Raw genomic sequence first — 55,182 nt, forward strand, 5'->3', positions numbered from 1 at the left:
CTGATGGGGTGGCCGCATGGATTGCGCACTGCGGACGAGCTGTTGAGCTGGGTGTGCGTGAGTCCACGGCCGTATGTGAGGCGCTCCAGCGCGGGGCAGCTTGATGCACCGTTCGGTCAGCCGGCTCGGTGCTGACAAGGGCGGTTGGTGAGAGTAGGCGGCGAGCAGAGCTTGCCGGGTTAAAGAGCGCCCCTGGCGCGCTCAAGGCGCCGTGGGCGGCGTGACGTTGGGCGTCCAGCGTGTGGGCTCTAACTCATGGGGCGGAGTCGGATGCGCGTACAGCCATTGGGCGTGGCCGCTGGGCTGGTAGCGCCGCCGGATGGGTGCGGCGGCGCCAGATGGAGATGGCGCCGCCGCTGGCACAGTCGCCCGGTTACCAAGCGTGCTCGGTTTTCTGCCCATCAGGTCGAAACTTTGCCCGTCCTGGTGCGGCTGGCCCGTAATCGACGGGTCGGCGTCGCGTGGGTGCCTAACGTCTGTGCTCGGTCCGTGGGGCCTTGATACGTAGGGCGTCCTCTCGGATGTCCTCGGTCTCGCGGGCCGTTAATTCCTTTCTACTCCGGAGCAGCGACAAGTGGAACCCCTCACCGCATATCTTTACTTTTGGATTCAAATTCGGGCGTAATGCTCGATGGGATGGAGAGCGGTGGCCCCCGGTGATGGTGCGCGGCGGCGGCTCGCATACCAGACCAGGCCGGCGGTGGCCGCGGCGGCGCTCACGGCTGCGGCCACCGCCATTACCGGTCGCGGTGGCATCGATAGCGAAGGCAACCGCTGTTTCAGTCGGACCGGGCGGTCGAAGCTGAGTATGGGCCAGCCACGGACGCTCGCCTCCCGACGCAATGTGCGGTCGGGGTTCACCGCGTGCGGATGGCCGACTGATTCCAACATGGGGATATCGGTCGCCGAATCGCTGTACGCGTAGCAGCGGGTCAGGTCGTACCCCTCGGACTTGGCCAACTCGACGATGGCCTCGGCCTTGGTCGGCCCGTACGCGTAATACTCCACTTCGCCCGTAAAGCAGCCGTCCTCGACGACCATCCGGGTGGCGACGACTCGGTCTGCGCCGAGCAGCGCTCCAATGGGTTCGACAACCTCCGCTCCCGAAGTGCTGACGATGACCACATCGCGGCCCGCTATGTGGTGTTCCTCGATGAGTGAGGCGGCTTCGTCGTAGATGATGGGGTCGATCAGAGCATGCAGAGTTTCGGCCACAATCTCCCGCACCTGTTGTACGTTCCAGCCACGGCAGAGCGCGGAAAGATATTCCCGCATCCGCTCCATCTGATCGTGGTCGGCGCCTCCGGCGAGGAAGACGAACTGCGCGTATGCAGTGCGCAGTACGGCGCGGCGGTTGATCAGACCGCCTTGGTAGAAGGACTTGCTGAACGTGAGAGCGCTCGACTTCGCAATGACCGTCTTGTCCAGGTCAAAGAAGGCTGCTGTGCGCGGCAAGGAGTGGTTTTCCACGACCTGAGCATAGGGCCCACCATTCGGCGTAAGCTGAGGCGCGTGGGTTTGCCTGAGAAGGCTCTCGGGTACACCATGGAAGTCACGGATCGTTCGCGACCGTGCTAACCCGGTCCGGCTCCTCCCCCCCCGAGTCGGCCGTGGGGACGACCCCCGCTCTCCCCCCCGGCGGGGGTCGTCGCATGTCCAGACGCCTTTCAACGCGTCACTCTGAATCATTTCTCTCCTCCGGTGCCTGTTCGGTGCGCTTCCTCCATGAGTCTGCACCGTAACAGTGTGTAATCGCCAGGCCTTGCTGAGGAAGTCGCCGGTATAGGTGACGGAGATATTCGCAAGCCGCGAGTTATCCACAGTTTCGGACCAAGATCCCCGAGATTTTTTGGATCGCTGCATGGTCGATTCCCCGCGATGTTCGTGGGTTCGAGAGTTGCGTAGCGAGATGGGGAGGGGACCATGGCTGGAACTATCGCCTCCGGTCTAGTGGAGACGGAGGAGGAACACCGCCGTAGACCGCTGATCGTGACGGAAGACGAAGAACTGCTGGACGACTTGTTGCGGTTGTGCGCAGCGGCTGGTTCCGCGCCGGAAGTGGCGCACGGAACACTCGTTGGTAGTAGTGGCTGGGACGACGCACCACTGGTTCTTGTCGGCGATGACTGTGCGGCGAGATTGACTGATGCGGTCCGTAGGCAGGGCGTACTGCTGATTAGCCGGGATTTAGATGACCCAGGCATCTGGCGGCGGGGTATCGAGCTTGGGGCGGAGCATGTGCTCTTTCTCCCCGATGCTGAGACCTGGCTCGTGGACCGAGTCGCCGACGTCACCGAAGGCGTCGGCGACCAGGCCACCACCGTTGGCGTCGTCGGGGGCCGAGGCGGTGCCGGGGCCAGCACCCTGGCCTGCGCCCTTGCCGTAGCTGCGGCCCGCGCGGGGCACCGCACCATGCTCATCGACGGCGACCCGCTGGGGGGTGGCCTCGACGTACTGCTCGGTGGCGAGGGCGCCGCGGGCCTCAGATGGCCTGCATTCGCCGAGTCTTGTGGTCGGGTGGCTGCGGGCGCGCTGGAGGAGTCGCTGCCCAAGCTGCATTCCTTGCGGGTGCTGAGCTGGGATCGGGGCAGTGCCGTGGCCATCCCGCCGACTGCGGTCCGCTCGGTCCTTGCCGCTGCCCGCCGACGAGGTGGCGCTGTGGTGGTTGACCTGCCGCGACGCGTGGACGAAGCGGCGGCCGAGGTGCTCGCACAGTTAGATGTAGGACTCTTGGTGGTGCCCGCCGAACTGCGGTCCGTCGCAGCGGCTCACCGCGTCGCCTCAAGGGTTCGGATGGTGCTGCGTGACCTGCGGGTCGTGGTGCGCGGGCCCACGGGAGGCGGCCTCGACGATGAGGAGATCGCAAAGCTTCTCGGGCTGCCGCTCGCCGGGGAGTTGCCGCCTGAGCCCAGACTGCTCGCAGCGTTGGACGAGGGCGAACCACCGGGCGCAGCTGAGCGTGGTCCGCTCGCCCGGTTTTGCGCCGACTTCTGGGCCCGGGCGCTGCCCAGCGAGGGAGGTGTCGCGTCATGAGCGACACCCTGCTGGACGCGGTGCGGACACGACTGGCGGGCAGCGGTCAAGAGCCGACACCGGCTCGGGTTGCTGCCGCACTCCGGGAAGAAGGACGGCTGCTCGGCGATACGGAAGTGCTCGGAGTCGTCCGAAACCTGCGCTCGGAACTCGTGGGCGCCGGCCCTCTTGAGCCGTTGCTCACCCTGCCTGACGTCACCGATGTATTGGTCTGCGCTCCCGACCAGGTGTGGATCGACCGGGGTGCGGGGCTGGAGCGTACCGAGGTCCGGTTCGCCGATGCGGCGGCTGTGCGCAGGCTCGCTCAACGGCTCGCGGCCGTGGCCGGGCGGCGACTCGATGACGCGAGACCGTGGGTGGATGCCCGGTTGCCCGATGGGACCCGATTGCATGCCGTGTTGCCCCCGATCGCCGTAGCAGGGACGTGTCTTTCGTTGCGAGTGATGCGACCGCGGGCGTTTACCCTCGCTGAACTGGTCGCGGCTGGCACGGTGCCGCCCGGTGGTGAAGCGCTGCTGCGGTCCGTGCTGGAGGCACGTCTTTCCTACGTGATCAGTGGCGGCACGGGATCGGGTAAGACGACGCTGCTGAGCACGTTGCTCGGTCTGGTCGGCCCGGGAGAGCGCATTGTGCTGGCCGAGGATTCGGCGGAGCTGCGACCCGACCATCCCCACGTCGTACGGCTGGAGGCGCGGCCCGCTAACCAGGAAGGCCGCGGCCTGGTCACGCTGCGGGACCTGGTGCGGCAAGCGCTACGCATGAGACCCGACCGGCTGGTGGTCGGTGAGGTGCGTGGGCCGGAGGTGACGGAGCTGCTGTCGGCCCTGAACACCGGCCACGAAGGGGGTTGCGGGACGGTGCACGCGAACGCGGCGAGTGATGTTCCGGCCAGGTTGGAGGCGCTGGGCTCAACGGCGGGTTTGGACCGGGCCGCGCTGCACAGCCAGTTGGCTGCCGCACTGTCGGTGGTTATTCATCTGGAGCGGGACGGGGTGGGCCGCCGGCGGATCGCGGAGTTGCATGTCCTGGAGCGCGACCGGGACGGGCTGGTCACGACCGTGCCCGCTGCCCTTTGGGGCGCGCAGGGCTTCCAGCAGGTAGTGGGCTGGCCGCGGTTGCAACGACTGTGCGCGAGGGGCGGTGCGGGCTCATGACGGCTGGTGTGGTGACGACAGAGTCCATGGTGGCGTTCGCGTCGATGCTGTGCTTGGTCGCGGCCCTGTGGGGTGGCCTCGGGCATGGTCACCGACAGCGGCGGGGCAGGCTGGTCTTCGCGGACGGCGACGCGCTCTGGGAATCGAAGGCGCCCGGGCCGCGTCCGTATAGGAACACCGAACGGGTCGGCGGGGCGCGGCTGCTGCTCGACGCGCTGCGGCGGAGCGGTACCTGGCAGCGATGGCGCTGGCGATGGGTGGCGTTGCTGAAGCGGTGCGACCCCGGTGGAGAGTTGGCCTGCCTACCGGCGGGATGTGCCCTCGCGCTGCTGACCGACTCGGTGTTGCCGCTGTTCGCTGCGGTGCTCGCGGTGCCGGCCACCTGGCGTTGGCGACGGTCCCGGGCGCGGGCACGGGACGAGGAGCGTCGGAGCGCGGCTGTGATCGGATTGTGTGCCGTCCTCGCTGGCGAGCTGCGTGCCGGTCGGCAACCTGTGGGCGCTCTGCTGTCCGTTGAGGTCACGGAGTTCCCCGATGAGTGGGGGCTAGCCAAGTCTGCTGCACGTTTTGGTGGGGACGTTCCCTCTGCGCTTCGGCTGGCCGCTCGGCTGCCCGGTGCGGAGGGGATGGCCGGTGTAGCTGCGTGCTGGCGCGTGGCGGTCGATGGTGGTGCGGGGCTTGCGGCTGGCCTGGAGCGAGTGGCGGTGGCGTTGCGTGCGGAGCGCGACCAGCGCGAGGACTTGCGCGCACAGTTGGCCGGTGTCCGCTCGACGGCCGTGGTGCTCGCCCTGTTGCCTGCCTTCGGCCTCGTGATGGGCAGCGCGTTGGGCGCCGATCCGCTACGAGTCCTGTTGCACACGCCCGCCGGGCTTGGCTGTTTGGCGCTCGGCGTGCTGCTGGAGTCGGCGGGGCTGGCCTGGACGGCCGCAATCGTGCGCGGGGCCGCTGAGCCGATGACACTGCCGACTCCCCTGGCGGACAAAGTCGGACTAAATAGGACTAATGGGTGAGCATGTGATGACTGGAGAAGTTATCCACAGGCTGGGGATGGCCGTTTCGCTTTCGTGCTTTGCTGGATGCACGGCGCTGGTGATCAGCGCGGTACGGCATCGGCGAAGCGCTCGTCGGCGCCGCGCCGCCGTGTTGTCGGGCGGCGGATGGGGCCAACGATCGAAGGCTCCGAGCCCGTTGCGGCGATGGCCGGTCATCAGACAAGCGAATGGTGCCAAGACCGGGGTCATGCGGAAGCGTCTGACCGCCATCGGCTGCGGATGCCTCGGACCCATCCTCCTCGATGGCTGGGTGGGTTACGTGGTGGGACTCGCCCTGGCGTGCGGGGCCTGGCGGTGGTGGCGCGGCGGTGAAGCCGAGCGCAGCGAGGGGCGATTGAGAGGGGGAGGACAGGAAGCGGCGAGCAGTGGGCTCACGTCGAGCGAAGCGAGCACGGCTGCGGCCCAACTGCCGCTAGCAGCGGACTTGTTAGCTGCCTGCTTGGCGGCAGGGGCGGAGCCGCGCGATGCCGCGGAGGCCGTGGGGAGTTCGCTGGGTGGCCCTGTGGGACAGCGACTTACCCGGGTGGCTGCGGAACTGCGCCTCGGTGGTGACTTGGCCGAGGCCTGGGGCCAAGTAGGGGCGCTGCCTGGCGCTACCGGCCTCGCTCGATCCCTTGAGCGGGCAGCGGTGACGGGCGCGCCCGCCGTCGAACCCGTCACCCGATTTGCCGCGGACTGTCGCGCCGACCGCGGTCGGGCAGCCACGGCCCGGGCCAGGCGCGCGGGCGTCATGGCCACAGCACCACTCGGTCTGTGCTTCCTTCCGGCCTTCCTGTTGGTAGGTGTCGCGCCGGTGGTGATCGGGCTGGCGGACGGGCTGCTGAGTACCTGAAGAACAGACACACAACAGACACGAGGAGATGAGGAAGACATGGGGGACGTCATGGCGGTGCGGTGGTGCGTACGACGGTGGGTGGCGGTACGAGGAGCGCTGAGCCGTAGGCGTGAGGCGGGGATGGCAACCGCCGAGTACGCCGTTGGCACGATCGTTATCTTGGGCAACCAGGAGCCGTAAGGCATGTGAGGCAAGTAGGGTGGGTGTCTACTTGCCTTCACGATATCTGGGGGGTGTTAAGGCACATTGGTTACAGCTGATGTGTTACCTCGTCACTACCGGGCCGAGCGTGCTGTGTCCGCTGATGGGAGTGTCCGATGGGTGGTTGTTGATGAGTCCTTCGGGCTGCATCCGCAGGCGTGTTCGTTCCTGACGGGGCGGGAGTTCAACACCGGCCGGACGTACGCGCCTCGGGTCGCCCTGTACCTGTCGTGGTGCAAGGAGTTCGGCGTCGCGTGGACTGAGCCGTCGCTGGCCCAGCTGATGGCGTTTCAGCGCTGGTTGGTGGAGGAGCCCCTCGCACCGCGCAGTGGCCGGCCCGGGGCCGAGCGGCGCTACCGGGAGAAGGGCACAGCGAATCAGATCACGGGCACGATGACCGACTTCCTGCGGTGGTGCTCACTGGCTGGGCTCGGTGTCCCGGCCACGGTGGTGACGATGCTGGTCGAGCCCCGGTTCCTGCGCTTCGCGCCGCCGGGCTTCGATGCGGGCGAGGAGGGCCAAAACCTCCAGATCGAGGGCCGGCGCCTGAAGTTCAGGGTCGCGGTGCCGGGCTACGAGTGGCTGACGGACGAGGAGGTCTACCAGCTCCTCGCGGTAACCACGCACGCCAGGGACCGGTTCTTGGTGGGTCTGCTCGCGGTGACAGGAATGCGGATCGGCGAGGCGCTGGGGCTGCGGCGCGAGGACACGCATTTCCTGCCTGACTCGCGGCTGCTGGGCTGCCAGGTCAAGGGGCCGCACGTCCACGTACGGCGCCGGGTCAACAGCAACAACGCCTTCGCCAAGTCAGTGCAGCCGCGCTGGATTCCGGTGGAGGAGGACACGGTCGGCCTGTACACCGAGTACCGCTACGAGCGGGAGACGGTCGCGCAGGCGGAGGCCAGCGACATGGTGTTCGTCAATTTGTTCCGCGCCCCGCTGGGATCGGCGATGCGTTACGACAACACCTACGAGTTGTTTAAGCGGCTGGCGAAGCGGGCGGGGTTTCGGGCTAGGCCGCACATGTTGCGGCACTCGGCGATCACGCGGTGGCGGCAGGCGAAGGTGCCGCGGGACGTGCGCCAGAACATGGCCGGGCACCAGTCGCCGGCGTCCCAGGATCGCTACTCGCATGCCAGTGACCAGGAGAAACGTGACGCCGTGGAGCTGGTGGCAGCCCGGCGCCGTCAGGGGAGGGTGGAGCACGGTGGGTAGCGTTGTGCCGCTGCGCCGGCGGTCAGCCGGTGACGAGCGGTCAGCTGGGTGGGCGCCGTTGGAGGCCGAGCGGTGGTCGGCGTGGCTGCGCGAGCAGGTCACGGGCGGTTGGCGGGAGGGCGAGTGGGATGCGCAGACGCTGATGTTCACCGGTGATGTCGGGCATCCGCGCACGGTGGTGTACCGCTGCGGCACCGCGGCGTGCGAGGCGCTGGCGCGGGCCAAGAGCCTGTGTACGAGTTGCGCGAAGGCCCAGCGGGTCAGCGGGCTGTCGATGAAGGAGTTCAAGGCGGTCTTCGTGCCGGTGCGCGATAGAACGATGACCGGTGTGCACGATCGGTGCCGCGTTGGGGGGTGCCCGCGCGAGAAGAGCCTGTGGGGTTTGTGCAGCTCGCACGCCTCGTTGCGGCAAAAGCACTTGGAGCGCGACCCGCACTCGGCGCTGGAGGTATGGGTCACTGGGCAAAAGCCGTACCGGCCGGTGGCCGGCTGCCGGGTGCGCGGGTGCCGCTTCGACGGCCGCGGCCCGCACGCCCTGTGTTCCCAGCACATCCGCCACTTCAAGCGGCACCCGGCCTCCCGGGTGGCGGGCGCGACGGTGACGGCTGACTGGCTGGACCGACAGGCCCCTTACCTGTCTGTGCATCAGTTCTCCCTCGCCCCGTTGCACCCGCTCGCCCGCCTGGAGGTGTTGTACGCGCTCCAGCAGCGTGATGCGCGCGGGCAGAAGATCGACCCGCATGCCACCCGTCAGATGATCGCCCACCTGGCCGATGCCGCTGACAGCGTGGCCACGATGCACGCCGATGATCTGCCAGGGCGCTCGGCGAGCAACATCGACGCGCTGCTGCGTGAGACCCACCGTGTAGTCGCCGCCGCCCTCGCCCGTTTCCGCGGCGCCAACCCGGCCGAGCAACCGACACTGGACCTCACCGAGCTGGGTGTGCGCGGCAAGCGCGGCGGTCGTACCAGCCGTCCGGGCGATCTGGACCTGACCGAACTTGCCCAGCCGTGGCTGCGACGGGTGCTGATCGTGTGGATCGATGAGACGAAGCCGACGACCGGCGAGGTCCGCCGTGCCCACCGCGCCTGCGTCACCGCCGCGAGGGCGCTCGCGCTGCGGCCCCAAGGCGGCACCGACGAGGCGGTGCTGGCGTTCGCCGACATGAACGCCGTGGTCGACGCCTTCCGGCACCTGCCGAAGCTGGACGGCGGCCCGATGAAGAGCAAGGCCCGCAACGGCCTGATGGGCTTTTTCTTCAAGGTTTTGGACTACGGCCGGGCGGCCGGGCACCTGGGCGGGATGTCGGCCTACTTCGCCCGGCACCCCAGCCACGCGATCGCCCCGGAGGAGGTGAGCGAGGAGGACGAGGCCGGGCGGGCCCTACCCGAGGACGTCATCTACCAGTTGGACGACCAGATCCAGCTGATCGGCCGGGGCGTCACCCACGGCCGCATGACGCCGGAGGAAGTCCACGAGATGTGCCGGGCCGTCTACGAGCTGCTGCGGGACACCGGCCGCCGCCCGTATGAGATCGCCGAACTTCGGGTCGGCTGCCTCAAGAAGGAGGGCAAGGAACAAATCCTGATCTGGGACAACCGCAAGGCCCGCCGCAACCGGCGCCACCTTCCGGTCACCTCGGAGACCGTCGAGACCATCGAGCGGTGGCTGACGGTGCGGGCGAAGCTGGACCTGCCCACCGGCAGCGAGGGGTACCTGTTCCCGCCGGCCGGTGAGAACGGTCAGCTGCGGCACCTGCTGCCCGAGCAGGTCGCGGGCATCATCCGCGCCTGGGCCGACCTTGAGGACGTGGTCCTGCTGGATGAGGAGTTCGGCCCGGACGGGACGAGAGTCCCCTTCGATGCGGCCCGCATCTTCCCGTACGCGTTTAGGCACTCGTTTTGCCAGCGGCACGCGGACGCGGGCATCGACCCGGACGTGCTGCGCGAATTGATGGATCACCGATCAGAAGCCACCACGGCCTGCTACTACAAGATCACCGCGAAGCGCAAGCGGGAGGCGGTGAACGTGATGCGCCTGCACACCACCGACCGCAAAGGCCGTCTGACCCCGCTCTCGCAGACAGCCTACTTCCGCGGGTCGGTACAGGTGCCGTTTGGGAACTGCACCGAGCCGTCGAATGTGAAAGCGGGCGGGCACGCGTGCCCGATCCGGTTCCAGTGCGTGGGCTGCCCGTCCTATCACCCCGACCCCTCCTACCTGCCCGCGATGGAGGACCACATCCGCCAGCTGCGGGCCCAGCGCGAGAAGGCGTTCATGATGGACGTCGATGAGTTCGTCGTGCGCAACATGGACGACGAGGTCGCGGCGTACAAGAAGCGGGTGGACCAGATGCGGGAGCAGGTCGAGGCTATGGACCCGCAGGAGCGCGAGCGGGTTCAGGAAGCGTCGGCGGTGCTGAGGAAGGTCCGCGCGGCCCAAGCGGGACGCGGGGCGGTCGCGCTGCCCATGCCCGTGTTCCGCCGGGCACCGCGAGATGAGGCCGGGGCATGACGGGGGCCCGGCGCACGCCCGGCGACACGCTGCGGGAGGCGAGGCGGCGCGACAGCCAGACCAAGCGCGGCAAGGTGCTGGCGGCCTTGGACGCGATGAAGGACAGCGGCACCGCGATCACCTTCGTCGGGGTGGCCCGCGCGGCCGAAGTGTCGAACTGGCTGGTCTACAGGGACGGGGTGCGCGAGCACATCGAGGCCGCGATGAAGGGACAGGACAAGGCCGCCCGGCGCCGGCGTGAGGGTGGGGCGGGCGCCTCGGTGGCGAGCTTGGCCACCGACCTGGAACTGCTCCGGGAGGAGAACAAGGCCCTGCGCCAGGAGAGGGACGGCCTCAAGCGGGCCGTCCAGCGGAGCCTGGGCGCCGCCCTGGACCAAGAAGGCGCCCGAAGTGCCACACAGCGGATCGGCGACTTGCAGGCCGAGATCCACAAGGTCAAGGACGAGCTGGCCGCTGCCCGCGCGCAGAACACCGCCCTAAAGCGCCAGCTCGCGGACGCCCAAGAAGAGGTGATCGCCGTGCGGGAGGCCGGGCGGCAGATGTTCAAGAGCATCAACCGGCCCACGTGAGCCAAGTGGTGGGGGTGCCCGGCTGGTTTGGGGCACCCCCACCCGTCATGCGCTCGCCGCTGGCGGGCGAGTGCTCAACTGGACGACCTCGGCTTCCAGATCGGCGATCCGCTCCGCCATTCGGGTCATGGTCCGCTGGTTTTTCATAACCTTGCTGCCGAGCCCTTCGACGCCGCTGACCATCCGCATCGCCCCGTCGGCGGTCTCGGCCATCTTCGAAAACGCCTCCGCGTCCACGCTGTTGGGGTTGGCCGCCTCGAACGCGCACGCGCGCTGCATCTCGGCCATGGAGGCCACACTCTTGCGGCACGCCAGCAGCGCGTCCCGGGCGCCGAACTCGTCGCCTTGGCCGGTGCGATGGAAGCGTGCGGTCATCACCCCGCGCCGCAGCGGGTCCTTGGAGCGCATGAACTGCTCCAGCCGGTGGCCGTCGTGGGCCGCGGCCACGCGCACCCTGCGGACCGCCGACCGCAACCGGCTGCCGTCCGGCAGGCCGACACCCGCGGAGATGTCCTTGTAGGAGACCTCGTGGCCGGCCCGCGCGTACAGCCATAGCAGCACGTCGACGGCGTCCTGCTCGGAACGGGTCGGCGGCTTGTCCTTGGCCCGGCTCACCCCAGCTTCTCGCTCTCTTCGAGAAACGCCCGCAACGCGGCGTCGTCCAAGACCGCGTACGGGCTGGCCACCAGATCCCGGGCGAAGTCCAAGGCGGCCTTCGTCGCCTCGCACAACTGCGTGATGGTCCTGCCGCGATCGTCGCTGAACTGGACGGGATGCCGCTGCAACAGCGACAGCACCCGCAGCGTCCCAAGCCTGACCTGGGCCAGCTCGTTGAAGACCTGCAAAGCGGCATCCGCGTCGCCCGGCTCGGCGGTGGCCCGCACCGCAGCCACAGCGGCAGCGGGGTCCATCCCCTCCTCGCCGCCCTCGGGGGACCAGTTGCCAGCCCGCCCGTCGAGTTCCCGGGCGTGGCTGTCGGCGACTTCCCCCGCGGCCTGGCGGCCTGCCCGGCCCTGCTCCTTGGCCTCGCGGCGCTGGACCTCGGCGATGCCCTCCAAGGCTGCGGTGCGGGTCGCCTCGTCGGCGATGACCGCGGCCTTGACGGCCTTGGGATGCTGGGCCACGAAGACGGGACTGGAGGGCCGGACCCCGGCCCGCTCGGCCTCCGTCTCCAGGGCATCACGGCGCTCGCCCTTGGGCATCCGCGACTCGTGGCTCTTGTAGAAGCCGTGCTCGCCGTAGAACGGCACATCGTCCTCGTCCGGGAGCTTCACGTACTCGCCCGCGACGACCTTCTCCAGCGAGGCGACCTTGCCCGCCTCCGCGCCCCTGATCCACGCCTTGTGCAGGGCCAACACCCGCTTGGTCGACGTCTTCGACCGGCGCGCGAACTCGACCGCGCTGATCTGGCGACAAACTTTTCGGTCGAAAAGTTTGTCTTGCTGCTCGAAGCTGAGACCATGCCCGAGGTCCGGCTCGACGCGGCGTGCGACTAGCAGGGCCAGGGCCCAGCCGCCGCCGCGGTTGTGCCGTGCGAACTCGGCGATGTCGGCTTCCAGGCCGTCATCGGTGTCCTCGACGTTGTGCGCCATCACACGGCCACCGCGACCTTCGCCGCGCGGCGGCTGCGAGCGGGCTTCGCCGCGGTGTCGAGCCGCATAGTGATCCAGGCGGTGGCCAGTTCCAGCTTGACCAGCGCCTCTCGGGCGGCGGGCAGCTGTTGTTCGACCAGTTGGGCGGACGGGTGGCGGTTCACGAAACCGCTGGCCTGGTCGCCCAGGGCCACCAGAGCCCGGGCGAGCGGCATCCAGTGCGTGGCCGGCTCGGGGCCGTCCAGGCGTTCGCGGTCGCGTTCCCGCCGGCGCTGGTCCTCGATCGTGCGGCGGACCGACGTGCGCAGGCTCGTGTCGTCGGCCAGCAGCGAGCACACGATCTTCTCCCGCTCGGAGCCGCTGAGGCCGCCCAGATAGGCCATGAGCTTGGTGGAGTCACCCGAGCCCGGGTCCACCAGCTCCTTCAGAGCGGGCGCGGTGCCCAGGATCTGCTGGTAGTACGCGTGGGTGACGCGGTCGCGGCCTGCCTCGCGAGCCTCCTTCAGCAGGGCACGAAGCTTGGTCCAGCCCTCGTCCGCCGGTATGCCGCCGGGCCTTGGCCGGGCGCCCTCTCGCAAAGCGCTGTAGCTGACGTGCACGTCGCCTTCGGCGATGAACTGCCGTATCGCCGGGGTGGCCATGCGGGCGGTGTGGCGGTACTCCCGCCCCGTGGCGGGCGCGAGCCCGATCTGGCCGCAGAACTCCTCGAAGACGCTGTCGTTGTTCAGCCCGGCAACGGCCAGCAGCTTGTCGCCGATCGCCAGCCTGTTCTCGCGTCCCTCGTCCATGAGGCGGCGGCCCTCACAAACGTCCTGCTCGGTGTAGGTCATGCGTCGTTCCCATCAGAGATCAACTTCGGACGGGCACGCATCGTAATCATATGAACGCACCGCACAGGCAGCACCAACTACCGCGCGGGGAGGGTGTGGTGACTGTTCGTCAGCGCTGAACTGCGGTGTTAAGCGGAGACCCTCGCTACAGGTTCATCTTTTAGGGTGAACCTGGTGTGTGCCGCGTCCGCGCCCTTGTGCCGGTGGGCGGCCGGAGCTCACGAGAGGCGATCTCGTGCGAGCTGCCGTACGAGCGGATCGGTGCCAAGGGCTGCGTCGGCGAGTTGGTGGATGCGCCAGTACAGGTGGATTCGGCGGCTGGCTGCCGCAGGGGGCCGGTGGGCGAGTTGGAGCACGTCTGCGGGGTTGGTGAGGTCGAGGCGGACGGCGAGACGGGCGAGGTCGGACAGTGGATCGCCGAGGGTGGCCAGTTCCCAGTCCAGCAACAGTGGCTGGCCGTTGAATGGGCGGACGAGGTGGCCGGGTTGGAGGTCGTGGTGCAGCAGCCGGGGCTCGGTGTCCACGTCTAGGGCGTCCAGGTTGCGGTGCAGGGCTGCCGCGACTTGGGCGAGGTCGGGGGCTGCGGCTGTGTAGGTGTCCAGCCGGTTGTGGAGGTAGTCGCGCCAGGTGCGGTGGCGGGGGGCTGCGGCGAGCCGTCCGACGTGCTGGCCGGGGATGCAGTGGACGGCGGCGAGGGGGCCGTCGAGCTCGTCCAGGAGCCGGTCGGTGGGTGTGGGCTCGGCGTGGACCGCGCTCTGCGCGGTCCACGCTGGCCTGCCGTTGGGATCGGCCCCAAGGAGCCGCGGAGCCGGGCCGTTGTGCTGGGTGAGCAGGGCGAGGGCGGCGGCCTCGTTGGCCGCGCGGGCCCGGTCACCGTAGTGCTTGAGCACATACGGCACGGGGGCGTCCACGTACCAGACGCGGTTCGCCTGTCCGGTGGTGATCTCCTGGGCGTCTGAGGGGACCTGGCCGTCTATCGCCGCCATGGTGTGCTTTAGGCGACGTCGCCGAGGTAGCCCGCTTGGGGCTGTCCGGTGGCGAGGGCGGTGATGGGCTGCCGCAGCGCGTGGGGCAGCAGGTTCAGGCCGGGTACCTTCTCCAGCTCGACCCATTCCAGGCCGGTCTGCACCTGGTCTTCGGCGTGTCCGCCGAGCGTGCCCGGGTCACCTTGGGGTGTGCAGTGGAAGATCGCTTCGATGCGGTGGGTGCCAGCTTCGGTAGCGGCGTGTTCGTGGTGGGCGCCGATGTACTCGCGCAGCCACAGCATCCGGTCAACGGTGACGGTCAGGCCGGTCTCCTCGTGGACCTCGCGGCGGGCGGCCTCGTCGAGCGGTTCGCCGGGGAGTTGACCGCCGCCGGGCAGGAAGTAGCAGTCCTGGCCCTCCCAGGTAGCCCGCTGGAGCAGGACGCGGCCGTTATGGACGACGACAGCCTTGGCGCAGGTGCGGATGGTCGGGGTGAGGGGCTCGGCCACGAGGGGCTCCAACTCTGGTCCGGTGGTGGGGTGGATAGGGATGTCAGCGTTCAGTCTTGCCGAAACCGCGGTGGCGTCCGGTGACCTTCGCCAAGATCAGTCGCCAGGGCCCGGCCAGCCGTACGAACGGTTGGAGTGGGCTGGCCGCGATCAGCGCCGCCGGGTACCGGGGGGATGTCCGAGGCAGCGGGCCCAGGGGAGTCGGCGGGGTGACGGCCGCGTGCAGCACGGGGGCTAGGGCCAGCAGCCGGGCGGTCGTCACGGGGCCGTGCAGGAGCACACCGGCCGTGGCGACGGCGGTCCATGCAGGACCCGCTGACCAGGCGCAGATGATGGCCGCGGCGATCAGCGGGGTGCCGATCAGCCAGGCGGCCTCGTCCACCCACTCCCGGGCCACCAGCACGGCCTTGGCCGGGCGGGAGATGGCGGCGGGCAGGTGGGCGACGGCTGCCGCGTGGCGGTCGGGGCGGGCGCAGGCGGTGAAGGCCAGCGCGTGAAGGTTGGTCAGCCCCGACGGTTCGGTATAGGGCTCGTCGAGGACGGCGACCGTGGATGCGGTGAGGTCGGCGCCGAGCAGGGACAGACGGTGCCCGGTGGCGAGGTCTTCCATCGGCTCGGGAAAGCCGCCGAGCGCACGAACGGCGGGGAGGTGAACCGCCATTCCGCAGCCCACGGCGTACACCATCGGCCGCAGCCACATCCGCACCGCCTCCGGCAGCCGGGAGGCGGCCAGGAGACGGTGCAGGCGCAGGCGGGCGAGTTCGATGCCCAGCGAGCGCCGCAACTGGTACACCCATTCCCCGGCCAGCAGCAGACCGACGGGGCCGGTGGGGAAAGGGCGGCGGGCCAGCAGCGGCAGCCGCTGCTGCTGGATCAGCGCCGGGGTCTTCCCCGTGCGGGCCCGGTGGGCGGTGGCTGTGGCGGCGAACGCTGGAAGTGTGCGGCGGTCGGGGACCGCATCGGCGTCGTAGACCACGACAAAGGTGCCGTGTGCGTGTTCGTCTGGCCGCCAGTCGAGCGGGCCGAGGACCTGTGCGAGGCGGTCGAGGGCGAAGTTCAGCTGTCCGGCCTTGCGCCCGCCGAGATCGGGCTGGTGCAGGTGCACCAGCGGCAGCCCGCCGCCGGGCGGGTCGGCGGCCAGGGACGCGATGACTTCGGCGGTGGTCGGCTCGGCGTCGAACAGCTCGGTCAGCACCCGTACCCGGTCCGCGGGCGGGGCGGCGTTGACCGCTTCGGCGACCTCCTCGCAGCGGGCAGCGGGGAACAGGCCCCGCAACTGCCCGGCCGTGAGCGGGGAAGCGGCGGCCAGGGCTGTCAGCCGTGCGCGGTGGCCGGTGCGGGCGGAGGCTTCGCGTTCGGTGGTGATGACCACGACGGCGGCCCGCCCGCGCGGGTAGTCCAGCGCGGTGAACGCGGCCACCGTCTGCGCGGCGATCGTCTGCTCGCGCAGCATCGGCAGCAGCACCACCAGCCACGGCACCGCCTGCGGCCGGCTGGGTGTACTGCCGGCAGCGGCCAGTAGCCACCTCGTGCACACCTCGACCGCTGCCGCAGCCCACACGGCGCGGGCCAACAGCAGCGTCACCAGCACGGGTACGGCGATCTGCAACCACACCTCGCTCACCGTTCCTCCAGCAGCCGGTAGAGGTCGCGCATCTGCTCGGCGACCGAAGGCCAGGCGAACAGTTCGGCTTGTTCGCGGGCCGCGGCCCGCCGCACCGCGTGTGCGGCGGTGCCGGTCTCGGCGAGGATCTGTTCGACCGCCTCCGCCGCGGCGGCAGCGTCGCCGGGCGGGGTGAGTACCGCTGCCCGGCCGCGGCCCGCGTAGTACCGGATGCCGCCGACATCGGTGGCCACCACCGGGGCGCCGCACGCCATCGCCTCCAGCAACGCGTTGTTGGCGCTCGCGTCGATGAGCGGCAGCAGCATCACAGCGGCCTGCCGGTACAACGCGATCAGCCTTTGCTCGGTGATGCCCTCCAGGACGCGGGCGGCCGGATGCCATGGCCTGCGGCTGGCTTGCCGGGTGACGACGATCAGCTCGACGCCGCCGCCGTAACGGCGGTACAGCCGCTCGTGCACGGCGTCCAACACCTCCCAGTCCCGCAGCCACCAACCGACCGTCAGCACCCTCAGCCGGTCCCAGGACGGCGGCCAGGGCGGTGGGGTGAAGGCGGTGGTGTCGATCCCATGGGGCACCAGGTGCACACGCTCGCAGGGCACCAGGTCGGTGAAGAACGCCTGCTGGTGCGAGTCGAGGACGACGATGTGCTCGGCCGTCGGCGCCAGCCTTCGCCACGTTTCGGGCGGAAGAAGCTGTTTGAGATGGGCGGGTGGCTGGTGGTAGGTCACGGCGGTCGGGCCCAGGCGGTGGCGGGCGAACCAGTATTGCTCGTCCCCGTACAGCACATGGGCCGCCTCGCAGGAGGCCAGCAGGTGCAGGTCGGTGGCGAAGTGCTCGGCCGGGTAGAACGGCAGCGGGCAGCGTTGGGCGAGCAGGCGGTGGGCGGCCCGCGCGGCCGTCGTCGCGAGCGGGCCGACGGGTGGGGTGATGCGGCGGACCTGTGGCAGGTGGTCCAGGAGGCGGTCGTAGCCGCCGTGGGTGGTGTGCCAGGGCACGCGGACGACGGAGGCGATCATGGCAGGTCATGCCTCCTTCGGGGCGAGAAGACCGAGGGATCGCAGTTGGGGAGCGATGGCCGCGGGGTGGTCGAGGCGGACAATAGGCAGGCCGTCGGCCCGGTCCGGGGTCAGGCGCATCGCCCAGCGGCGGCGGTGCTGGTGGTGGTGGGCGGGGCCCCACCACAAGATCGAGTCGCGGGCGAACAGATGAGAGAAGGTCTCCCGGTTTCCGGCGAACAGCTCCTGCCGGGTGCCGGCCCGCCGCAGCGAGCGGCGGATCAGCCGCGGCAGGCAGATCCGCAGTGGCAGGTCGAGCCATATGGCGAGCTCGGCGCGGGCCAGCAGCGTCTCGCCGGCCTCGCCGCCGTAGTTGCCGTCCGCGATCCAGGTGTCCGCAGCCAGGGCGTCATGGACGCCGGCGTGGAAGACGGACGCGTTGACCGGTGTCCAATTCGGTCCCCAAAACAGCTCGTCCATGTCGAGGTGGGGCCGGCCGGTATGGGCGGCGATGGCGGTGGCGAGGGTGGACTTGCCGGAGGCCACCGGCCCGACCAGCGCGATGCGCTTGGGGCTCACAGCAGCCTCCGGGTGACGGTGTCGGCGATCCGTTCCAGCAGGTGTGCGGTGTGCACCCCGGCCGTCACCCGCATCACCGGCACCCGGGCGACCAGGTCGTCCATGAGGTCGGCAGCCTGACGGGCCAGTTCGCCCGGGTCACGGGTGCGGTTGGCGAACCACGGGTGGAGCCAGTCCTCGTCATCCGGGGTGCAGCACACCGCGTTGAGCGCGTCGCGGGCCGCCGCCGGGCAGGGGAAGGTGATGCTCAGCTCCTGGTCGTCGTCGCTCAACTGGGGGAGGACGACGAGCCGCAGCGGGGCGCTCTCGCGGACGCGGGCGGCGAAGGCGTGGGCGAAGTCGTGCGGGGTGCACGAGGCTTTGCGCGCGACGCCGAAGCCGGTCGGCAGCACGCTGTGCGGCGGCAGGCTCTCGCGCGGGGTGAGGGCGGACAGTGTGCCGCCGGCGATCCGGACCGACAGCGGCACCCCCACCACGCTCGCCGCGGTCTCGGTGACCAGCACACGGTCGGAGCCGATGAGATCAGCGCGGCGGTGGGCGGCCAGCGCGGTCAGCACGGTGGTCTTGCCTGCCCCTGACGGCCCGGCGACCAGCACGCCGTGGCCGTCGACCGCGGCGGCTGCGGCGTGGAACGCGGTCCAGCCGCGGTGCTCGGCACAGCGCAGGACGGCCTCGCGGATCACGCGCAGGGCATACCGCTCACCGCGGTCGGTGCCCGGATGCAGCAAGATGTGCAGCCCGCCCGTCGCGTCCCTGGCGTACAGATGGTCTGCGGGCAGGTGCGAGCCGGGCTCGGGCCACCACCAGCAGACGGGGCCGATCAGGGACAACCGGTACGGCTCGCCGCGGAAGGGCACCACCGGCAGCGAGGGTGTGGCAACTAGGCGGGCCATCCGGTCGCGCAAGAGGTCTGCGCTGTAGTGGACGCGGATGTGCGTGCGCTGCCCGCACAGCGGAGCCGGGTCGCTCTCGGGGGCGAAGTTGCGCAGGTGGATGCCCTGGTCGAGACCGAAGGCGGCATCGGTGTGGATGTGGAAGCGGTGCCCGGCGAAGAGCATCGGCTTGTTGCTGGTGCGGCCGTTCATGCCTGGCCCCCTGCCACCGCCGCGACCCCGGGCGCCGGGGCGAGGAGTTCCTCGGCGGCCCCGTTCACCAGGCGGCGGGCGATGTCGATGCCCATCTTCACCGCGTGGTCCATGTTGCCGATCTCGTATCGCCAAGTGCCGAACCGGCCCCGCGGGTAGATCCCACGGGCTTCCATCCACGGCACCACCTCGGCCAAGGCCGCATCACGGCCCAAGGTGGGCACCGGGTAGGCGTACTCGATCACCTCCAGGTGGGCGCTGGCCAGCGGCGCGTGCTCGGGAACCAGGCCGTGGCGCCGCACTGCCTGGTCGCAGTCGTGGACCAGCCCGTAGGTGTTCAGGTGCGTCCCCGGGAGCATGGAGGTTTCGGTCATCCATGCGCTGAACGCCTGCGGGTTGGCGTCGGGGACGTTGGCGGGCGCGTACTTGCTGAAGTTCGTGGCCCGGTAGAACGGCACGTCCTGCTGAGGGAAGTACAGCCAGGACCGCTCATCGGTGGTGGGGGCCTGGTAACCCAGGCCGACCATGGCCACGGACGTGTGCCGCAGCTGCCCGGCTGCCGCCCGCACCGCCTGCGGGGCGCCCGACGTCATGGCGGCGAGCTGGTCCAGCGGACCGGTGGCCACCAGGTGGTCGAAGCCGATCCGCTCGCCGTCGGCGAGGGTCACGGTGTGGGACGCGGGGTCGACGGCGACCGCGCGGGCTGCGGTGCGCAGGCCGCCGTCCAGGCGTGCGGCCAGTCGGCGCCAGATCTCCCCGGTACCGCCGCGGGCGGGAAAGGCGAAGGTGGCGTTGGGGCCCCACCGCCGGGCAGGCCGGGCGGTACCGCAGAAGGCGGCCAGGATCTCCTCGGCGCTGACCGGGGCGATGCGCTCGGCCACCCAGGAGGAAGCCATCTGCTCAGGTGCCGTCGCCCAGATCTTGGAGTTGTACGGGCTAAAGAACCGTTCCACCAGCCCTGATCCATACATCGCTTGTAGCCAGGTGGCGAAGTCGGCACCGGCGGGCAGCTCCTCGCGCCGCTGGCAGGCGAGCAGCAGATCGTGCACACACGCCGCGGCGTCCTCGGCCGGGAGGTGGCGCAGGTGGTGCTGGAAGGGGTAGGGCACCCAACGGTCGCGGAAGCGGACGTAGGAGGACCGGTCGTGGTGCAGCAACTCGTCGGCAGTGAACAGCTCGGCCAGCAGCCGGTCGAACTCGCCGAAGTGGGAGAAGACCACGTGACCGCCCAGATCCCAGGTGAAGCCGGCCGCATCGACCACGGACGAGGCAAGGCCACCGGGCGCCGGGGCCGCCTCCAGCAGCACCCAGGCGCGGTGGCCAAGTCGCTGAAGTTCGTTTGCGCAGGCCAGGCCGCAGGGCCCGGCCCCGAGGATGGCGATCCGGTCGGACCGTAACGGATGCGAGGAACGGGGCATGAAGCCCTCCTTCGGTCAGCGGACACATCAGATGCGGCTCAGCCACTGGGCCGGGCCGTGGTGATGGTGCGAGGTCAAGGTGGCCCAGCCGCCGATGCGTAACGGGAACAGCGGCGGGGCTGGCTCGCGGGCAGGCGGCAGTAGGCGGGGCACCATCACCTGCTGCCGCTGGTCAAGGCCCGGGCCTGCCCGCCCGGGGGAGCAGGCATTTCGGGTGGTCAGGCGTTGGTGACCGCGGCGAACTCACCCGTCCGTCGGCGGCGGGTCTTCTGGATCAGACGATGCGCTGGGCGTTGAGAACAGGAGTTGTTCGGCAGCGTCTTCATGCACGGCCTTCTCCTTCGTCGTAGGGCAGGCTGCACACCATCTGCTTGCCGACCGGTGTGGGGTGGACCTGCCAGCCGGGGGCGAGCTTGTCCACCAAGCCCAGTCCCCGGCCGGACTCGGCATTCCCGTCGTCGAGCTCAACCGGCCGGCGGCTGGGTATCAGGTCCGGCTCGGGGTCGTGGACCTTCACCGACACCCCGTCCTCTTTGACGTCGACCTCGACGACCAAGGGGACGTGGTCGCCACAGGCCCGAACCGAGTTCCCGATCAGCTCCGAGGTGATCAGCTGCACCATCTCGCTGGTCCCGGTGCCCACCCCGGCCTCGCACAGCGCCTTGGCCGCAAGCTCGCGCACCCTGCGCAGGTGGGCCGCCGAGGCGTTCATGTGGACGCAAAAACCGGTAGGCCGAGCCCGTAAGTAGAACCCAGCGCTTGACCGGGCCTGCTGCCTGTCCACGAACACGGCTGCCTCCAACCTGCGGCGCATGGCCGCGCGTGGGATCAAGTGACCATGCATCACGGCGAGTTCACCTCGCATGGCCTCTCCGTCACGAGGATGCACCCTTTCTCGTGTGGGCCGCAACCTTTCTGCCCAATGGGCATCCAATTACTGAGATCGGGGTCGTGTTTCCGCCCTGGGCGGTGCCAGACTGCGCATATGCCGCACGTTCAGCTGGTGCCCACCATCCGTCGCCGCCGCCTCGCGCAGACGCTGAAGAAGCTCCGCAAGGACGCCGGGATGACGTCGGAGGACGTCGCCGCCGCCCTGGGATGGCAAGTCCCCAAGCTGTCCAAAATCGAGAATGTCCGGCAGCAGATCCAACCGGCCGAAGTCACGGAACTACTCAAGGCCCTTGGCTACAAACAGGACGACCTGAAGAACGCCGAGGTCTTCACCGCGCTAGAGAACCTCGCCAGGGACGCCCGCAAAAAGCCCGGCTGGTGGCAGACGTACAGCGGCGTCGTCTCGCCGTCCTACGCGGACTACATCTCGCTGGAGGAAGACGCCGAGCAGATCTGCGAGTGGACACCGCTGGTAATCCCCGGCCTGCTGCAAACCACCACGTACGCACGAGAGACCATCGCCGGGACCACCAGCTCCAGGACGCCCGAGGAGATCGCGGCACTGGCAGAAGTGCGGCAAGCCCGCCAAGCCGTGCTCACGCGTCGAGACCACCCGCTGGCGCTGTGGGCGATCATCCACGAAACGGCCCTCAAGACGCGGTTTGAGATCCGCCCCACCACGATGCGCGAGCAGCTTCGAAAGCTGCTCGACACCACCGACATGCCGAACGTGACCATCCAGATCATGCCCTCGGACTCCACCGCCCACCCCGGAATACTCGGCGGCTTCAGCCTGGTCAGCTTCCCCGGACCCACCCCAGACGTCGTGCTGTTGGAGAACCTCAGCGGCGCTACCTACGTTGAGGGCGACGGCACGCAACCCTTCACAGGCGCACTCGAACGCATCCGCGCCACGGCCCTGTCGGTGGAGGACTCACTCGCACGAATCGCACAGATACAAGAAAGGCACCGGAAGTGAACGAAGCAAAGGCGGAGTTGTACACGCACGACCTCTCCGCCGCCCGCTGGCGCAAGGCCAAGGCCAGCGGACCGGAACACAACTGCGTTGAGATCACCGACCTCCCCAAAGGCGGCATCGCCGTACGCGACTCCAAGAACCCCCACCTGGAACCACTTCGGTACACCGCGACCGAGTGGCACGCGTTCCGGCAGGCCATGATCAGCGGAGAGCTCTGACCAGCGCAAACCGCGGTTGTCTTCCCCCGACCGAACCGGGGGAAGACAACCGCCGCGACATGACAGCCCTACCCCAGCCGCCACCATCCCCAGCCCCGCCAGGCCCCCGCAAAGATCACCAGAACACAGCTCGACGCCACTGTCAGACCCCCACGTCAGAATGTGGCGCATGACGGACCAGAACACCCACTCCACCCGGAGCCCACGGCAGATCCCCGCCTGGACTCACACGGTCGGGCCCGGCTGGACCGCCCTGCTCGACCAACTCCACCGCGACCTGCTCACCCTTGCCCCGGACTACCAGCTCGACAGCCTCACCACCCGGTTCGGTAGCCTGCGCATCCACCTCACAAACCGCTTCGACGAGGCCGGCGAGTACGACGGCGCCTTCGTGGACGCCGCGACCGCCCTCACCGACGCCGCCGAGACAGCCTCCGAGCACACCTGCGAGCATTGCGCAGCCCCCGGCCACCCCCGCTTCCGCAGCGACCACCACCGCACGTGGATCAGTTGATCGACTGACGTCCGCGAAAGGGCCCCATGGGTTGGTCACCGCGTGGGGTCAGGTCTGTACCGCGGGGTGCCGGCGGGCGCGGGCGCAGGGCTGCGGAGGGTAGTGGGGCGGGGAGTGAGGAGGAGGGTTTCATAGGTGTGATGGCGGCGGTGGGTGATGCGGTGGTGCAGGAGGTGGGCGGCCTGTTCCATCTGGCCGGTGTCGATGAGGGCGCGTGTGAGGGTGTCCTGGATGATCTCGCGTTCCACCCGCACCCCGCCGACGCGTTCGGCCTCCTGTCCCAGGGGGGTGAGGAGGGCGACGGCTTTACCGGGACGGCCAGCCGTCATGTGCGCGAGGGCCTGGATCACAGGGGCTAGGACCTGGTGGTAGTCCGGGCGCCGGTCACTCCTGGCCCGCTCGGCCATGGCCTGCAGCGCGTCAGTGTCAGCGGCCACAGCAGCGAGGGCGAGCTGGAAGGTGTGGAAGACCTCCGCCCACCCACCACCCTCGGCGACCAATTGATGGATGTGGTCCAGGCCGCTGGTGCGGGCGGGAGCCTGCCCGGCCGCGGCGTGAGCGGATTGCAGATGCGCGCGCACTTGACGGCGCCCCAGGCGTTCTGCGTCCGCATACGCCCACAATGCCACCGCCAACGGCGAGTGCGGCTCGCGCCCGGCCCACGACCGAAGCGCCGACAACGCCCGGCCACTCATCGCCAGCCACTCACCCACCGCACCCCCACCGGCCTCCAGCAACTCCGTACCGCCGGCCCGAACCGTTCCCATGTACCCGTCCTCCACATCAGCGCCACGCCCCAGGCGAAATCGCCTCGCAGGCAACTGAACCACCCCTTGTTCAACGAGCCCGCACCAACCCCGGTCACCCAAAATGGGCGAATGACGGCCTTGGAGCGGGTTCGCCTCGGGCGATGACGCCCCTGAGCCAGCGATGAGTGTGCGGCAGGCGGCAGCCGGCCTGCTAGACCTCTGGGATCCCCTCCCGGCCGCCTTCGGGCGAGGGGCCTCCGTTGTCCTCGATGACGTCCTCCGGGGTCTTGCCGCTGCCCTGCCACTGGGCGGCGATCGCCGCCTGCCTGGCCATGGACTGCTTCTTGAACCATGTCAGCTGTGCACCTGAGAGGATTTCGAGGAAATTGTTGATCGCGCCCATTGCGTGCTCCTCAATCGAAGAAAGTTTCCTTCCCTCTTTTTAGCGCCTGCCGGTGTCCGCGCTGCTTCTGTCGTGAGCCGCACGCCTGGGCCCCATTCCAGTAACGAGGCAGCGAACGCGCAGCTCAGGTGAGGGGATAGTCGCGTTGGCACGGTCGGCTTCGGTCGGCGTGCTGACTGAGCGATGCTCACTCGCACGGGTGATGTGTGGGGGCGTGCATCCGTCGCTGTGCCGGATGAGCGCATGGCGGATCTGCTGCTGGCCGCCTGGCGCTCCCAAGACCGGCCGGGAGGCGAACCACGTGTGGCGGTGGTGGACTGGTCGCAGGACTGCTGTGTGTGGGAGTTGGGGCCGTTGTGCGACACGTTGACAAACCGCGGAGACCAGGCGTGGTGTTGCACGCCAGATGACTTGGTGTTCTCTCAACACCAGGTCCGCGTCCGCACACCCCAAGGAAGACGCGCGCCCTGTGACGGTCGTGCTCCGGCGTGTTCTGGTCAGCGAACTGCGCGGCGTTAGATGCCAGCCGGGCAGGACCCCGCGGCCCGCATAGGCGTTGTGGGCTTTGAGCACCCAGGCATCCCTGGTGCGCGTGGGCCGGGCCCAGGAGGTCGCCCTGTTCACCGTAGGGATACTGACCGTCCGGCACTTTGGCCGGGAGCGGCCGTTGCGGGCCGGGTAGGGGAGGGCTCCGGGTGGGCTAGGACCGCTCATGAGCGGTCCTCCGTGAGGGGGGAGTACGAGGTCGCCCGCCGACGAGCGGGAAAGGGGCTGGTATGCACGAGGAGACCGCGACACGCGAGCCCACGGTGATGTTGGACAGGCTGCGGCCTGGCGACTGGGTGGCGGTGCACGCTTGGAGACGTTTGGACCAGGTGTGCCGTTTCCAGCCCTGGGGCCCCGAGACGCAGGAGCAGACCCAAGCGTTCGTGCGTGAGGCCGCACGGGCGTGGTCGCGTGATCCGCAGTACCGGTTCCCCTATCTCGCCCGCCGCGGGGATGATGTCGTCGGTATGGGGGAGCTGCATGTACGGGATGAGGAACAGCGCCAAGGCGAGGTCGTGTGTTTCGTGCACCCCAACGCCTGGGGAGGGACCGGCACGGCGATCGCGCACGAACTGTTGCGTCGAGGGTTCGAACAGCTGGGGCTTCACCGCATCTACGCCACATGCGATCCCCGTAACCGCCGCTCGGCCCGGGTGCTCACCAAGGTTGGAATGACGTACGAGAGGCGGCACCGGCACACCGTGCTGATCCGGGACGGTTGGCGGGACTCGGACATCTTCAGCATCCTCGAGCATGAGTGGCGCCGCCAGCCAGCTTGATCTTCAACCTAGAGATCCGAACGGTTCGTCTAGGCCAACGTCTCCGCCGCCGCCCAGGCCAGCGGCGACACCGCGGTGCACGCCTGGGTGACCGCCCGGGAAGCGATGGTGCCCCTCAACTGGGGTCAGCCCGCCGCAGCCCTGCGCCTCGCCGACCACGCCCGCGCACTGGCAGGCGACGGCATCTCAGCCGCCGCCGCGCTCGCTGCCGCCGCACAGGCCCGCGCACACGCAGCCCTCGGACACGCCGCCGAAGCCCGCAAAGCCATAGCCGACGCCGAGCGCGCCCCTGCTCGCCTGCGCGACACCGACGCCTCGGAAGAACCGGTGCGTTTCGGCGGCGAGTTCGGCCTGACCGAGCACCTGGTGCACCCCGACCGGCTTACCCCTCGGCCGCGTGACCAGCGCTTCCCGGCCACCGGCCTGCCACTTCGCCCACCACCCGCCGACCGCCTTCAGCGACACTCCGGAGAATGCCGCCACGTCTTCACGTTCCCGCCCCGCCACCAACGCGGCCACCGCCCGCAACCGCAGGACCTCCTGCGCCGACGGCGACAGATGCCGCGCGTCCCCCACCAGATCGCTCACACACCGCCAACGACCCAGAACCCGAACCGTTTCGGATCAATAGATGTTGGATGGTGTTGTGGTCCCGCCGGGGAGCCGGTCGGTGGCTCCGCCTCCAGGAGGCGCTGTTACACACCTCTCAGAGACGGCCACGCCTCTGTTGCCGAGATATGGCTCGGGCCATTCTGGATTTCATCCCCATTGGATTTGACGGTTAGCTCGCCCCTGAAGAACCACCATCCCAGTTGGCCTGCACCGAGTGCGCACGCCTCGACTCCATACTCGAAGGCAGTTCCTTTGAGGGAAGGCCAAGCCTCGGTGGAGGTGATGAGGCATGGACCTTTCTCGATGCTTGAACCAGCAGTTTTGACTGCCCGATTCCCCTTGAAGAACCACCACCCCAGGCTTCCGGCGCCGATAACAGCGGCGTCGATCCCTGATTCGAAGATTGTGCCCTTCAACGCGGGCCAACCTTCATCGTCTGTGATCTTGCAGGGCCCTTTCAGGATCTCCGTCCCGTTGGTCTTGACGATCTGATTCCCCTTGAAGAACCACCAAGTGGAACCCTCGCCCTCCGCGCAGGCATCGATCCCGTTCTCGAAGTCGGTGCCCTTGAGCCCCGTCCAGCCGGGTTCATCGGTGATCCTGCAGGGGCCGCTCAGGATCTCCGTCCCGTTGGACTTGACGATCTGATTCCCCTTGAAGAACCACCATCCCAGCGCCCCAGCCCCCTGCGCGCAGGCGTCGACCCCATTCTCGAACCCAATAGCCATGCCACACACCATCCATTTCTTTGTGATTCAGATTCCTGGCGCCCTTAGGCGTCTGCTCGCTGATTTACTACGCACTCACAGGAAGCCGCGACCCTAATGACACAAACGGGCCTTCACTTCCTCACGGCAGTCAAAGAACTGAATGACCCGGGGGTCCAGACTGCAGGTCAAAGCATCGGCTCGTCATATCGGAATAGCTGTTTACCGGCAGAGTTGACGGGGTGACATTGGGGCCGATCTTGAGGTCGGCGCGGAAGGTTGGGACACCGCTCTTCTCCAGCGCAACGAACCCGCTGACCATGGCTACGCTTCCCACCTCTCGAACGCTTCACAAACCAGCGCTTCGGCGATTCCCTCAAATGGCCCATCAATTCTTGCAGAGTCACGAACCCTCGGCGCTAGGCTAGAGCGATGGTGCAGGTTCGCGGCTTCTCGGAGAAATGGCGAACTTTAGACCTTGCGAGTCAGCAACTCAACCACAAATCCTTCCCGACAGAGGAGAAGAACTCATGGAATATCCCTCACTGCTCGGCCTCTCCGGTGCTTACGTGACCACGGAGAACGCACAGAATTCAATCTCGCCCTTCGCCGTCCACTCCAACGGACATTTCCTCTTCAATGGCACTCGCGTCAATCCGGTGTTTGACCACACGCACTCAATCTGGAGATTTTCCCCCGTAGAACTCCTCACTCCAGACGGACTTCAGGAGGTAAGCGGTAGCATCAAACTCCGGAAGGATGAATCTCCTACTTTTCGGGCGGATCTCAAAGTCGGAAAGAAGGAGACGCCTCTCAGCTTTTCCGGCAGGCAACTATTCTCTTACGATGCGCCTCCGCCGGAGAACGGAGATCGGGAGAATCTGAGCCCGGTCCAGGTGGATGCGCCGACCGTGCTCCCGCCAAGCGGGGATTTCCCGGACCCATGCTTTTGGGCGAGAGCCTACGTCGTATATGTGACAACGGCGGGGTTCGTCTCAGCCAGTGGCGTTGGCGCGGCTGCCCTCTGGGGAGAAGTCAAACCCGGCTGGCTAAGCCTTCTGAATATGACCGACACCTTCTGGAAGCAGGTAAATGATCTCATTGACTACGCGATCACGCATCCCACGGAGACGATCACCATCATGACCATGAGCACCAAGGTCGCATGTATGTACTTCGCGGAGTGGCACAATTTCGGGAACGCAGTGCAAATGCTTTGGAAAAGTCTTGTGTTCCCTTCTGGAGTCTCCTGGGTGGCAGGCTGGCTGGGCGCCTTGAATAACCAGGCGACTGCAAACATGGCGGCCTGGTCGGCCAGTATGGCCTTCTGGTTCAAATCACTGCAAGGAGCCATTCAGGGAGTGGTCAGCGCCTGCCATCAGACGGCATAGACGAGCAGTGCGAAGGTGAACTCGAAATCCCGGTACCCGCCGTCCCTCGCCATGACGTTCACCCGAGAACAGCACAGTGCGTGCAAGGACGTGCTCGGCATCCTGAAAGTCCTCACGGAGTGGATCAGGTTCAGGATCGGCGACCCGCAGGAGGCCGGCGCCGGGGCCTGGTGACGGTGTGATGGAACCGCCCCGGGTAGACAGCGACGAGCTGCTGATGGCGGACCTGCGGGAGTTCTCCCTCCACGACCGCAAGGGCGGGTGGGCCCGCGCTCTTCTGGTCGCCCGGCGCGTACAGCCCCGCAAGGGCCAGGGTCGGCGGGCCGAACTGCAACCTTGTTCCGATGGGAACAAGGTTCTGCGGCGGGTCAGCGCCCAGGAGTTCGGCCGTATTACGCACACCGATCCCAAGCGGGTCCTGGAACTGACCGGCGCCCTTCCCCGTGGCGCCTGGGAACTAGCGGACGCGCGCGAGCTGCGATAGACCCCGGCGGCCACGCCGTTCGCCCAACTGCCCACCTGACCAGCCACAAGTGCGGCCTCCCCAGACGAAGTGAGGAGGCCGCACCCGCACCGTACCCACCTGGCCAACAGCCAGCGAGGTCGAAGGGGAATCGGCGATATGGCCACCGACGAGGTACCCCGTCCCGAACACCGTGGACCCCGAACTTGCCTTACGTGCCTCACACAGCGAGACAGCTCTCACCAGTGAGTTAGTCCAATAGCCCAAGATAACCGCGGCCGCGTGTGCCTTCGCCGCGGTCTTGTACAAGGTGGTGACGAGCGGGGCCGTCAGCGGCGCCCTCCAGTCGGTCATCGGGAAGGCGCTCGATGCGCAGTTCTGACGGGGGCCGTATCCCACGCAACCGGCTCACCGCGGGCAGGGCGCGGCTGCGGGCGGGCCCCAGCGCAGCACCGCCTGACCGTATGTGGCGGTGCGACCGCGGCGCTGTCACAGCGGAGGCGGCCGTGGTCCTACCGACGCTGGCGTTGTTCGTCCTGACACTGCTGTGGGGCCTGATGGCAGCCTCGGTAAAGATCCAGTGCGTGGACGCAGCACGGGCCGGAGCAAGGGCAGCGGCACGCTCGGAACCGGCCGGAGCGACCACCGCCGCCGCCCAGTCAGCCGCCCCGCGTGGAGCAGAGGTCGAGGTGAGTCGGGAGGGCGATCTCGTACGGGTACGAGTGGAGACCAGCACGGCGGGCCCTGACCTGCTGGCCTTCCGGCTGAAAGGAGAGGCGGTGGCTCTTGCGGAGGACACAGTCATGGCGAACTGAACCAAACCGGCGGTTGGTTACTCGATCGCGCCGGAACCCTTGGCGGTCGCGGGGTGACGACGGAATGGCCACGGTGTGGGTCGCTGTTGCCACCTCGGCACTGTGCGCGGTGTTCGCCGTGGTGCTGTCGATGGGCTCGGTGGTCGTGGCCCGACATCGAGCAGGCGGCGCGGCTGACATGGCGGCTCTGGCTGCCGCCGACCACGCGCTCTTGGGCGAGCGAGTGGCGTGCGCCCTGGCAGAACGGGTCGCCCACGCGCAGGGGGCAAGGATAGTGCGATGTGCCGTACGCGGCGAGGTAGCGGACCTCGTTGCCGAGGTGCCGGCGGCACGCGGGACGACCTTCCTACCCTCGCGGATGGCACGGACGTTCACGCCGCGGGTCCGATCCCGTGCGGGTCCGTCCGCTGAAGGCCACACTGGCCCGGCGATACCGTCCGCAACTCCAGGGCGGCAGGCACCGGCGGCCATGATGTCGGGCGCTGCCCGGGCACGGTGCTCCCTGCATCGTATGCCGGCAGTGTCGGTTCCCGGCATATCGGTGGCCGCGCCAAGTGGCTTTGGCACCCAACCATCAGGGGTGGAGGTTTCGGCGTCGCCCGCCGCGGCCTGGCAGCCACCAACGAGTCTGCGAACGGCACTGCCACCGGTTACGACGAGGTCGCCGGGGCAGCTGGCACTTGGGCCAGAAGCTCGCTGAGGAGGCGGACGGCGGCATTCTTATCCAAAGGGTCGTTGCCGTTACCGCACTTGGGGGACTGGATGCACGACGGGCACCCGGACGTGCATTCGCAGACGGCGATGGCCTCGCGGGTCGCAGCGAGCCAGCGGGCCGCGGTGTGGAAGGCGCGCTCCGCAAAGCCGGCGCCGCCAGGGTGACCGTCGTAGACGAACACCGTGGGCAGCAGGGTGTCGGGATGGAGAGGCACCGACACGCCACCGATGTCCCAGCGGTCACACGTGGCGAACAGCGGGAGCATTCCGATCGACGCGTGCTCGGCGGCGTGCAGGGCGCCACCCAGGGCCTCCGCGGTGACGTCGGCACGCTCCAACTGGTCCTCGGTGACGGTCCACCACACGGCCCGGGTGCGCAGGGTGCGAGGTGGCAGATCCAGCTTGGTCTCGCCCAGAACCTCGCCGGTGATGAGCTTACGACGCAGAAAGGAGACGACCTGGTTGGTCACCTCGACCGACCCGAAGCACAACCGTGCCTCACCCCAGGGGATTTCGGCGCTGGTCTCCAGAATCGCGATGCCGGTCGTATCGCGGGCCGTGGTCGAGTACGGGGGGTTGGCCTCCGCCACAAGGACGGCCGAGTCCTCCAGGTCCAGGTGCTTGACGATGTAGGTGCGGCCTTGATGGAGATGGACGGCCCCGTCGTGAACGGTGGTGTGTGCCGCGGCGGCGTCCACGGTGCCGAGGAGACGCCCCGTGTCGGCCTCCACCACCTGGACGGGCTTGCCGCTTTCACCGCGGATGTCAGTGAGGTCGGCCGCACGTTCGCGACGGGTCCAGTGCCAGGCGGTGGCACGACGGCGCAGAAGTTTGCGCTGCTCGAGCTGCGGCATCAGACCGGCGGCGGTCGGGCCGAACAGCTCCAGGTCGGCTTCAGTCAAAGGGAGTTCGGCTGCCGCCGCGCATAGGTGCGGGGCCAACACGTACGGGTTGTCGGGGTCAAGGACGGTGGACTCGACGGGTTGCTGGAACAGCGCCTCCGGATGGTGAACGAGGTAGGTGTCCAACGGATCGTCCCGGGCGACGAGGATCGCCAGAGCCCCCTGACCCGCTCGTCCGGCACGCCCCGCCTGCTGCCACAGCGAGGCCCTGGTGCCGGGGTATCCGGCGAGCAGTACGGCGTCGAGTCCTGCGACGTCAACGCCGAGCTCAAGGGCGGTGGTGGCGGCGAGCCCGAGGAGTTCGCCGCTGTGTAGAGCCCGTTCCAGGGCTCGCCGTTCCTCGGGGAGGTAGCCGCCTCGGTAGGCGGCTACTCGACCGCGCAGCGTGGCCGACACCTCGGCCAGGCGGTCCTGGGCGATGAGAGCGACGAGTTCGGCGCCGCGCCGGGAGCGTACAAAGGCGACTGTCCGGGTGCCTTGGAGGGCCAGATCGGTGAGGAGGTCGGCGGTCTCGGCGGTAGCGGTGCGGCGGACGGGCGCGCCACGTTCGCCATGCAGTTCGGTGAGTGGCGGCTCCCACAGGGCGAAGACGAGCTCGCCGCGCGGCGAGCAGTCCTCGGTGATCTCGACGGGGGTGACGCCCGTGAGGCGGGCCGCCGAGCGGGCAGGGTCGGCCGAGGTGGCGGAGGCGAGCAGAAAGGCGGGGGTCGCTCCGTAGCGGGCGCAGACGCGGCGTAGCCGGCGTAGTACCTGCGCGACGTGCGAGCCGAAGACGCCGCGGTAGGTGTGGCACTCGTCGATCACCACGTACCGCAGGTTGCGCAGAAAGGAGGACCAGCGCGGGTGGCCGGGGAGGATGCCTCGGTGCAGCATGTCCGGGTTGGTGAGGACGTAGTTCGCGTAACCGCGAATCCACTCGCGTTCTTCGATGGGTGTGTCCCCGTCGTAGACCGCAGCACGAATGTGGGAGCCGAGAGGTTGGGCAAGGGCGGTGACCGCGCGGCGCTGATCGGCGGCGAGCGCCTTCGTTGGCGCCAGGTACAGCGCGGTGGCGCCCCGCGCGCTGGCTTGTACGCCCGCCCGCGCGCCCTGGCGGGTGATCGGACGGGAGGCGGAGACGGTACGGCGAGACCGCTTCCCCGTCTCGCTACCCGTCGCTGAACCAACCACGGCCCGTTCATCGGAGGCAGACCTGGCCCTTGCGGCGCCCCTATCACCAGCTTCGTCGCGGCCTTCGCTTCGGCCCCCGCCCTCACCTTCGCCCTCGTGATCAGGCACGACCCCCGCTTCCGGAGCCTTCCCTGAGCTGGCCCCGGCCCTGCCGGCGGTCGGCCGGGGGGCGGCTGGGGCTGTGTTTGGGTCGGTGTCTGGGTCGGCGGGCGGATCTGCGCCGTCGAGCAGCGCGCTGAGTACGGGGACGAGGTAGGCGAGCGACTTTCCGGATGCTGTGCCCGTGGCGACGATCACAGAATCGCCGCGCAGCGCGTGCTCCGCCATCCGGGCCTGGTGGGTCCATGGCCGATCGATGCCGGCCGCGGCGATGGCGTCGATCACTTCCGGCCGGATCAGTGACGGCCAGTCGGCATGCCTACCGGTACGCGGGGGCAAGTGCTCCGTATGAGTGATGCGCGCTGCCCGGTCTGCGCCGGCGGCGAGCCGACCAAGCAGGGCCCGTGGGGAGGGGCGTATCCCGGCGGGCGGCGGGAGTTGATTGTGGGCCATTGACCCAGAGTCTGTCACTGGCGTGACGGACAATGGGCTCAAGGCGTCGTGCGCGCCTACTGGTAAGTGATTGAATGCCATCGCGGCTGCCGATCCATGGGGGGCGACCGCTCGATGCAAGGTGCTGGAGGTTCCGTGGACCTGTCCCTGTCGACCCGGACTGTTGGCGACCGTACGGTCGTCGAGGTCGGTGGCGAGATTGATGTATACACCGCGCCCAAGCTGCGAGAGCAGCTGGTCGAGCTTGTCAACGACGGTAGTTATCACCTCGTCGTTGACATGGAGGGCGTCGACTTCCTCGACTCCACCGGGCTCGGCGTGCTGGTCGGCGGGCTGAAGCGGGTGCGTGCCCATGAGGGCTCGCTGCGCTTGGTCTGCAACCAGGAGCGCATTTTGAAGATCTTCCGTATCACCGGCTTGACCAAGGTGTTCCCCATTCACACCTCGGTCGATGACGCCGTCACCGCCACCGACTGACGGTGGTGGACGCCCTGTGCCAGTGGCACGGGGTGGAAGATCGTCGTGGCGGGGGGTACCGGGCTGAAGGCCCGGCCCCTCCGCGAGTTCGCCCTTTTTTGCAGAACGGAAGAGGGCATGTATGACCGAGGGGGATGGCATGGCTACCGTCGAGCTTCGTTTCAGTGCCCTTCCGGAGCACGTCCGCACTGCCCGGCTGGTGGCAGCCGCTGTGGCGCGCCGGGCCGGAGTTGACGAGGCCGTGTTGGACGAGGTGCGGCTCGCTGTCGGCGAGGCGTGTTCTCGGGCCGTTGGGCTACACATCAGCAACGGCGTAACGGCTCCGGTGCGGGTGTCCCTGACCGAGGATGAGAAGAAGTTCTCCATCGAGGTGGGGGACGAGGCACCGCGTGCCGTTACCGGGCATACCGCAGAAGGTGATGCCGCTACGGCGGATGCGCTGTCTGGGGATGATGCGGGAGCCGAGACGGACGATGAGATGGGCCTCGCGGTGATCAGCGGGCTGGTCGATGACGTCGAGGTGACCTCGGACGAGACAGGCGGTGTGATCCGCATGAGTTGGCCGACAGCGACCGCATCGGCAGTGTCCTGAGATGAGACGGCGCTAGCGTACCGAGCCGCCGCGCCCGGTATATCCGCGTGTCGTGAGTCGCTTACGGAGCTGTCTTCCTCGCGGCGGGGCGAACTCCGTCGCCTGTACGGCATTCAGCCGTCGCCCGTAGGCCTCTGTGTCGTTGCGCCGCTTCCATGGGTGCGATGGGCGGCCTGCCGAGCGGGGCGCAGCTCGTTTGGTGTGCGTGTGTGGGTTCTTCTGCCCTTCTTCGCGACCGTCTTCGCGTCGCCTTTTTGCGTGCCTGCTTGCTTGTCGGCGCGGGCGCCAGTTCACGGGTCTGGTTGCTAGCCGGCCCCCTTGCTGACGGCGTTTCGGGTCCGGCGAGGGAGTTTCCCGGTGTCGGCCAGTCCTGCCGCCCCGTCAGATGAGCCTTCTGGGGCCGCTGAGTGGCCTGTGAGGTCATCGAGTGCCCGATCCGGCCCCTGGGAGGCTCGAAGTCACGCAGTGCCGGACAGTCGGCTGTGTGGCCCCGTGCGGCCGGCCGCATCCGCGGCTCGAACCACCAGCAGCCGAATCGGCCCCCGGACCCGGCGCACCCCTGCCCGCGCGGCGGGGTGGGGCTGCGCCGAGTTCGCGCCCTCTTGGGCCGGGTGGCATCGTGTGTCCCGTGCTCGGGACGGGGTGGCGGCGAACGCTTCGTACATCGGGAAATGTAATGCCCTAAAACTGTTCCCTGTTGTCTTCTGAGGTTAGGGCAAAGCTCTGAGCAGGGGCATTCATAGGATTCTTAGATCATTTTCTGTGCGTCAGTCCGTAGCTGGCATTCCTTCGTATGGGCGAAACGATGACGCCCGAACCATTCGATCACCACGGGTGCAGGCGAATTCCCTTAGAGGTGCCCTGTTTTGATCTCGCATTGATCCCTACAATCCGTCCACATCTTGAGCTCAGGACGCCTGAGCGTGGCGGCTGTTTTCGCGGTCGCGAAACTGCTGCGCGCCCATGTGCCAAACGTCAAGGAGGACGAATGGCGGGGCCTGTTACCCCTCATCAGCTACACCTATCCCCAACCCTGGCCGCTGCCGAGCTGACCGACGGCAATCGGCTGATCATCCTGGTGATCGCCGCCGTAGCGGTGGCGGCGCTGGTCGTGGCGATGGTGCTTGTACGCCAGGTACTAGCCGCCGGCGAGGGCACCGACAGTATGAAGAAGATCGCGGCGGCGGTGCAGGAAGGTGCGAATGCGTACCTCGCGCGGCAGCTGCGTACCCTCGCGGTATTCGCTGTGGTGGTGTTCTTCCTGCTCATGCTGTTGCCCGCCGACAACTGGTCGCAGCGCATCGGGCGTTCGCTGTTCTTCTTGATCGGTGCCGGATTCTCCGCGGCCACCGGTTATATCGGTATGTGGCTCGCGGTCCGCAGTAATGTGCGGGTCGCCGCCGCCGCGCGTGCGGCGACGCCGGAAGACGGTCAGCCGCGTAAGGATCTGACCGACGTTTCGCATACGGCAATGAAGATCGCTTTCCGTACTGGCGGAGTGGTCGGCATGTTCACCGTTGGGCTCGGTCTGCTGGGTGCCGCTTCCGTGGTGCTCGTGTACGCGGCGGATGCGCCCAAGGTGTTGGAGGGCTTCGGGCTCGGCGCCGCACTCATCGCCATGTTCATGCGGGTGGGCGGCGGCATCTTCACCAAGGCAGCCGACGTCGGCGCCGACCTCGTAGGCAAGGTCGAACAAGGCATTCCAGAGGACGACCCGCGTAACGCCGCGACCATCGCGGACAATGTGGGGGACAACGTCGGCGACTGCGCCGGCATGGCCGCGGACCTCTTCGAGTCGTACGCCGTGACTCTGGTGGCCGCGCTGATCCTCGGCAAGGTTGCCTTTGGCGACGCGGGACTGGCGTTCCCGCTGATCGTCCCGGCCATCGGCGTGCTGACCGCGATGATCGGCATCTTCGCGGTGGCGCCGCGGCGCACCGACCGTAGTGGCATGACGGCCATCAACCGGGGCTTCTTCATCTCGGCAGTGATCTCGCTGGTGCTGGTGGCCGGGGCGGTCTTCGCCTATCTGCCCTCGTCCTACGCGGATCTGGACGGTGTCACGGACCAAGAGATCTTGGCGCACGATGGCGATCCGCGGTTCCTCGCGCTCGCCGCCGTCGCCATCGGCATCGTGTTGGCCGCGCTGATCCAGCAGCTCACCGGCTACTTCACGGAGACCACCAGGCGCCCAGTGCAGGACGTGGGCAAAACATCGCTGACCGGGCCCGCGACCGTGGTGCTCGCGGGCATCTCCCTCGGGCTTGAGTCCGCCGTGTACTCGGCAGCGCTGATCGGGCTGAGCGTGTACGGGGCGTTTCTCTTGGGTGGCACCTCGATCATGCTGGCGCTGTTCGCGGTGGCGCTGGCCGGTACCGGGTTGCTCACCACCGTTGGTGTGATTGTTGCCATGGACACCTTCGGGCCAGTCTCGGACAACGCGCAGGGCATCGCCGAGATGTCCGGTGATGTACGTGGCGAGGGCGCGCAGGTGCTCACCGATTTGGACGCGGTGGGCAACACCACCAAGGCGATCACCAAGGGCATCGCCATTGCCACGGCGGTGCTGGCCGCTGCGGCGCTGTTCGGCTCGTACCGGGACGCCATCGCCGAAGCGATCGATGACGTGAACACGAACGTGGCCGGTGAGATGAATCTGAGCATGGACATCTCACAGCCGAACAACTTGGTCGGCCTCATTTTCGGTGCCGCCGTCGTCTTCCTCTTCTCCGGTCTGGCGATCAACGCGGTGTCGCGTTCGGCAGGCGCGGTGGTGTACGAGGTGCGGCGTCAGTTCCGCGAGAAGCCCGGGATCATGAACTACACCGAGACGCCGGACTACGGCCGGGTGGTGGATATCTGCACCAAGGACGCGTTGCGCGAGTTGGCCACGCCAGGCTTGCTCGCGGTGCTCGCGCCCATCGCGGTCGGATTCTCGCTGGGCGTCGGCGCGCTGGGGTCGTTCCTGGCCGGTGCCATCGGCGCGGGGACGCTGATGGCGGTCTTCCTCTCGAACTCCGGAGGTGCCTGGGACAACGCCAAGAAGCTGGTGGAGGACGGACACCACGGCGGCAAGGGCAGTGAGGCGCACTCGGCGACGGTTATCGGTGACACGGTCGGCGACCCGTTCAAGGACACCGCGGGACCGGCGATCAACCCACTACTCAAGGTGATGAACCTGGTGGCGTTGCTCATTGCGCCGGCGGTGGTGAAGTTCAGTTACGGCGATGATGCGAGCCCGGGTCTGCGGGCCGTGATCGCTGTGCTGGCCATCCTCATCATCATCGGTTCGGTGTACCTGTCCAAACGGCGTGGCATCGCGGTGGGGGACGAGAGCGGCGACAGCGCCGAACGGACGGCTGCGAGCACCGATCCGGCGGTGGTTTCCTGAGTTGGCCAACGCCCGTGCTCACCGGCTCCCGCCGATGTGGAGCGTGCTCCTTGGGCCGTGAGGGGGAGCCGGTGCGGGTGTGAATACAAGGGCGGGTAGCGTGCGTTGACACGCTACCCGCCCTTTGTGTTGCCCCTTGTGAAGCCGTATCGGTTCCGGTGAGCCGGATGAGACGGACCGTCGCGGGGGCTTGGATGGCGTAACGGAGCCAGCCGTACGCGGCGACGAGTCGTCCGTATGGCGAGGCGAACGCCACGCCCAGTGCGGAGGAAATAGCCCTAATAGGGCATATAAGGGATGCTCGACTCGTAGCTCTCGCTCTGAGGGCGTGTAAGTTCCGGGGCCGAAGGCCATGGAAGGGACCAATCCGGTGAACAAGAAGCTTGTGGCGGCACTGTCCGGCGGTGCGGCACTCGTACTGGCGCTGACCGGCTGCGGCGGTGACGACGACGAAGGCAACAAGAAGGCCGAAAGCTGGGCCGAGAGGGTCTGCGGCGACGTACAACCACAGTTGAAGAAGATGCAAGAGGCCAACGCTTCCATCAAAGCAGCCGCGAACGAGCCGGACTCCAAGAAGCTTCAGCAGATGGATTCCCAGGCATTCCAGCAGCTCTCCGACGCGTACCGGGCGCTCGGCACGTCGCTCAAGGACGCGGGTGCGCCGCCGGTCGATGGCGGCGAGAAGACGCAGACCGAGGCGGTCAAGGGGCTCAACGCCGCGTCGCGGGCGTTCAGTGACCTGAAGATCTCCGTGGACAAGCTTGACGTCAAGAACAAGTCGAAGTTCGCTGATGGCCTCCACGGGGTTGCCGCAAAGCTCAAGAAGTTGAGCCAGACCGGTAACGACGCGTTGAAGCAGCTTGAAGACGGCGAGGTGGGCGAGGCGTTGGGCAAGCAGAAGGGCTGTCAGAAGCCGTCCGGCGCAGCGTCTGCGCCCGCCGTGGGTGATGACAAGGCGTCGGAGCCCGCGTCTTTGTGACCGAACCTGCCTCCTGTTGTCGGAGCCCGTTTCCCCTGGACTCCTCCGTGACTGTTCGATGGCCGCTCCGCGACTTCTTTGTAGCTGCTCTGCGACGAGATCTGCCACTTTCTGAAGGATGGTCGGTGACGTCGGCGAGACGCAGATCTCTGCGGCGTGCAGCACGCGCGGGCGGCCGAACAGGGGGCGCCTGCGAACACCATGGGCCGGGCGGAACAGCCCCGAGCGCACTGCCTGGCCTGGTGAACCTCGGACCGCCCGGCGGTCGCCGCGAGCGCGGGCGAGGGCCCCGCGCGTGCGGATCGACGGCCCGTACGAGCGCGGATCGACGGCCGTACGGACGGGACCGAGGCCCCGCGAGAGCGGCGGCACAACGGCCCGGCACCGCGCCACACCCGGTGCGGTGCCGGGCCTTCGCCCATTGTCAGTGGGAGCCCCGACAATGGGGACCGTGAGTACGCACCGCTTGCCGACCACCGACCCCGAGCGCGCCGAACGCCTACGCGCCGCACTGCTCGCCGCCGACTTCACCGCCGACGGCCTCCTCGACCTGCTCGGCGCTCCCGCCTATGCCGCGCTCGGCCGGAGCGAGATCGTGCCCGCGCTGCGCGCTACCCGCGGTGACAGTGCGCTGGAGACGCTGGTCCGCCTCTTCCTGTTGCAGCGCCCGGTGACCTACGGGAGAGCCGGCGCCGCCCTCCCGATCGACGACTGTCTGGCCGATGGCTGGTTGGTGCGCACCGACGAGGGGGGCGAGGCGGCATCCGCTGACGGTGCTGGTGCTGGTGGTGATCGTGATGTGGTGCGGGCGAGTGTGGATGTGCGTCCGTATGGCGGGCCGGACGGAGAGGATTGGTGGATCGTCTCCGACCTCGGTTGCGCGGTCGGCGGCGCGGGCGGCATCGCCGTGCGCCCGGGGGCGCACTCCGGCTCGGGCACGGTGGACGAGGGCGCTGGACTGTCCGACACCGGGCAGCCGCGGGTGGGGCGTGCGGAGTTGGTGCTCGGGGTGGGCGGCGCCTCCACCACCCTCGCCGGGATCACCGTTCGGGAGCCGGTCGCCCGCACGCTGGACCTCGGGACCGGGTCCGGCATCCAGGCGCTGCACGCTGCTCAGCACGCCACCAGTGTGACCGTCACCGACCGCAACCCACGCGCCCTCCAGTTCGCGCGGCTCACTCTCGCGCTCTCCGGAGCGGCTGTGCCCGAGGTCAGGGAGGGTTCGCTGTTCGAGCCCGTCCGGGGGGAGACGTACGACCTGATCGTCTCCAACCCGCCGTTCGTGATCTCCCCGGGCGCCCGGTTCGCCTACCGGGACGGTGGGATGGGCGGTGACGATCTGTGCCGGATGTTGGTGGAGGGTGCTGCCGAGCACCTCACGAACGGTGGGTATTGCCAACTGCTCGCCAACTGGCAACACGTCGATGGCGAGGATTGGCGGGACCGGGTCGCGGGGTGGGTGCCGCACGGCTGTGACGCGTGGATCGTGCAGCGCGAAGTGCAGGACGTTACGCAGTACGCGGAGTTGTGGCTGCGCGACGGTGGTGATCACCAGGGCGATCCGGAGGCGTACGCGGAGCGGTACGACACATGGCTGGACGAGTTCGGGGCCCGTAAGACCAAGGCGGTCGGTTTCGGCTGGATCACCTTGCGCAAGTCTGGTGCCGACAGCCCGTCGGTAACTGTCGAGGAGTGGCCGCACCCGGTGGAGCAGCCACTGGGCGCGTGGGTGCGGGCGCACTTCGACCGTCAGGACTTTCTCCGGGCCACCGATGACGCTGCGTTGCTGGCGGCCCGTTTTCGGCTGGCTCCCGAGGTCGTTCAGGAGCAGGTCGGATTGCCGGGAGCGGAGGACCCGGAGCATGTGGTGCTGCGGCAAAACCGGGGCATGCGGCGGGCGACAAAGGTGGACACGGTCGGCGCGGGGTTTGCCGGGGCGTGCGACGGCTCATTGAGCGCGGGCCGGATTGTGGATGCGATCGCCCAACTGTTGGGGGAGGACCCGGTGCAACTTCGCGACCGCACTCCGGAGTCCATCCGGTTGCTGGTGGAGCAGGGCTTTTTGGAGCCGGTGGGTGATGTGGGGGGAGCGTAGTGGTGGGGTGCTGCTGGAGTGGCGGAGGTGCGGCGGTGGTGCGCGCCGGATGTCGGTGCCGGGGCGCGTGGCCTGGGGGGTGCGGGGCGCGACGTACGTGAAGAGGCGTAAGGAATGTAAGAGGTGCATAAGAAGAAGGGGAGCCCAGGAGAGGGGAGTGGGGATTGGAGAGGAGCGGACCTAGGGAGATCTGACGAGCCCCGAGGAAAGGTGAGGAGCCCCGGAGCGAGGTGCCCGGAGGTGACTTGGCGGGCCTCGGCGGATTGGCTGGCCAAGGAGCAGCGCGGCCGAAAATGACCGGCGCGCAAGCGCGGTGCTTCGAAGGAATGCTGTGTGAGGACGTTCACGTGGCGTTCGCCCGAAAGTCGCGCGTACGTGCCACGCTCCTGCCATGGAAAGTGGACCCGCGGCCTTCGCAGGTACGGCATTTGCGCTGTTCGGCGTCGCACTGCTGCTGTGGACGGCGGCCCGGCTGCGGCTGCGTCAGCCGGTCCTGGACGGGGCTCATCCCACGGTCGCAGCGGCCCTCTCCACCCTTCTCGGCATCGCCGCGCTCGTCGGCGGAATCTGGTGCCTCGGCGCTGTCTGACCGGTTGGCCGACCCCGGGCAGCGCCGGCCTGTGCGGCACGCGGCTCGGTTGTCGGGTTACGGTGACAGCGCCTAGGCGGTGCGCCGCAGGAGGAGTGTTTAGGCGACCATCGGCTTACCCTTCGAGTGGCGTTGCGGGCTTTTTCCGTTTGACACCGGGGCGGGATGTACCGTCACACTCCGCAGCGTCACCGTATTGCCACCGCGAGCACCGTACGCGTGGTGGCTCAGCCACCGAGCGCCGACCGGAGAGAAGAGCGAAGTTGTCCCCGACCAGCGAGACCGCGAAGGGCGGCAGGCGACTCGTGATCGTCGAGTCGCCTGCCAAAGCGAAGACGATCAAGGGCTATCTCGGCCCTGGATACGTGGTCGAGGCGAGCGTCGGGCACATTCGCGACCTGCCGAACGGCGCTGCCGAGGTTCCGGCGAAGTACAAGGGCGAGCCGTGGGCACGCCTTGGGGTGAATGTTGATGCCGACTTCCAGCCCATCTACGTCGTCAATCACGATAAGAGGGACCAGGTCAAGAAGCTCAAGGAGCTATTGGCCGAGTCGGACGAACTCTTTCTCGCCACCGATGAGGACCGCGAGGGCGAGGCCATCGCCTGGCATCTACAGGAAGTCCTCAAGCCCAAGGTCCCGGTGCGCCGGATGGTCTTCCACGAGATCACCCAGGAAGCCATCCGGGCGGCGGTCGCCAATCCGCGCGAGCTGAACAAGCGCCTGGTCGATGCCCAGGAGACCCGTCGAATCCTCGACCGTCTCTACGGGTACGAGGTCTCCCCGGTGCTGTGGAAGAAGGTCATGCCCCGGCTCTCGGCCGGGCGCGTGCAGTCGGTGGCCACGAGGCTGGTGGTGGAGCGGGAGCGGGAGCGCATTGCGTTCCGCTCCGCTGAGTACTGGGACCTGACCGGCACCTTCGCCACGGGGCGGACCGGCGACGCCAGCGACCCCGGCACCTTGGCCGCGCGGCTGGCCTCGGTGGATGGCCGCAGGGTTGCACAGGGCCGCGACTTCAGCTCGATCGGGCAGCTCAAGGACAATTCCGCCGTACTGCACCTGGACGAGGCGCAGGCCAGGACGCTGGCGGCGGCGCTTACCGAGACCAACTTCGCGGTGCGCTCGGTCGAGTCGAAGCCGTACCGCCGTGCCCCGTATGCCCCGTTCCGCACGACCACGCTCCAGCAGGAGGCCAGCCGCAAGCTGGGCTTTGGCGCCAAGTCGACCATGCAGGTGGCTCAGAAGCTGTACGAAAACGGCTTCATCACCTATATGCGTACGGACTCCACCACGCTGTCCGCAACCGCAGTGACCGCAGCCCGCGCTCAGGTCACGCAGCTTTACGGGGCGAACTACCTGCCCGACAAGCCGCGCACCTACACGGGCAAGGTGAAGAACGCGCAGGAGGCGCACGAGGCAATCCGACCCTCGGGGGATCGTTTTCGTACGCCAGCGGAGACCGGTCTGCGCGGTGACCAGTTCCGGCTGTATGAGCTGATCTGGAAGCGGACCGTCGCCTCTCAGATGAAGGACGCGGTCGGCAACTCGGTGACCGTGCGCATCGGTGGGTTGGCTAGTGACGGGCGCGACACAGAGTTCACTGCCTCCGGAAAGACGATCACCTTCCACGGGTTCATGAAGGCGTACGTCGAGGGTGCGGACGACCCCAACGCCGAATTGGACGACCGCGAGCGGAGGCTGCCGCAGGTCGCCGAGGGCGACCCGCTGACCGCCGAGGAGATCTCGGTGGATGGCCACGCCACCAAGCCTCCGGCCCGTTACACGGAGGCGTCGCTGGTCAAGGAGTTGGAAGAGCGCGAGATCGGCCGGCCATCCACGTATGCGTCGATCATCGGGACCATCCTGGACCGCGGCTATGTGTTCAAGAAGGGCACCGCACTGGTGCCGTCCTTCCTGAGCTTCGCCGTCGTGGGGCTGTTGGAGAAGCACTTCGGCCGTCTGGTCGATTACGACTTCACGGCCAAGATGGAGGACGACCTCGACCGCATCGCCGCCGGTCAGGCCCAGGCCATCCCATGGCTGCGGCGTTTCTACTTCGGGGCCGAGCGGAGCACCGTCCCGTCCGCCGGCGACATCGCCGCCGCCCCCGGTGCCGGGGCCGTGGGCGACCACCTCGGTGGGTTGAAGGAGCTCGTCACTGACCTGGGCGCGATCGATGCCCGTGAGGTGTCGTCCTTCCCGGTGGGCAACGGCATCATGCTGCGCGTCGGGCGCTACGGCCCGTACGTGGAAAAGGCATCGGAGACCGAAGGCGAGCCGGGGCAGCGCGCCGACGTGCCCGACGATCTGCCGCCGGACGAGCTGACCGTGGAGTATGCGGAGGAGGCGCTGGCCAAGCCAAGCGGCGACTTCGAGCTTGGCGCCGACCCGGAGACCGGACGGCAGATCGTTGCCAAGGACGGTCGGTACGGCCCGTACGTGACCGAGGTGCTGCCCGAGGGCACCCCGAAGACCGGCAAGAACGCGGTCAAGCCGCGAACGGCGTCGCTGTTCAAGTCGATGACTTTGGACACAGTGACGTTGGCGGACGCGCTCAAGTTGATGTCGCTGCCCCGAGTGGTCGGCGTCGATCCGCAGGGCGGCGAGGAGATCACCGCGCAGAACGGCCGCTACGGTCCGTACCTGAAGAAGGGCACTGACTCGCGGTCGATCGAGACCGAGGACCAGATCTTCACGATCACGCTCGATGAGGCCCTGGCGATCTATGCCCAGCCCAAGCAGCGCGGCCGGGCCGCGGCCAAGCCGCCGCTGAAGGAACTCGGAACCGACCCGGTGAGCGAGCGCCCGGTGGTGGTGAAGGACGGCCGGTTCGGCCCGTATGTCACCGATGGCGAGACCAACGCCACCTTGCGCCGCGACGACGAGGTCGAGTCGATCACGCCCGAACGCGGTTATGAGCTCCTTGCGGACAAGCGCGCCAAGGGGCCGGTGAAGAAGACCGCGGCCAAGAAGGCCCCGGCGAAGAAGGCCCCCGCGAAGAAGGCGGCGGCTAAGAAGACGACGACGGCCAAGAAGACCGCCACGAAGAAGGCGGCGGCCAAGAAGACGACGACGTCCGGGGCCAAGACCACCTCCGCGACCGCGAAGAAGACCGCGGCGGCGGGGAAGGCGACGGGCGGCGCGGGAGAGTAGCGAGCGGTTGAGGTCGGGTCTGCCGAGGCGGGCCCGACCTCGGCGCGGCCGGACCGGGTCTGTAAGAGGCGCATCTGGCTGGGTCCGGCCTGACCCGGCTGGTCTTACGTCGGTTGTGTGCGCTTGGCTCCCGGCTGGTTGGTGGTGGCCGGAAGCCGGTGATGCTCCGTGACGGGTGGTCGGCGGAGGGGCGGACTGGGGCGTCGCTCGGGTCGGCTCCGGCGTGCGGTCGCGGTGGGTATGGGGCGCACTTTGTCGCTGTGCGCCCCTTCTTCGTCGCCATATAGGGTCGGTTCGTCCAATATTGTCCGAATCATCCTGCCGTACGTCGTGACGGGTCCGGCCGTATGTTCGGGCGGAGGCATGGGGATTCGGGTGGCCCGGATAGGCTGGCGGGATGACGCGAACCGAGCAGCCAACGGTCGTCACCCCCCCATCCGGCGCTCTCGCCGCGGATTCCCGCGAGCGCGCCGTGCGAGCGTTGCTTCGCTTCCCGCCGCTGCGACGGCTGTGGAGCGCACAGTTCGTCAGCGGCATCGGTGACGCACTCGCCGTGCTTGTCCTGCTGGCACTGTCGTTTCAGGCGGCGGTTGCGGCGGGCTCGTTTGGCGGTGGTTACCGCGGGGCAGCACTTGCCATCGCAGCGGTGTTCGGCGCGAGATTGCTGGCCACGCTGTTGTTCGGCGCGGTACTGCTCGGCCCCCTAGCCTCGCTGATCGGCCCCTCCGGGCCACTGGACCGACGCTGGACCATGATCGGTGCGGACGGGGTGCGGCTCGCCCTGTTGGTGATCGCTCCGCTGTGGATCGACTGGATGCCGGCCGATGCGCTTGCCTCGTTGCTGGTCACCGCGTTTGTGGTGGGCGTCGCCGAGCGGCTGTGGACGGTGGCCAAGGAGGGCGCTGCGCCCGCGCTACTGCCCGCGCCACCGCTGGAGGGCGCGGCGGTGCGGCCGTTGCCGGACCATTTGGACGCGCTGCGTAGGCTGTCGCTTCGTACCACTGCCGTGACGTTGCCGATCGCCGCTGCCGGCATGATCGCCGTCACGCTGGTCAGCAATCTGTTTGGCTCCGGCATCGACTGGTTCCACGCGCATCAGCCGGCCCTAGCCTCCTATGTGGCCGCCGGTCTCTTCGCGGCCTCGGTGTCCGTCCTCTACTTCCTGGAACTGCCCAGCGCGGAGGCGACCCGCGCGCGCTCCCCGCTGGAGGGCTTGCGCCGTCCCAAGGCCCCGGCGCGCGGCACGGCGACGAGCGCCGCTGCCGGTGCTGGCGGCGGCGTTGTGGGTGCTGGTGCTGGTGCTGGTGCTGGTGCTGGTGCTGGTGTGTCCGGTGTTCCGGGCGTCGTACGGGCCGCCGTGCCCGATAAGGGGCGTACGGGCTCGTTTGCGGTACTGGTGGCGGCCTGCGCCGCGGTGGCCGCAGCGATGGCCGCGGCCTTCGGCGTCACCCTGTTGCAGGCGGCCGATCTCGGTGGTGGCCCGGTCGGGTTCTCGCTGCTTGCGCTGATGATCGCCGGTGGGCCGGTGATCGGCGTGCGCTGCGCGCCGCGGGTGCTGCCTACGCTCTCCCGCCGCCGGCTGCTCGCGCTGGCGATCGCGGCCACGGGCCTTGCGCTACTCGCCGCCGGCCTGGTCCCTGACCCGACGACGGTGCTGCTGCTCGCGCTCCTCGCCGGTGTCGCGGCCGGCGTCGCGGCCAACGTCGGGCACACGCTGCTCGACCAGGAGGCGGAGGAGTCGCGTCGGGCTCGTACGACCGAGCATCTGCATGCCGTCGTACGCGTCTCGCTCGCGCTCGGCGTGCTCGCTGCCCCGTTGCTGGCCGCGGCGATCGGGCCGCACCGGTTGGAGAACGGTGACTTCGTCTTTGAGCACGGTGGCGCGGCGTTCACCTTGATGCTGGTCGGTGCGTTGCTGTTGCCGGTGGCTGCGCTGGTGCTCGGCAAGACCGACGACCGGCAGGGCGTACCGCTGCGCCGCGACCTACGCGAAGCGCTACGCGGTGGCGAACCCGCCCAGGCGCCGGCCGCCAACGGCTTCTTCATCGCGATGGAGGGCGGTGACGGAGCGGGCAAGTCCACGCAGGTGGAGACGGTCGCGGAGTGGATTCGTCACAAGGGCCATGAGGTCGTGGTGACGCGCGAGCCGGGCGCGACGGCGATCGGCAAGCGGCTGCGGTCGATCCTGCTGGACGTATCCAGTGCGGGGCTGTCGCACCGCGCGGAGGCGTTGCTGTACGCGGCGGACCGGGCCGAGCACGTTGACTCGGTCGTACGGCCCGCTCTGGAGCGCGGTGCTGTCGTCATCTCGGATCGCTATATCGACTCTTCGGTTGCGTATCAGGGCGCGGGTCGCGACTTGTCTCCTACGGAGATCGCCCGCATCTCGCGTTGGGCGACGGATGGCCTCGTTCCGCATCTGACGGTGCTGCTGGATGTGTCCCCAGAGACTGCGCGCGAGCGCTTCACGGAGGCGCCCGACCGGCTGGAGTCGGAGCCCGCCGCGTTCCATCAGCGCGTCCGGGCCGGGTTCCTGGCCTTGGCGGCGGCCGACCCGGCGCGCTATTTGGTGGTGGACGCCGGCCAGGAGCCGGAGGCGGTCAGCACGGTCGTACGGCATCGCCTCGACCAGTTGCTGCCACTGTCAGAAGCGGAGATCAAGGCGCGCGAAGAGGCGCGTAAGAAGGCCGTGGAAGAGGCTCGCCGCAAGGCCGAGGAGGAAGCCGCGCGCAAGGCCGAGGAAGAGCGGCTTGAGCGCGAGCGGCAAGAGCAGCTTGCGCGGCTGCGGGCCGAGGAAGAGGAGCGCAAGCGCCGCGAACTCGAAGAGGCCAAGCGCCTTGAGGCTGCCCGTCAGGCCGAGGAGGCCAGGCTGCGGGCCGAGGAAGCGCGCCGCCTCGCCGAGGAGGAGCGCCAGCGCCGTGAGGCCGAGGAGCAGGCCCGCGCGGCGGAGGAGGAGCGGGTTCGCCGCCAGGCCGAGGAGGAGGCTCGGTTGCGGGCCGAGGCCGAGGCGCGGCGGCTGGAAAAGCAGCGCAAGGCCGAAGAGGCCCTGGTCCGCGCGGAGCAGGCGCGGCTGGCAGCTGAGGCGGCTGAGGCGGCTGAGGCGGCTGAAGTCGCGAAAGCAGCGGAGGCGGCTGAGGCAGCGAGGGCGGCTGAGGTCGCGAAAGCAGCGAGGGCGGCTGAGGCGGCTGAGGCAGCGGAGGCAGCAAAAGCAGCGGAGGCGGCTAAGGCAGCGAGGGCGGTTGAGGCTGCCGCCGCAATGCCGGAACCGGGTGTGGGGCCCGAGCCCGTGCGTGGTGGCCAGGGGTCGCCTCAGCAGCGAGGCGGGGCAGCTGTGCCGGAGGCGGGCAGGGATACGGATAAGGGGCGGGCTCCGCAGCGGCCGGGCGCGGGCCCCGAGCGCGGGCCCAGGCCGACTGCGGCGGGCGGAGACGAGGCGCCGACCGTCGCAATCCCGACCGTGAAGCTGTCCGAGGTGCGGGATTGGGGCGCCACTGGGCAGGATGGGGCGCCGGGTAGTGGTGAGGGTGCTGGTGTTGGTGAGGGCGCCGGCAGCGGTGACGGTGCGGATGTAGCCGGGGGCGCTTTTGGCGCACAGTCTGCTCACGAAGGCGCGCCGGCGCACGCTCCGTCGAACGCCGATACGACGGAGACGGTCGAGACGCCTCGTGTGGACCCCCGGGTGCCGCGACCGGACGGCGCCGCTACCGGGCGCGCCGGAGAGGTGTCCGACGATGAGACGAGGGCGCTGCCGCGGGTGCGCCCGGATGCGAGTGCGCCGGCGGCGCACGCGCAGGGCGTAGGAGGTGTGCGGGACGCGCACGACTCGCGGGATGCGCATGGAGCGCGTGAGCCGCGGGAAGCGCAGGATGCGTACGGGGCATGGGATGCGCGTGAGTCAGATGACTCATGGGCGCCACGGGACGCGGAGGAGACCGCGCAACTGCCGCAGCCGCCCGTGCTGCCCGCGGCGCCGCCCGCGAGTGCGGCCGATGAGACAGCGGTGTTGCCCGCCGTGGGCAGCGGCGCGCAGGGTCCGTACCTTGAGCGTCCCGCGGACCCCGCGGACCGTGTTCCGCCGTGGCTGTTCCGGCCGGAGGACGATGGCGGCGCGCGCCCGTCCGTTCCTGAGCCCGGCAATGAGCGCACGCGGGAACTGCCGCAGTACGACCCGTCGCAAGGCGGCGCAGCTCCGGGCGGCCAACCTGACCGACGCGGGCAGGGGCAGGGTTACGCGGACCCGACAGGCCAGCCGGGTGAGCCGGTTGCGGAGCAGCGTGGCCGACAGCGGCGGCGTCCAGAGTGGGCCGAGGAGACGCCGCTGGACGACCTTCCCACGCTCGCGGACGAGCTGCTTGGCCCGCGCGATGCCGCGAACGAGGGCTACTACGACCCACGTAACGAGCGGCATCACAGCGCCGACGCCGACCGCGCTACGGACCCTGACGGCCGCCCCACGGACGGCCGCGGAACCGATCACGGGACGCGCGACGGGGCTGGTCCTGGAGCGCAGGGCGGTGCCGGTGGGACCGGTGGTGCGGGCGGCGGTGGCCAGGGCGGTCGCGGCGGTAGCGGTGGTCAGGATGGCCGCCGGGGCTGGGGCCGCAGGAGCTGAGAACCACGGTTCGCGGGGCCGACGCGGCACCTCCTGCCCGCCATCGTCACGCCTGTGACAGCCCCGGTGACAGTCCCCCGTGACAGCGCCCGTGGCGGCCCGGCGCAAGGGTCCACCGTGATTGTCAGTGCCGTACTCCACAATGGATTGGCATGAGGACGTACGACGCACGCGGCGGCGGACCGGGGGAGGGCCCGCCGGCGGTGTGCGGGCTTCCGCACGGGGCCGTACGCGCGGCGGGATGGCATGTGCGTGTGGGCGCAGGTGCGTACGGCCTTGGCAGCCATGCGGGCAGTGGTGGGTCCGTACGGAATGGTTCGGCGGCTGTCCGTGCGGGCTGTATGGGGGACGCGTGGGTGCGTACGCCCCTGCGGGGGGCACCGGCGGCTTTCCGCTGTGAAGAGGTCGGTGCAGGACACAGCCGCCGTACGCCGCTCACAGGCGAGGGCCGCTTGGCGCGTAGGGCGGGGGCGAGGCGTACCGCGGGGCGGACCGGCAGCGGGTTGAACAAGCGGGGACAGGTGGGGGCAGGCACAAGCAGGGAGACGAGCCATGGCGGTGTGGGACGACCTGGTGGGGCAGGACCGGGTAGCGGAGCAGCTCTCGGCTGCCGCACGCGACGCGGACGCGTTGGTCACGGCGACGAGCCTGCGTAGAGCCGGCGGCGCCGCCAGGGCCGGGGGCGTTGCCGAAGCTGGGGAGGCGGCTGCCGGAGGATCGGCCGGCGGCAGCACGGGCCGCCCGTCCGGCTCGAAGATGACGCACGCCTGGCTGTTCACGGGCCCGCCCGGGTCCGGGCGAGCGACGGCGGCACGCGCGTTCGCTGCGGCGTTGCAGTGCGTCAGCCCCGACCGGGCACTGGGCGGCATCCCTGGTTGCGGTTTCTGCGACGGCTGCCATACGGCCTTGATCGGTACGCACGCAGATGTCGAGGTGGTGCGTACGGACGTGCTCTCGATCGGTGTCAAGGAGACCCGGGACCTGGTGCGCAGGGCGCAGTTGTCTCCTTCGGGCGGACGCTGGCAGGCGATCGTTTTGGAGGACGCAGACCGGCTGACGGAAGGCGCGGGCAACGTCCTACTCAAGGCCATCGAGGAGCCCGCGCCGCGTACGGTGTGGCTGCTGTGCGCGCCGTCTCTTGAGGATGTGCTGCCGACGATCCGGTCCCGCTGCCGCCACCTCATTCTCCGTACGCCGCCGGTGGAAGCCGTCGCCGATGTCCTCGTACGGCGCGACGGCATCGACCCGGACACGGCCGCCGCCGTCGCGCGCGCCACACAGGGGCACATCGACCGGGCGCGTCGGCTGGCCACCGACGAACGCGCGCGAGCGCGGCGCGCGGCGGTGCTGTCGCTCCCACTGCGTGTGGACGACATCGGTGGCTGCCTCAAGGCCGCGCAGGAACTGGTGGACGCGGCGAACGAAGAGGCCAAACAGCTCGCGGAGGAGGTCGATACGAAGGAGACGGAGGACATGCGCTCGGCGCTCGGCGCCGCCGCGGGCACCGGCGGGAGGCTGCCGCGCGGCACGGCCGGTGCGATGAAAGACCTTCAGGACCGCCAAAAACGTCGCTCGACCCGTACCCAGCGGGACAGTCTGGATCTTGCCCTCACCGACCTCACCGGGTTCTACCGGGACGTGCTGGCCCTTCAGTTCGGTTCGCAGGTGGCCATCGCCAACGTCGAGCAGCGCCAGGCCCTGGAGCGCATCGCGGCGGGCTCCGGGCCGGAACGGACGCTGCGCCGGATAGAAGCGATCACCGCGTGCCGCAAGGCGCTCGACCGGAACGTGTCCCCACTGCTGGCAGTGGAAGCGATGACCATGTCACTACGAGCGGGCTGATTCGGCCTCGGCTCTCCGCTCCCGTTCCTGGCTTGTTTCCGGCCCTGGTTTGGGCTGCCCCGATCTCGCCTCGGGCGGGCCTGAGCTTGTTTCGGGCTTGGCTTGGGGGCTCGGCCTGGGCTTGTTTCGGGCTTGGCTTGGGTGTGTCCCGTGACCCGGCTGCCGTGCATTGCTCCGTTCGGTCACCCGTACGGGTCGGCGAGTGGAAACTCCCCGTACACGCCCCGGTACTCTCCGACTCCCAGCGTGCGGAGCCGACGCGCGGGGACGCCGCGTACGACTGAGGGGCCGACGATGGACACATGCCGCTTGTTCCGCACCCCTGGCATCGTCATCGCGGCTGTGGCGCTGTTGATCTCCGGATGCTCGTCGAGTGATCCATCACCCAGCGCGGCGACCGCACCGGCGACCCGTGCACCCTCACCGCCCACGGCCGCCGACGAGGGACAAGGCGACGAGACGGGCAGGAGGGGCCCAAGGGGCGATGCGGTCCCGGGTCGGGCAGGAGACGAGGTGCGCGACAGCGGCTCCGCAGCCCCGCCCGGCGCAGACAGGCGCGCCAACCCGTTGCGCCCGCTACCGAAGGCGATCCCGGCCGTGCTCAAGGGTTATTACGAGCAACGGTTGCGCTGGAGGGCCTGCGGGCCAGCCGGGTACGAATGCGCCACCCTCCGGGTGCCGCTGGACTACGCCAGGCCGAACATCGCCAAGGAGTTGAGGCTCAGCGTGTCCCGAAAGAAGGCGACGGGCGGGGCGCAACGGTTGGGGTCGTTGCTGGTCAACCCGGGTGGGCCGGGCGGGTCGGCGGTCGGTTACCTCCACGCGTATGCGGGTGTCGGCTATCCGGCCGCGGTGCGTGCCCGCTATGACATGGTGGCGGTCGATCCGCGCGGCGTGGCGCGCAGCGAGCCAGTGGACTGCCTGCCGGGCCGCGAGATGGACGCCCATGTGCGAAGTGACCAAACGCCGGATGACGCCGCCGAGACGCGGGGCCTGGTGCACGCGTACGAGAAGCTGGCGCAGGGTTGTCAGCGGCTCTCCGGCGCACGCCTCGGGCATCTCTCGACGGCCGAGGCGGCGCGGGACATGGATGTACTGCGAGCGGTACTCGGTGACCGGAAACTGACCTATGTGGGCGCCTCGTACGGAACGTTTCTGGGCGCCACCTACGCGGGGCTCTTCCCGAGCCGTGTCGGCCGCCTCGTGCTGGATGGTGCGATGGACCCGTCGCTGAGCGCCGAGCAGATGAACCTGGACCAGACGGGTGGGTTCGAGACGGCGCTCGGGGCGTTCGTGGCGGATTGCGTACGGCGGTCGGACTGTCCGCTGGGAACGCGTGACGGGGCCGCGGCGGTCCACCGCCTCGCGGACCTGTTCCGGCGCGCCGACGCTCACCCGCTCCCTACTCGCGAACGGCGCGACCTGACGGAGTCCCTCGCCACGACGGCGGTGCTCTCGGCGATGTACAACGAGGGAGCCTGGGCGACGCTCCGTGCGGGGATCGCGGCTGCCGCGAAGGGCGACGGCACGGGCCTGTTGCAGTTGGCGGACGCGTACTACGAGCGGTCGGCCGACGGTACGTACAGCAACCTCATGGCCGCGAACCAGGCCGTGAACTGCCTCGATCTACCCCCGCCCTTTCGCCGCCCGACCGAGGTCACCCGAGCCCTGCCGGCCTTCGAAAAGGCGTCCCCACTGTTCGGTCGCGGCCTTGCCTGGGCGGCCCTGAGCTGTGCCTACTGGCCCGTCGATGCGACGGGCCGCCCGCACCACATCAAGGCCAACGGCGCGGACCCCATCCTGGTCGTCGGCACCACCCGCGACCCGGCCACCCCCTACCGCTGGGCCCGCGCCCTCGCCTCCCAACTCACCTCGGGCCGCCTGCTGACCTATGAGGGCGACGGCCACACGGCGTACGGCCGCGGGAGCGACTGCGTAGACACGGCGATCAACACCTACCTCCTGACGGGCCAGCCCCCCACCCCCGCGAAGAAGTGCACCTGACCACCACCACCCCTGACCTGCACGGAAACCCGGAACAGCACCTCGTACGGAGCACTCCGGGAAACTGTGTAGACTTGGCCCCGCTGTCGTCGCCTACCAGGTTTCGCGCAGCATGCCGCCTTAGCTCAGTTGGCCAGAGCAACGCACTCGTAATGCGTAGGTCTCGGGTTCGAATCCCGAAGGCGGCTCTGCGAAACCCCAGGACTCACTCGCCGTGACCTGGGGTTTTGTGCTTTCCAAGATCAATTCATAGTTATACGACACCCCTACCGAGGCGCCATGATCGCCCTCGGTGGACAACCGGTGGACAGTCGGGCGGCGGGCGTGCAGAGCGGTGCCTGGACGGGCGCTCGGCGACGCTTTCGAGTGGCTGGCAACGGAGACGCATCCCTGGTCGCGCGGTCGCGATTGACGTGGGATGAATTTTGGCAGGTTCCCACAGGTCCCCGGACGGCACTGACTGTGCGGCCACATGTGACGAGGCCAAGTCGGAACCTGTGCCGTCGCTCCTACGCGTCCCGGGCCCCTGGCGCGTCGATCGACATTGACGCAGAAAATAAAGTGATGCAGCATGATCTCGTCGAGCAGTAAAGTTTGCCGAGTTCGTTGATTGTCCTACTGGGGGTGGGTTCGTTGGCGTTGCGCAGCTCTCGCTTCGATCAGTTGGTTGGGGCTTCGGCTCCGCGGGTTCGAAAGCATGTGATCTGGTCCCTGAAGACGGGGACTCAGGAAGCGATTGACGCGTACGAGTTCAGCAAGTACAGCGACGGCCACACCTTCGGGACGAATCGATGGCGGTTCACTGTGGGTGCGCTCAAAGATCAGGATCAACTGCAAGAGCTTCCCGAGGCCAAGCCGATGCGGGTGCAGAGCACCTTCATGCTCGGTGTCGGAAATGCGATTCTTTACCCCGTATGTTACGCCAGCGACTCGACGACGGATGTGCGGGAGATGAAGATCCGGACCTCGCAAATCCGTAGCGAGATGTTCGCCGCCTACGGCAAACTCGCGCCGCAGGTCCAGACCGCGCTCCGCATCAGTGATGGCATCGACGGTCAAGAGTGGACCATCGAGGACCTCGAGGAAAAGCTCGAGGAGCTGCCCGGGCAACCGAAGATGTTGTTGCTCGCCTACGCGAGCAACCGGGAGGGTGGCTTGCTCAACTGTTTCGTCGGAGAGGCCAAACTGGACCTCTCGGGTGCGGTGTCCTGGGAATGGCTCGAGCCTCTCGCCATCACCGACGCTCAGGGCGGCACCGGCGGAATCTCTGCCGTGGCCCCCATCGATCCCTCAACCCCCGGGTTTGGAACCGGCGCAGAGCCCTCCATCGACCTGCAAGACGCGGACGACACCGCGAACGAAAGCAATGAGCACTAAGCGATCTTCACTTTCGGTGGCCCCAGTCCTGCCACTCGACCTCTCTGCATCTGTCGCAGCGGCGTTCGATGGTGCACGACTTACGCAGGCCCGGCGACTGGCCGGCTGGACCAAGAAGGAGTTGGCGGCAAAGATCAACGTAACTCCCGCCGCTGTGGGCCAATACGAGGCGGGAGCTATCCGGCCTCGACCGGAGCAGGTCCGTCGGCTGGCCGACGCACTCGGGATGCCTAGTGCCTTCTTCACCGTGGGCCGTCCACGAGCTGGTCTGGATACGGCAGCCGTCCACTTTCGTTCCCTGCGCTCTGCTCCTGCCCGTGAACGTGAGCGGAGCGTGTCGTTCACGGAACTGTTGTGGGAACTGGTGTACGAGCTGGAGAGCCATATCCGGCTACCGGCGGTTGATCTGCCGGGGTGGGATGGCGGCGAGACAATCCCCGACCTGCCCACCGATCCGCAACAGGCCGCGCGAGCACTTCGCGCCTGCTGGGGCTTGGGCGATGGCCCGATCCCACACCTGGTTCGCCTACTGGAATCGCGCGGCATCGTCGTGACGGTTCTGCCGTTTCCCAACGAGGACAGTAGGAAGCTGGACGGTTTCTCCACGGCGCGGCTTCCGACCCGCCCTGTGATCGTGCTCAACGACGAGCGCGATGACGTATACCGCCATCGGTTCAGTTGCGCTCACGAGTTGGGTCACCTCTTGCTCCACAGCGAAGCGCATCCCGGCGATGTCCAGCATGAGCGTCAGGCGGATGCCTTCGCCGCTGAGTTCCTGACGCCCGCAGCACGGCTCACGGGCTCATTGCCGACCCGAGTCGACTTCACGATCTTGGGACGTCTGCAGCAGACCTGGGGGGTTTCGCTGGATTCCCTCTTGGTCCGCTGCCGAGAATTGGGCCTTCACACCGAAGCGGTGAGCGGTCGTGCTTGGAGGCGTCTCAGGGCCCTGCGAGCGCAGGGCTTGCTGCCATGCACATCGGTTCAGGGGTTCCCCGGAGAGATCCCGGTGCTGTTGCAGCGGGCCTACGAGATGGCTCAACGGAAGGGCATCACCGCCCAGCGTCTCGCCGACGAGTTGCACTGGCCCGCAGACATGGTGCTCAAGCTTCTCGCTCAGGATCCTCGCCCGGACCTATACCTCGGCCTGGCTCCTTCCACAGCACCGGCACCGTAGTAAGCATCTGCGATCTGAGGAGTAGCAAGCAGCATCGGGGCCCCAAAAGCGGGCCCCGATGCTTCGCAGGAGTGCTTCTACAGCATCTTTTCTGTCATCAGGCGGGACGATCCTGCTGTGAGGCGTCGTTCTTGCGTGGCGGCGCCATCCTCGGCAGCCGAGCCGCCGGGTCTGCCTGCGGCATGACGTCGGGAACAGCCGCGAGCGCCTTGCGGGCATGGGGCACGAGCTGCACGACCTTCTCGGCGGCGTCGCGAGCCAAGTCGTCGAGGACGGACTGGTAGATGTCTCGCGTGACCCGTGTGTCCGAATGGCCGAG

48 protein-coding genes, 1 tRNA gene and 3 pseudogenes (1 of these 52 cut by a window edge) are annotated in these 55,182 nt (G+C 68.6%); 33 read left to right on the forward strand and 19 right to left on the reverse strand.

Translation table 11 applies throughout. From position 1 onward, the window contains the following. A protein-coding gene (locus tag FHS42_RS31485; protein WP_246495681.1) for a Fic family protein crosses the window boundary here: on the forward strand, positions 1-104 show its final stretch. 739 nt of this gene lie to the left of the window's left edge; the window shows 104 of its 843 coding nt (coding positions 740-843); its start codon lies beyond the left edge, outside the window; the stop codon is at positions 102-104. 505 nt (positions 105-609) lie between these two features. On the opposite strand, the gene FHS42_RS31490 is transcribed toward FHS42_RS31485, so the two are convergent. Then, positions 610-1,470 carry an HAD family hydrolase gene (locus FHS42_RS31490; protein WP_184578682.1) on the reverse strand — a complete coding sequence of 287 codons (861 nt, stop codon included), beginning with the start codon at positions 1,468-1,470 and terminating at the stop codon, positions 610-612. Between the two features lie 453 nt (positions 1,471-1,923). On the opposite strand from FHS42_RS31490, the gene ssd reads away from it, so the two are divergent. The 8 genes from ssd (at position 1,924) to FHS42_RS31530 (ending at position 10,574) form a co-directional block, all read left to right on the forward strand. Further along, positions 1,924-3,033 carry a septum site-determining protein Ssd gene (gene ssd / locus FHS42_RS31495; protein ID WP_184578684.1) on the forward strand — a complete coding sequence of 370 codons (1,110 nt, stop codon included), beginning with the start codon at positions 1,924-1,926 and terminating at the stop codon, positions 3,031-3,033. Continuing rightward, positions 3,030-4,187, forward strand: coding sequence for a TadA family conjugal transfer-associated ATPase (locus tag FHS42_RS31500; protein ID WP_184578687.1), 1,158 nt, complete (start codon positions 3,030-3,032; stop codon positions 4,185-4,187). The genes ssd and FHS42_RS31500 overlap by 4 nt, the downstream gene beginning before the upstream one ends. Further along, on the forward strand, positions 4,184-5,197 hold the full coding sequence (locus tag FHS42_RS31505; RefSeq protein WP_246495682.1) for a type II secretion system F family protein: 1,014 nt from the start codon (positions 4,184-4,186) through the stop codon (positions 5,195-5,197). Before FHS42_RS31500 ends, FHS42_RS31505 begins: the two co-directional genes overlap by 4 nt. A gap of 229 nt (positions 5,198-5,426) precedes the next feature. Then, a complete protein-coding gene (locus FHS42_RS31510; protein ID WP_312867118.1) occupies positions 5,427-6,071 on the forward strand; it encodes a type II secretion system F family protein in 645 nt (214 codons plus the stop codon). Between the two features lie 39 nt (positions 6,072-6,110). Continuing rightward, positions 6,111-6,254 (forward strand): DUF4244 domain-containing protein, encoded by a 144-nt coding sequence (locus tag FHS42_RS31515; RefSeq protein WP_184578694.1) that lies wholly within the window; start codon positions 6,111-6,113, stop codon positions 6,252-6,254. Between the two features lie 141 nt (positions 6,255-6,395). Next, entirely contained in the window at positions 6,396-7,490 is a 1,095-nt protein-coding gene (locus FHS42_RS31520) for a tyrosine-type recombinase/integrase (protein WP_184578696.1), read from the forward strand. After that, the gene (locus tag FHS42_RS31525) at positions 7,483-10,005 is read left to right on the forward strand and encodes a tyrosine-type recombinase/integrase (RefSeq protein WP_312867119.1); all 2,523 of its coding nucleotides are present in this window, start codon (positions 7,483-7,485) and stop codon (positions 10,003-10,005) included. The genes FHS42_RS31520 and FHS42_RS31525 overlap by 8 nt, the downstream gene beginning before the upstream one ends. After that, entirely contained in the window at positions 10,002-10,574 is a 573-nt protein-coding gene (locus tag FHS42_RS31530) for a DUF6262 family protein (RefSeq protein ID WP_184578702.1), read from the forward strand. The genes FHS42_RS31525 and FHS42_RS31530 overlap by 4 nt, the downstream gene beginning before the upstream one ends. 45 nt (positions 10,575-10,619) lie before the next feature. Here the strand turns inward: FHS42_RS31530 and FHS42_RS31535 are convergent, their stop codons facing one another. The 11 genes from FHS42_RS31535 to FHS42_RS31585 form a co-directional block, all read right to left on the reverse strand. Further along, positions 10,620-11,189: a hypothetical protein gene (locus tag FHS42_RS31535; RefSeq protein WP_184578705.1), complete on the reverse strand. Its 570-nt coding sequence runs from the start codon at positions 11,187-11,189 to the stop codon at positions 10,620-10,622. Further along, positions 11,186-12,166 carry a hypothetical protein gene (locus FHS42_RS31540; RefSeq protein ID WP_184578708.1) on the reverse strand — a complete coding sequence of 327 codons (981 nt, stop codon included), beginning with the start codon at positions 12,164-12,166 and terminating at the stop codon, positions 11,186-11,188. Before FHS42_RS31540 ends, FHS42_RS31535 begins: the two co-directional genes overlap by 4 nt. Continuing rightward, positions 12,166-12,996 (reverse strand): hypothetical protein, encoded by an 831-nt coding sequence (locus tag FHS42_RS31545; protein ID WP_184578711.1) that lies wholly within the window; start codon positions 12,994-12,996, stop codon positions 12,166-12,168. The genes FHS42_RS31540 and FHS42_RS31545 overlap by 1 nt, the downstream gene beginning before the upstream one ends. A gap of 218 nt (positions 12,997-13,214) precedes the next feature. Next, entirely contained in the window at positions 13,215-13,982 is a 768-nt protein-coding gene (locus FHS42_RS31550; protein WP_184578714.1) for a phosphotransferase family protein, read from the reverse strand. Positions 13,983-13,990: 8 nt separating this feature from the next. Further along, positions 13,991-14,470: an NUDIX domain-containing protein gene (locus FHS42_RS31555; RefSeq protein WP_184578717.1), complete on the reverse strand. Its 480-nt coding sequence runs from the start codon at positions 14,468-14,470 to the stop codon at positions 13,991-13,993. 43 nt (positions 14,471-14,513) lie between these two features. Beyond that, complete coding sequence (locus tag FHS42_RS31560) at positions 14,514-16,094, reverse strand: glycosyltransferase family protein (RefSeq protein ID WP_184578720.1); 1,581 nt, start codon at positions 16,092-16,094, stop codon at positions 14,514-14,516. Beyond that, positions 16,091-17,110, reverse strand: a complete 1,020-nt coding sequence (locus FHS42_RS31565) for a glycosyltransferase family 4 protein (protein ID WP_184578723.1) — start codon at positions 17,108-17,110, stop codon at positions 16,091-16,093. Before FHS42_RS31565 ends, FHS42_RS31560 begins: the two co-directional genes overlap by 4 nt. 6 nt (positions 17,111-17,116) lie before the next feature. After that, positions 17,117-17,668, reverse strand: coding sequence for a P-loop NTPase family protein (locus tag FHS42_RS31570; protein ID WP_184578726.1), 552 nt, complete (start codon positions 17,666-17,668; stop codon positions 17,117-17,119). Continuing rightward, a complete protein-coding gene (locus tag FHS42_RS31575) occupies positions 17,665-18,753 on the reverse strand; it encodes a hypothetical protein (protein WP_184578729.1) in 1,089 nt (362 codons plus the stop codon). Before FHS42_RS31575 ends, FHS42_RS31570 begins: the two co-directional genes overlap by 4 nt. Then, a complete protein-coding gene (locus FHS42_RS31580; RefSeq protein WP_184578732.1) occupies positions 18,750-20,171 on the reverse strand; it encodes a protoporphyrinogen/coproporphyrinogen oxidase in 1,422 nt (473 codons plus the stop codon). Before FHS42_RS31580 ends, FHS42_RS31575 begins: the two co-directional genes overlap by 4 nt. 322 nt (positions 20,172-20,493) lie before the next feature. Further along, a complete protein-coding gene (locus FHS42_RS31585; RefSeq protein WP_246495685.1) occupies positions 20,494-20,883 on the reverse strand; it encodes an ATP-binding protein in 390 nt (129 codons plus the stop codon). A gap of 273 nt (positions 20,884-21,156) precedes the next feature. Here FHS42_RS31585 and FHS42_RS31590 point away from each other — a divergent pair, with 273 nt between their 5' ends. From FHS42_RS31590 to FHS42_RS31600, 3 genes are all read left to right on the forward strand, one after another. Next, complete coding sequence (locus FHS42_RS31590; protein WP_184578736.1) at positions 21,157-22,041, forward strand: helix-turn-helix domain-containing protein; 885 nt, start codon at positions 21,157-21,159, stop codon at positions 22,039-22,041. Continuing rightward, the gene (locus FHS42_RS31595; RefSeq protein ID WP_184578739.1) at positions 22,038-22,259 is read left to right on the forward strand and encodes a DUF397 domain-containing protein; all 222 of its coding nucleotides are present in this window, start codon (positions 22,038-22,040) and stop codon (positions 22,257-22,259) included. Before FHS42_RS31590 ends, FHS42_RS31595 begins: the two co-directional genes overlap by 4 nt. Before the next feature lie 169 nt (positions 22,260-22,428). After that, on the forward strand, positions 22,429-22,773 hold the full coding sequence (locus tag FHS42_RS31600) for a hypothetical protein (protein ID WP_184578742.1): 345 nt from the start codon (positions 22,429-22,431) through the stop codon (positions 22,771-22,773). 35 nt (positions 22,774-22,808) lie between these two features. Here the strand turns inward: FHS42_RS31600 and FHS42_RS31605 are convergent, their stop codons facing one another. Further along, positions 22,809-23,540 (reverse strand): tetratricopeptide repeat protein, encoded by a 732-nt coding sequence (locus FHS42_RS31605; protein ID WP_184578745.1) that lies wholly within the window; start codon positions 23,538-23,540, stop codon positions 22,809-22,811. A 193-nt stretch (positions 23,541-23,733) separates the two neighbouring features. Continuing rightward, positions 23,734-23,925: a hypothetical protein gene (locus FHS42_RS31610; protein WP_184578748.1), complete on the reverse strand. Its 192-nt coding sequence runs from the start codon at positions 23,923-23,925 to the stop codon at positions 23,734-23,736. A 776-nt stretch (positions 23,926-24,701) separates the two neighbouring features. Between FHS42_RS31610 and FHS42_RS31615 the strand changes: the two genes are divergently transcribed. After that, positions 24,702-25,250, forward strand: coding sequence for a GNAT family N-acetyltransferase (locus FHS42_RS31615; RefSeq protein WP_246495686.1), 549 nt, complete (start codon positions 24,702-24,704; stop codon positions 25,248-25,250). A gap of 186 nt (positions 25,251-25,436) precedes the next feature. Here FHS42_RS31615 and FHS42_RS37770 read toward each other — a convergent pair whose 3' ends face one another. Together FHS42_RS37770 and FHS42_RS31625 are read right to left on the reverse strand one after the other, a co-directional pair. Next, a complete protein-coding gene (locus FHS42_RS37770; RefSeq protein ID WP_312867121.1) occupies positions 25,437-25,838 on the reverse strand; it encodes a helix-turn-helix domain-containing protein in 402 nt (133 codons plus the stop codon). 107 nt (positions 25,839-25,945) lie between these two features. After that, the gene (locus tag FHS42_RS31625) at positions 25,946-26,590 is read right to left on the reverse strand and encodes a hypothetical protein (protein ID WP_184578750.1); all 645 of its coding nucleotides are present in this window, start codon (positions 26,588-26,590) and stop codon (positions 25,946-25,948) included. A 509-nt stretch (positions 26,591-27,099) separates the two neighbouring features. On the opposite strand from FHS42_RS31625, the gene FHS42_RS31630 reads away from it, so the two are divergent. The 6 genes and pseudogenes from FHS42_RS31630 to FHS42_RS38830 all read left to right on the forward strand — a co-directional run bounded on the left by FHS42_RS31630 (position 27,100) and on the right by FHS42_RS38830 (position 29,938). Then, on the forward strand, positions 27,100-27,960 hold the full coding sequence (locus FHS42_RS31630; protein ID WP_184578754.1) for a hypothetical protein: 861 nt from the start codon (positions 27,100-27,102) through the stop codon (positions 27,958-27,960). A gap of 15 nt (positions 27,961-27,975) precedes the next feature. After that, complete coding sequence (locus tag FHS42_RS31635) at positions 27,976-28,134, forward strand: hypothetical protein (protein ID WP_184578757.1); 159 nt, start codon at positions 27,976-27,978, stop codon at positions 28,132-28,134. Positions 28,135-28,141: 7 nt separating this feature from the next. Beyond that, positions 28,142-28,444, forward strand: coding sequence for a hypothetical protein (locus tag FHS42_RS31640; protein WP_184578760.1), 303 nt, complete (start codon positions 28,142-28,144; stop codon positions 28,442-28,444). A gap of 250 nt (positions 28,445-28,694) precedes the next feature. Further along, positions 28,695-28,805 (forward strand): annotated as a pseudogene (locus FHS42_RS31645) (DUF4244 domain-containing protein); the annotation flags it as partial. Positions 28,806-28,887: 82 nt separating this feature from the next. Further along, positions 28,888-29,238, forward strand: a complete 351-nt coding sequence (locus FHS42_RS31650; RefSeq protein ID WP_184578841.1) for a TadE family type IV pilus minor pilin — start codon at positions 28,888-28,890, stop codon at positions 29,236-29,238. A gap of 64 nt (positions 29,239-29,302) precedes the next feature. After that, positions 29,303-29,938: an Rv3654c family TadE-like protein gene (locus tag FHS42_RS38830; RefSeq protein ID WP_184578763.1), complete on the forward strand. Its 636-nt coding sequence runs from the start codon at positions 29,303-29,305 to the stop codon at positions 29,936-29,938. On the opposite strand, the gene sftH is transcribed toward FHS42_RS38830, so the two are convergent. Next, complete coding sequence (sftH, locus tag FHS42_RS31660; protein WP_512700947.1) at positions 29,889-32,576, reverse strand: DNA 3'-5' helicase SftH; 2,688 nt, start codon at positions 32,574-32,576, stop codon at positions 29,889-29,891. The two genes, FHS42_RS38830 and sftH, sit on opposite strands and share 50 nt — an antisense overlap. Positions 32,577-32,711: 135 nt before the next feature. Here sftH and bldG point away from each other — a divergent pair, with 135 nt between their 5' ends. The 9 genes from bldG to FHS42_RS31705 all read left to right on the forward strand — a co-directional run bounded on the left by bldG (position 32,712) and on the right by FHS42_RS31705 (position 50,305). Further along, positions 32,712-33,053 (forward strand): anti-sigma factor antagonist BldG, encoded by a 342-nt coding sequence (bldG, locus tag FHS42_RS31665; RefSeq protein WP_184578765.1) that lies wholly within the window; start codon positions 32,712-32,714, stop codon positions 33,051-33,053. A gap of 139 nt (positions 33,054-33,192) precedes the next feature. Further along, positions 33,193-33,645, forward strand: a complete 453-nt coding sequence (locus FHS42_RS31670) for an ATP-binding protein (protein WP_184578768.1) — start codon at positions 33,193-33,195, stop codon at positions 33,643-33,645. Positions 33,646-34,633: 988 nt separating this feature from the next. Beyond that, positions 34,634-37,036, forward strand: a complete 2,403-nt coding sequence (locus FHS42_RS31675) for a sodium-translocating pyrophosphatase (RefSeq protein ID WP_184578771.1) — start codon at positions 34,634-34,636, stop codon at positions 37,034-37,036. 370 nt (positions 37,037-37,406) lie between these two features. Further along, positions 37,407-38,015, forward strand: coding sequence for a small secreted protein (locus FHS42_RS31680; RefSeq protein WP_312867122.1), 609 nt, complete (start codon positions 37,407-37,409; stop codon positions 38,013-38,015). 442 nt (positions 38,016-38,457) lie between these two features. Continuing rightward, entirely contained in the window at positions 38,458-40,110 is a 1,653-nt protein-coding gene (locus FHS42_RS31685; protein ID WP_184578777.1) for a DUF7059 domain-containing protein, read from the forward strand. Positions 40,111-40,501: 391 nt separating this feature from the next. After that, the gene (locus FHS42_RS31690) at positions 40,502-40,699 is read left to right on the forward strand and encodes a hypothetical protein (protein WP_184578780.1); all 198 of its coding nucleotides are present in this window, start codon (positions 40,502-40,504) and stop codon (positions 40,697-40,699) included. A gap of 263 nt (positions 40,700-40,962) precedes the next feature. Further along, positions 40,963-43,851, forward strand: a complete 2,889-nt coding sequence (gene topA / locus FHS42_RS31695; RefSeq protein ID WP_184578783.1) for a type I DNA topoisomerase — start codon at positions 40,963-40,965, stop codon at positions 43,849-43,851. Positions 43,852-44,248: 397 nt separating this feature from the next. Further along, positions 44,249-48,463 carry a dTMP kinase gene (tmk, locus tag FHS42_RS31700; protein ID WP_246495688.1) on the forward strand — a complete coding sequence of 1,405 codons (4,215 nt, stop codon included), beginning with the start codon at positions 44,249-44,251 and terminating at the stop codon, positions 48,461-48,463. 552 nt (positions 48,464-49,015) lie between these two features. Then, positions 49,016-50,305, forward strand: a complete 1,290-nt coding sequence (locus FHS42_RS31705; protein WP_184578786.1) for a DNA polymerase III subunit delta' — start codon at positions 49,016-49,018, stop codon at positions 50,303-50,305. Between the two features lie 182 nt (positions 50,306-50,487). Here FHS42_RS31705 and FHS42_RS38835 read toward each other — a convergent pair whose 3' ends face one another. Further along, the gene (locus FHS42_RS38835; RefSeq protein WP_312867123.1) at positions 50,488-50,736 is read right to left on the reverse strand and encodes a hypothetical protein; all 249 of its coding nucleotides are present in this window, start codon (positions 50,734-50,736) and stop codon (positions 50,488-50,490) included. 82 nt (positions 50,737-50,818) lie between these two features. Between FHS42_RS38835 and FHS42_RS31710 the strand changes: the two genes are divergently transcribed. The 5 genes and pseudogenes from FHS42_RS31710 to FHS42_RS31725 all read left to right on the forward strand — a co-directional run bounded on the left by FHS42_RS31710 (position 50,819) and on the right by FHS42_RS31725 (position 54,863). Next, positions 50,819-52,309: an alpha/beta hydrolase gene (locus FHS42_RS31710; protein ID WP_312867124.1), complete on the forward strand. Its 1,491-nt coding sequence runs from the start codon at positions 50,819-50,821 to the stop codon at positions 52,307-52,309. Positions 52,310-52,423: 114 nt separating this feature from the next. Continuing rightward, positions 52,424-52,497: transfer RNA gene (locus tag FHS42_RS31715), tRNA-Thr, on the forward strand. Between the two features lie 445 nt (positions 52,498-52,942). Beyond that, entirely contained in the window at positions 52,943-53,686 is a 744-nt protein-coding gene (locus FHS42_RS31720; RefSeq protein WP_184578792.1) for a hypothetical protein, read from the forward strand. Further along, a pseudogene (locus FHS42_RS38840) lies at positions 53,676-53,912 on the forward strand (helix-turn-helix domain-containing protein); the annotation flags it as partial. The gene FHS42_RS31720 and the pseudogene FHS42_RS38840, both read left to right, overlap by 11 nt. Before the next feature lie 108 nt (positions 53,913-54,020). Then, the gene (locus tag FHS42_RS31725; protein WP_312867125.1) at positions 54,021-54,863 is read left to right on the forward strand and encodes an ImmA/IrrE family metallo-endopeptidase; all 843 of its coding nucleotides are present in this window, start codon (positions 54,021-54,023) and stop codon (positions 54,861-54,863) included. A gap of 97 nt (positions 54,864-54,960) precedes the next feature. Here the strand turns inward: FHS42_RS31725 and FHS42_RS31730 are convergent. Next, positions 54,961-55,182: pseudogene (locus tag FHS42_RS31730) on the reverse strand (site-specific integrase); the annotation flags it as partial.

Source organism: Streptomyces zagrosensis (genome assembly GCF_014203645.1).
GTDB lineage: Bacteria > Actinomycetota > Actinomycetes > Streptomycetales > Streptomycetaceae > Streptomyces > Streptomyces zagrosensis.

Excerpts from the sequence above, each read along its gene's own strand:
- ssd (WP_184578684.1), top strand. The coding sequence starts at position 1,924 with ATGGCTGGAACTATCGCCTCCGGTCTAGTGGAGACGGAGGAGGAACAC.
- FHS42_RS31500 (WP_184578687.1), top strand. The coding sequence starts at position 3,030 with ATGAGCGACACCCTGCTGGACGCGGTGCGGACACGACTGGCGGGCAGC.
- FHS42_RS31505 (WP_246495682.1), top strand. The coding sequence starts at position 4,184 with ATGACGGCTGGTGTGGTGACGACAGAGTCCATGGTGGCGTTCGCGTCG.
- FHS42_RS31510 (WP_312867118.1), top strand. The coding sequence starts at position 5,427 with ATGCGGAAGCGTCTGACCGCCATCGGCTGCGGATGCCTCGGACCCATC.
- FHS42_RS31515 (WP_184578694.1), top strand. The coding sequence starts at position 6,111 with ATGGGGGACGTCATGGCGGTGCGGTGGTGCGTACGACGGTGGGTGGCG.
- FHS42_RS31530 (WP_184578702.1), top strand. The coding sequence starts at position 10,002 with ATGACGGGGGCCCGGCGCACGCCCGGCGACACGCTGCGGGAGGCGAGG.
- FHS42_RS31540 (WP_184578708.1), bottom strand. The coding sequence starts at position 12,166 with ATGGCGCACAACGTCGAGGACACCGATGACGGCCTGGAAGCCGACATC.
- FHS42_RS31545 (WP_184578711.1), bottom strand. The coding sequence starts at position 12,996 with ATGACCTACACCGAGCAGGACGTTTGTGAGGGCCGCCGCCTCATGGAC.
- FHS42_RS31550 (WP_184578714.1), bottom strand. The coding sequence starts at position 13,982 with ATGGCGGCGATAGACGGCCAGGTCCCCTCAGACGCCCAGGAGATCACC.
- FHS42_RS31565 (WP_184578723.1), bottom strand. The coding sequence starts at position 17,110 with ATGATCGCCTCCGTCGTCCGCGTGCCCTGGCACACCACCCACGGCGGC.
- FHS42_RS31575 (WP_184578729.1), bottom strand. The coding sequence starts at position 18,753 with ATGAACGGCCGCACCAGCAACAAGCCGATGCTCTTCGCCGGGCACCGC.
- FHS42_RS31580 (WP_184578732.1), bottom strand. The coding sequence starts at position 20,171 with ATGCCCCGTTCCTCGCATCCGTTACGGTCCGACCGGATCGCCATCCTC.
- FHS42_RS31585 (WP_246495685.1), bottom strand. The coding sequence starts at position 20,883 with ATGAACGCCTCGGCGGCCCACCTGCGCAGGGTGCGCGAGCTTGCGGCC.
- FHS42_RS31590 (WP_184578736.1), top strand. The coding sequence starts at position 21,157 with ATGCCGCACGTTCAGCTGGTGCCCACCATCCGTCGCCGCCGCCTCGCG.
- FHS42_RS31600 (WP_184578742.1), top strand. The coding sequence starts at position 22,429 with ATGACGGACCAGAACACCCACTCCACCCGGAGCCCACGGCAGATCCCC.
- FHS42_RS31605 (WP_184578745.1), bottom strand. The coding sequence starts at position 23,540 with ATGGGAACGGTTCGGGCCGGCGGTACGGAGTTGCTGGAGGCCGGTGGG.
- FHS42_RS31610 (WP_184578748.1), bottom strand. The coding sequence starts at position 23,925 with ATGGGCGCGATCAACAATTTCCTCGAAATCCTCTCAGGTGCACAGCTG.
- FHS42_RS31615 (WP_246495686.1), top strand. The coding sequence starts at position 24,702 with ATGCACGAGGAGACCGCGACACGCGAGCCCACGGTGATGTTGGACAGG.
- FHS42_RS31625 (WP_184578750.1), bottom strand. The coding sequence starts at position 26,590 with ATGGCTATTGGGTTCGAGAATGGGGTCGACGCCTGCGCGCAGGGGGCT.
- FHS42_RS31630 (WP_184578754.1), top strand. The coding sequence starts at position 27,100 with ATGGAATATCCCTCACTGCTCGGCCTCTCCGGTGCTTACGTGACCACG.
- FHS42_RS31640 (WP_184578760.1), top strand. The coding sequence starts at position 28,142 with ATGGAACCGCCCCGGGTAGACAGCGACGAGCTGCTGATGGCGGACCTG.
- FHS42_RS31650 (WP_184578841.1), top strand. The coding sequence starts at position 28,888 with ATGTGGCGGTGCGACCGCGGCGCTGTCACAGCGGAGGCGGCCGTGGTC.
- FHS42_RS38830 (WP_184578763.1), top strand. The coding sequence starts at position 29,303 with ATGGCCACGGTGTGGGTCGCTGTTGCCACCTCGGCACTGTGCGCGGTG.
- sftH (WP_512700947.1), bottom strand. The coding sequence starts at position 32,576 with ATGGCCCACAATCAACTCCCGCCGCCCGCCGGGATACGCCCCTCCCCA.
- FHS42_RS31670 (WP_184578768.1), top strand. The coding sequence starts at position 33,193 with ATGGCTACCGTCGAGCTTCGTTTCAGTGCCCTTCCGGAGCACGTCCGC.
- FHS42_RS31675 (WP_184578771.1), top strand. The coding sequence starts at position 34,634 with ATGGCGGGGCCTGTTACCCCTCATCAGCTACACCTATCCCCAACCCTG.
- FHS42_RS31685 (WP_184578777.1), top strand. The coding sequence starts at position 38,458 with ATGGGGACCGTGAGTACGCACCGCTTGCCGACCACCGACCCCGAGCGC.
- FHS42_RS31690 (WP_184578780.1), top strand. The coding sequence starts at position 40,502 with ATGGAAAGTGGACCCGCGGCCTTCGCAGGTACGGCATTTGCGCTGTTC.
- tmk (WP_246495688.1), top strand. The coding sequence starts at position 44,249 with ATGACGCGAACCGAGCAGCCAACGGTCGTCACCCCCCCATCCGGCGCT.
- FHS42_RS31705 (WP_184578786.1), top strand. The coding sequence starts at position 49,016 with ATGGCGGTGTGGGACGACCTGGTGGGGCAGGACCGGGTAGCGGAGCAG.